Annotated in this window: 48 protein-coding genes, 1 tRNA gene, 1 rRNA gene and 1 pseudogene (1 of these 51 running past the window's edge); 34 read left to right on the top strand and 17 right to left on the bottom strand. The window is 47.2% G+C overall.

The genetic code is table 11. The features are described from left to right. Positions 1–117: ribosomal RNA gene (gene rrf / locus MZO40_RS06525) — 5S ribosomal RNA — on the top strand. A gap of 95 nt (positions 118–212) precedes the next feature. Further along, positions 213–285 (top strand) — tRNA-Thr (locus tag MZO40_RS06530). A gap of 333 nt (positions 286–618) precedes the next feature. Here the strand turns inward: MZO40_RS06530 and MZO40_RS06535 are convergent. Further along, positions 619–1517: pseudogene (locus MZO40_RS06535) on the bottom strand (LysR family transcriptional regulator). 118 nt (positions 1518–1635) lie between these two features. Here MZO40_RS06535 and MZO40_RS06540 point away from each other — a divergent pair. Both MZO40_RS06540 and MZO40_RS06545 read left to right on the top strand, forming a co-directional pair. Then, complete coding sequence (locus MZO40_RS06540; protein WP_252133202.1) at positions 1636–2502, top strand: aldo/keto reductase; 867 nt, start codon at positions 1636–1638, stop codon at positions 2500–2502. Between the two features lie 12 nt (positions 2503–2514). Further along, complete coding sequence (locus MZO40_RS06545) at positions 2515–3387, top strand: aldo/keto reductase (RefSeq protein ID WP_105961130.1); 873 nt, start codon at positions 2515–2517, stop codon at positions 3385–3387. Between the two features lie 179 nt (positions 3388–3566). Here MZO40_RS06545 and MZO40_RS06550 read toward each other — a convergent pair whose 3' ends face one another. Continuing rightward, positions 3567–4016, bottom strand: a complete 450-nt coding sequence (locus tag MZO40_RS06550) for a MarR family winged helix-turn-helix transcriptional regulator (protein ID WP_050337678.1) — start codon at positions 4014–4016, stop codon at positions 3567–3569. Positions 4017–4345: 329 nt separating this feature from the next. Beyond that, on the bottom strand, positions 4346–5779 hold the full coding sequence (locus MZO40_RS06555) for an APC family permease (RefSeq protein WP_122217633.1): 1434 nt from the start codon (positions 5777–5779) through the stop codon (positions 4346–4348). Between the two features lie 220 nt (positions 5780–5999). Here MZO40_RS06555 and MZO40_RS06560 point away from each other — a divergent pair, with 220 nt between their 5' ends. From MZO40_RS06560 to MZO40_RS06575, 4 genes are all read left to right on the top strand, one after another. Then, positions 6000–6749 carry a type I 3-dehydroquinate dehydratase gene (locus MZO40_RS06560; protein WP_105961132.1) on the top strand — a complete coding sequence of 250 codons (750 nt, stop codon included), beginning with the start codon at positions 6000–6002 and terminating at the stop codon, positions 6747–6749. A gap of 5 nt (positions 6750–6754) precedes the next feature. Further along, positions 6755–6982, top strand: coding sequence for a hypothetical protein (locus MZO40_RS06565; RefSeq protein WP_088770858.1), 228 nt, complete (start codon positions 6755–6757; stop codon positions 6980–6982). A 463-nt stretch (positions 6983–7445) separates the two neighbouring features. After that, positions 7446–10406: a BspA family leucine-rich repeat surface protein gene (locus MZO40_RS06570; protein ID WP_396415498.1), complete on the top strand. Its 2961-nt coding sequence runs from the start codon at positions 7446–7448 to the stop codon at positions 10404–10406. Between the two features lie 23 nt (positions 10407–10429). Beyond that, positions 10430–13696, top strand: a complete 3267-nt coding sequence (locus MZO40_RS06575) for a bacterial Ig-like domain-containing protein (protein WP_105961129.1) — start codon at positions 10430–10432, stop codon at positions 13694–13696. A 173-nt stretch (positions 13697–13869) separates the two neighbouring features. On the opposite strand, the gene MZO40_RS06580 is transcribed toward MZO40_RS06575, so the two are convergent. Then, positions 13870–14316, bottom strand: coding sequence for a flavodoxin (locus MZO40_RS06580; protein WP_003639501.1), 447 nt, complete (start codon positions 14314–14316; stop codon positions 13870–13872). 229 nt (positions 14317–14545) lie between these two features. Here MZO40_RS06580 and MZO40_RS06585 point away from each other — a divergent pair, with 229 nt between their 5' ends. The 3 genes from MZO40_RS06585 (at position 14546) to MZO40_RS06595 (ending at position 19240) form a co-directional block, all read left to right on the top strand. Continuing rightward, positions 14546–16990 (top strand): hypothetical protein, encoded by a 2445-nt coding sequence (locus MZO40_RS06585; RefSeq protein WP_252133178.1) that lies wholly within the window; start codon positions 14546–14548, stop codon positions 16988–16990. Between the two features lie 338 nt (positions 16991–17328). Beyond that, positions 17329–17901 carry an NADPH-dependent F420 reductase gene (locus MZO40_RS06590; protein WP_252133179.1) on the top strand — a complete coding sequence of 191 codons (573 nt, stop codon included), beginning with the start codon at positions 17329–17331 and terminating at the stop codon, positions 17899–17901. Between the two features lie 388 nt (positions 17902–18289). Next, positions 18290–19240, top strand: coding sequence for a phosphoglycerate dehydrogenase (locus MZO40_RS06595; protein WP_252133180.1), 951 nt, complete (start codon positions 18290–18292; stop codon positions 19238–19240). Positions 19241–19376: 136 nt separating this feature from the next. Here MZO40_RS06595 and MZO40_RS06600 read toward each other — a convergent pair whose 3' ends face one another. Further along, positions 19377–20309 carry a DMT family transporter gene (locus tag MZO40_RS06600; protein WP_105961127.1) on the bottom strand — a complete coding sequence of 311 codons (933 nt, stop codon included), beginning with the start codon at positions 20307–20309 and terminating at the stop codon, positions 19377–19379. A gap of 430 nt (positions 20310–20739) precedes the next feature. Then, positions 20740–21759 (bottom strand): ketopantoate reductase family protein, encoded by a 1020-nt coding sequence (locus MZO40_RS06605; protein WP_105920702.1) that lies wholly within the window; start codon positions 21757–21759, stop codon positions 20740–20742. A gap of 704 nt (positions 21760–22463) precedes the next feature. Between MZO40_RS06605 and MZO40_RS06610 the strand changes: the two genes are divergently transcribed. Both MZO40_RS06610 and MZO40_RS06615 read left to right on the top strand, forming a co-directional pair. Next, the gene (locus MZO40_RS06610; RefSeq protein WP_050337664.1) at positions 22464–23297 is read left to right on the top strand and encodes an HAD family hydrolase; all 834 of its coding nucleotides are present in this window, start codon (positions 22464–22466) and stop codon (positions 23295–23297) included. 205 nt (positions 23298–23502) lie between these two features. Continuing rightward, positions 23503–23985 carry a hypothetical protein gene (locus MZO40_RS06615; protein WP_050337662.1) on the top strand — a complete coding sequence of 161 codons (483 nt, stop codon included), beginning with the start codon at positions 23503–23505 and terminating at the stop codon, positions 23983–23985. Here the strand turns inward: MZO40_RS06615 and MZO40_RS06620 are convergent. The 3 genes from MZO40_RS06620 to MZO40_RS06630 form a co-directional block, all read right to left on the bottom strand. Continuing rightward, positions 23969–24643 (bottom strand): histidine phosphatase family protein, encoded by a 675-nt coding sequence (locus tag MZO40_RS06620; protein ID WP_050337660.1) that lies wholly within the window; start codon positions 24641–24643, stop codon positions 23969–23971. The genes MZO40_RS06615 and MZO40_RS06620 overlap by 17 nt on opposite strands. A 1167-nt stretch (positions 24644–25810) precedes the next feature. After that, the gene (locus MZO40_RS06625) at positions 25811–26545 is read right to left on the bottom strand and encodes a glycosyltransferase family A protein (protein WP_050337658.1); all 735 of its coding nucleotides are present in this window, start codon (positions 26543–26545) and stop codon (positions 25811–25813) included. Between the two features lie 92 nt (positions 26546–26637). Beyond that, positions 26638–27345, bottom strand: a complete 708-nt coding sequence (locus MZO40_RS06630; RefSeq protein WP_050337656.1) for a GntR family transcriptional regulator — start codon at positions 27343–27345, stop codon at positions 26638–26640. A 191-nt stretch (positions 27346–27536) separates the two neighbouring features. On the opposite strand from MZO40_RS06630, the gene MZO40_RS06635 reads away from it, so the two are divergent. From MZO40_RS06635 to MZO40_RS06700, 14 genes are all read left to right on the top strand, one after another. Continuing rightward, positions 27537–27854, top strand: a complete 318-nt coding sequence (locus MZO40_RS06635; RefSeq protein WP_003639490.1) for a PTS sugar transporter subunit IIB — start codon at positions 27537–27539, stop codon at positions 27852–27854. Between the two features lie 99 nt (positions 27855–27953). After that, the gene (locus MZO40_RS06640) at positions 27954–28301 is read left to right on the top strand and encodes a PTS lactose/cellobiose transporter subunit IIA (RefSeq protein WP_003639489.1); all 348 of its coding nucleotides are present in this window, start codon (positions 27954–27956) and stop codon (positions 28299–28301) included. Between the two features lie 189 nt (positions 28302–28490). Next, positions 28491–29930, top strand: coding sequence for a 6-phospho-beta-glucosidase (locus MZO40_RS06645; RefSeq protein ID WP_050337653.1), 1440 nt, complete (start codon positions 28491–28493; stop codon positions 29928–29930). A 17-nt stretch (positions 29931–29947) separates the two neighbouring features. Further along, entirely contained in the window at positions 29948–31390 is a 1443-nt protein-coding gene (locus tag MZO40_RS06650) for a 6-phospho-beta-glucosidase (RefSeq protein WP_101873019.1), read from the top strand. Between the two features lie 1248 nt (positions 31391–32638). After that, entirely contained in the window at positions 32639–33949 is a 1311-nt protein-coding gene (locus tag MZO40_RS06655) for a D-serine ammonia-lyase (RefSeq protein WP_105923830.1), read from the top strand. 261 nt (positions 33950–34210) lie between these two features. Beyond that, positions 34211–35011 (top strand): SDR family oxidoreductase, encoded by an 801-nt coding sequence (locus MZO40_RS06660; protein ID WP_050337647.1) that lies wholly within the window; start codon positions 34211–34213, stop codon positions 35009–35011. 38 nt (positions 35012–35049) lie between these two features. Then, positions 35050–36894, top strand: coding sequence for a PRD domain-containing protein (locus tag MZO40_RS06665; RefSeq protein WP_225424045.1), 1845 nt, complete (start codon positions 35050–35052; stop codon positions 36892–36894). Next, entirely contained in the window at positions 36894–37391 is a 498-nt protein-coding gene (locus MZO40_RS06670) for a transcriptional regulator GutM (RefSeq protein ID WP_050339746.1), read from the top strand. Before MZO40_RS06665 ends, MZO40_RS06670 begins: the two co-directional genes overlap by 1 nt. A gap of 10 nt (positions 37392–37401) precedes the next feature. Beyond that, positions 37402–37953 (top strand): PTS glucitol/sorbitol transporter subunit IIC, encoded by a 552-nt coding sequence (locus MZO40_RS06675; protein WP_050339744.1) that lies wholly within the window; start codon positions 37402–37404, stop codon positions 37951–37953. Between the two features lie 14 nt (positions 37954–37967). Further along, positions 37968–38996 carry a PTS glucitol/sorbitol transporter subunit IIB gene (locus MZO40_RS06680; RefSeq protein ID WP_050339742.1) on the top strand — a complete coding sequence of 343 codons (1029 nt, stop codon included), beginning with the start codon at positions 37968–37970 and terminating at the stop codon, positions 38994–38996. 23 nt (positions 38997–39019) lie between these two features. After that, positions 39020–39397 carry a PTS glucitol/sorbitol transporter subunit IIA gene (locus MZO40_RS06685; RefSeq protein WP_105961124.1) on the top strand — a complete coding sequence of 126 codons (378 nt, stop codon included), beginning with the start codon at positions 39020–39022 and terminating at the stop codon, positions 39395–39397. A gap of 371 nt (positions 39398–39768) precedes the next feature. After that, positions 39769–40512: an ABC transporter ATP-binding protein gene (locus tag MZO40_RS06690; RefSeq protein ID WP_105961123.1), complete on the top strand. Its 744-nt coding sequence runs from the start codon at positions 39769–39771 to the stop codon at positions 40510–40512. After that, positions 40490–41737 (top strand): ABC transporter permease, encoded by a 1248-nt coding sequence (locus MZO40_RS06695; protein ID WP_105961122.1) that lies wholly within the window; start codon positions 40490–40492, stop codon positions 41735–41737. Before MZO40_RS06690 ends, MZO40_RS06695 begins: the two co-directional genes overlap by 23 nt. Positions 41738–41741: 4 nt before the next feature. Continuing rightward, on the top strand, positions 41742–42413 hold the full coding sequence (locus MZO40_RS06700) for a TetR/AcrR family transcriptional regulator (protein ID WP_101873024.1): 672 nt from the start codon (positions 41742–41744) through the stop codon (positions 42411–42413). 250 nt (positions 42414–42663) lie between these two features. On the opposite strand, the gene MZO40_RS06705 is transcribed toward MZO40_RS06700, so the two are convergent. After that, a complete protein-coding gene (locus MZO40_RS06705) occupies positions 42664–44097 on the bottom strand; it encodes a nicotinate phosphoribosyltransferase (RefSeq protein WP_105961121.1) in 1434 nt (477 codons plus the stop codon). A gap of 145 nt (positions 44098–44242) precedes the next feature. Here MZO40_RS06705 and MZO40_RS06710 point away from each other — a divergent pair, with 145 nt between their 5' ends. Then, the gene (locus MZO40_RS06710) at positions 44243–44752 is read left to right on the top strand and encodes a transcription repressor NadR (protein WP_088770871.1); all 510 of its coding nucleotides are present in this window, start codon (positions 44243–44245) and stop codon (positions 44750–44752) included. 171 nt (positions 44753–44923) lie between these two features. Here the strand turns inward: MZO40_RS06710 and MZO40_RS06715 are convergent, their stop codons facing one another. The 4 genes from MZO40_RS06715 to MZO40_RS06730 all read right to left on the bottom strand — a co-directional run bounded on the left by MZO40_RS06715 (position 44924) and on the right by MZO40_RS06730 (position 49337). Then, positions 44924–45316, bottom strand: coding sequence for a tautomerase family protein (locus MZO40_RS06715; protein WP_050339733.1), 393 nt, complete (start codon positions 45314–45316; stop codon positions 44924–44926). Between the two features lie 125 nt (positions 45317–45441). Next, a complete protein-coding gene (locus MZO40_RS06720; RefSeq protein ID WP_252133181.1) occupies positions 45442–46743 on the bottom strand; it encodes an MFS transporter in 1302 nt (433 codons plus the stop codon). A 279-nt stretch (positions 46744–47022) separates the two neighbouring features. Then, positions 47023–48204, bottom strand: a complete 1182-nt coding sequence (eis, locus tag MZO40_RS06725) for an enhanced intracellular survival protein Eis (RefSeq protein ID WP_088770873.1) — start codon at positions 48202–48204, stop codon at positions 47023–47025. 41 nt (positions 48205–48245) lie between these two features. Continuing rightward, the gene (locus MZO40_RS06730) at positions 48246–49337 is read right to left on the bottom strand and encodes a DUF871 domain-containing protein (RefSeq protein ID WP_105961118.1); all 1092 of its coding nucleotides are present in this window, start codon (positions 49335–49337) and stop codon (positions 48246–48248) included. 164 nt (positions 49338–49501) lie between these two features. On the opposite strand from MZO40_RS06730, the gene MZO40_RS06735 reads away from it, so the two are divergent. From MZO40_RS06735 to MZO40_RS06755, 5 genes are all read left to right on the top strand, one after another. Next, a complete protein-coding gene (locus tag MZO40_RS06735; protein WP_003639475.1) occupies positions 49502–49723 on the top strand; it encodes a DUF2829 domain-containing protein in 222 nt (73 codons plus the stop codon). Continuing rightward, entirely contained in the window at positions 49723–50469 is a 747-nt protein-coding gene (locus tag MZO40_RS06740) for a 3-oxoacyl-ACP reductase (protein ID WP_101873032.1), read from the top strand. Before MZO40_RS06735 ends, MZO40_RS06740 begins: the two co-directional genes overlap by 1 nt. A 12-nt stretch (positions 50470–50481) precedes the next feature. Further along, positions 50482–50841, top strand: a complete 360-nt coding sequence (locus MZO40_RS06745) for an HIT family protein (RefSeq protein WP_105920711.1) — start codon at positions 50482–50484, stop codon at positions 50839–50841. Between the two features lie 115 nt (positions 50842–50956). Then, positions 50957–51520, top strand: a complete 564-nt coding sequence (locus MZO40_RS06750; protein WP_252133182.1) for an NUDIX hydrolase — start codon at positions 50957–50959, stop codon at positions 51518–51520. 14 nt (positions 51521–51534) lie between these two features. Beyond that, the gene (locus MZO40_RS06755; RefSeq protein WP_105961116.1) at positions 51535–52137 is read left to right on the top strand and encodes a sugar O-acetyltransferase; all 603 of its coding nucleotides are present in this window, start codon (positions 51535–51537) and stop codon (positions 52135–52137) included. A 78-nt stretch (positions 52138–52215) separates the two neighbouring features. On the opposite strand, the gene MZO40_RS06760 is transcribed toward MZO40_RS06755, so the two are convergent. The 3 genes from MZO40_RS06760 to thrC all read right to left on the bottom strand — a co-directional run bounded on the left by MZO40_RS06760 (position 52216) and on the right by thrC (position 55230). Next, on the bottom strand, positions 52216–52851 hold the full coding sequence (locus MZO40_RS06760; RefSeq protein WP_105961115.1) for a pentapeptide repeat-containing protein: 636 nt from the start codon (positions 52849–52851) through the stop codon (positions 52216–52218). 73 nt (positions 52852–52924) lie between these two features. Beyond that, positions 52925–53722, bottom strand: a complete 798-nt coding sequence (locus MZO40_RS06765) for a Cof-type HAD-IIB family hydrolase (RefSeq protein WP_105961114.1) — start codon at positions 53720–53722, stop codon at positions 52925–52927. 14 nt (positions 53723–53736) lie between these two features. Continuing rightward, complete coding sequence (gene thrC / locus MZO40_RS06770) at positions 53737–55230, bottom strand: threonine synthase (protein WP_105961113.1); 1494 nt, start codon at positions 55228–55230, stop codon at positions 53737–53739. Positions 55231–56361: 1131 nt separating this feature from the next. Between thrC and MZO40_RS06775 the strand changes: the two genes are divergently transcribed. Then, positions 56362–57671, top strand: the 5' portion of a protein-coding gene (locus tag MZO40_RS06775; protein WP_105961112.1) for a glycoside hydrolase family 13 protein. It continues 415 nt past the right edge of the window; the window shows 1310 of its 1725 coding nt (coding positions 1–1310); its start codon is at positions 56362–56364; its stop codon lies off the right edge, out of view.

The following is a 57671-nucleotide window of genomic DNA, read 5'->3' on the forward strand; positions in this document are numbered from 1 at the left end:
TGTGGTGACGATGGCGAGAAGGATACACCTGTTCCCATGTCGAACACAGAAGTTAAGCTTCTTAGCGCCGAGAGTAGTTGGGGGATCGCTCCCTGCGAGGGTAGGACGTTGCCATGCAACCTAAGGAATCGTTAATTCGGTTCCTTTTTTTGTACCCAGAACCAAGGTTTGAATTTTGAATGGCTTTTGGTATACTGGAAAAGGTTCGTTATGCCGTTCTAGCTCAGCAGGTAGAGCACTTCCATGGTAAGGAAGAGGTCGGCAGTTCAAATCTGCTGAACGGCTTCAAGACATTTGTCGCCTGGCTAATCAAAAAAGCGGAAGCACTGGTCGTTGCTGACTGAACAGCAACGCTCACAGTACTTCCGCTTTTTTGAATTCATCATTTTTGAGGACATTCTGAAGGCATCTGAAGACCCAGGTATACCAGACGTACACGGACTGGTGCAACGTTTATGGGGAACGGTGTATGGATCTTAGCCGTAACTAGCGACGTATAACTTGATCTTAGTAATCGTACAAGTTCATGTGTCGCCTTTTAACGAAGCACTGAAAACGGGTTAGTTATCATTTAACAGGGATGAGTGGTCTCCACCTGGACATACAATCCTCGTCGCTTCATCGTTGTGGATGGCTGATGACAGCTGGCCAGGCGCCGCACTCAATTGGTTTAAGAGCGGTAACACATTGGCACGTTGACTAGTCAAATAACTCACGTAGATTGGCATATGCGCGCTTGTGTCGCTGATGGGAATGCCGACACGGTTGTCATCCTGTAAATCACGAACGGCGACGGTTGGATCCCACGGCGATAAGTTCGTACTAAAATACGGAAAGTCTGAATATTTCGTAATTTCTGCAAATGCCATACGTTCCGGTTGATATAGAAATTTGGCATTGGGAATGGCGGATTGAATCACTTGTTTCCAGGCGCCAATTGCGCTTAAAACGATAAAGCTCATGCCTTCCAGTTCATGAAACGTGATGCGCGACTGATTGGCTTGATACATAAATTTTTGCAAGTTCACGATTAGATTTTCGGTGCCAATAAAACGGGATTCAATGTCAGCGGTCAGCACTTCTTGATTAGAGAAAATCAGACTCGCTTGATGGTTGCGGAGATGGTCGGACAGTTGCGCCACCGTGATTAAATCTCGATTAACGGTTAAGTTGGCTGGCAATTGGTCGTTTAAGTGCGTCAGAAAAACCAGCGGGCCGGGGAGCGTCGTTTCAATCAGTAGGCGGTTCTGTGACTGTTCGTAATTCTGAATCTTGGTGATGAATGTTTGTTGATCCTGTAAGAGCTTTTCAGCTTCTTGCGCTGCCAGTTGGCCAGTTGCGGTGAGCGAGATGCGATTTGGCTGCCGATCAAACAGTTGGACGTTTAAATCTTGTTCGAGCTTCTGCATGCCACGGGTAATCGTCGGCTGGGTGACGTTCAATGCCGCTGCCGTTTTGGCTAAGGTCTGCTGTTTGGCAAACGTGACGAGTTCTTCTAATAGATAAGTTTCAATCATGGATTCAGGCCACCTTTAGTATACGTTACTTGTATACTAGTATGAATAAGTGGTAATTTTCAAGGATAATGTCTGCGTGTATGATAATTGATGTAATCAAGAGTAGAAAGGATGCATGATGATGATACCAACGACAACTTTGAATAACGGCGTTACAATGCCCCAACTAGGATTCGGTGTGTTTCAAGTGCCTGACTTAGACGACTGTGAAGCAGCAGTGACCGCTGCTTTGAAGGCCGGCTATCGACTGATTGATACGGCAACGGCTTATCAAAATGAAGAAGCAGTGGGACGAGCAATCAAAAAAAGTGGGCTCAAGCGCGAAGACCTGTTCATTACGTCCAAATTATGGGTTTCGGACTTCACTTATGAACGGGCGCAACGTGGGATTGACGCTTCGCTAAAACGACTGGGGTTAGATTACATGGACCTCTATCTGCTACATCAACCCTATGGTGATACAATGGGGGCATGGCGGGCATTCGAAGAAGCTTATCATGCCGGTAAGATTCGGGCGATTGGTGTTTCTAATTTTTATGCCGACCAGCTCAAAAATCTTGAATTGACGATGACCGTCCAACCAGCAGTCAACCAAATTGAAGTGAACCCGTGGTACCAACAGACCGACGAAGTTAACTTTAATCAGCATGAACAAGTTCGCGTCGAAGCCTGGGCCCCGTTTGCGGAAGGTAAGCACGATATTTTCAACCAGCCAACCATTCAAGCTATTGCTGAAGCCCATCATAAGACGACCGGTCAAGTTATCTTGCGGTGGCTCTTACAACGGGGCATTACGGTGATTCCGAAGTCGGTGCATCCGGAGCGTATGGCTGAAAACATGGCCGTCTTTGATTTTGAACTATCAACTAGTGAAATGGCGACTTTGGCGAGTCTCGATAAGGGTGTCAGTCAATTCTTTGATCATCGGGATCCAGTGACAATTGAACAGATTTTTGGCGCTAGTCTCAAGCAATTACACGAATAGGAGTGTGGATTAATGACAACTGAACAAAACCCAACAATTAAGTTAAACGATGGACGGGCCATTCCTGCCATCGGCTTTGGTACTTTTCAAATTCCGGACGACGGTTCAACTTATAATGCCGTCAAAGAGGCCCTCGAATTGGGCTACCGGCACATCGATACGGCCGTGGCTTACTTCAATGAAGATGAAGTTGGCCGCGCTATCAAGGATAGTGGGATTCCTCGTGATGAAATTTGGGTCACGAGTAAGCTATGGATTCAAGACTATGGCGAGGAGCCGGCTGCAAAAGCCATCGACCGGTCGCTTGAGAAATTAGGCTTGGATTATATCGACCTGTACTTGGTTCATCAACCTTATGGCGACGTTCCTGGCGCATGGCGGGCAATGGAAGCTGCCCAAAAAGCGGGTAAGTTGAAGTCGATTGGGGTTTCCAACATGACCCCCAAACTGTGGCAACAATTTGTCCCACAATTTGAGACGATTCCGGCGGTCAACCAAGTTGAATTTAACCCCTACACGCAGCAACGGCCGCTACGGGAATTATTGGCCAAACAAGATGTTAAAGTGGAAGCTTGGGCACCACTTGGTCAGGGAAATCAGGCGTTATTCAATGAACCAGTCATTCAACAGCTTGCACAGAAATACCACAAGGATGCTGGTCAAATTATTTTACGCTTTGAAAATCAAGAAGGCGTCATCGTCTTTCCGAAGTCTGTTCATGCAGCTCGTATTAAGAGCAATCGCGAGATCTTTGACTTTGAATTGACGGCTGCGGAGATGGATCAGTTGCGGGCGTTGGATACCGGCAAGGCCCGACATGATCCCGAGGCACCAGGTGTAGCAGAACGGTTATTAGGGGCATTCGACGTGCACGCTGACGATTAATTCAGCACAATATCAGAGTCACTACGATGATTGGACGGACTGGAATCATTTTCACGATGTTCGGTACGTTTATCAATCTGTCTGAAAATCGTTTGAAAAGATAATTAATCAACAATCACTAAGCGGTGTCCACTGACTTTATTTCGAGTCAGTGGGCACCGCTTTAGTTGTGAGATTGCTTATTCGGTCGTGGCCTGATTGACGACCTGGTCGTTGAAGTCTTCAAGAATGCCGAGCAGCGTCGTCACGCGCTGTGGTCCCAGCAGATTAGCCCATTGATTGGCGCTCTGACGCATCGTCGCGACGAGTTGTTGGTCGATTTCGCGACCACTGTCGGTGAGGAGGAGACTTTTCTGACGGCGGTCACTTGCATTGGCTTGCTGCTGAACGTAACCATAACTAAGTAACGCACTAATTTGGCGTGAGATGGCACTGCGTGAGACGTGGTGCCGGTGTGCAATATCCATTAAGAGCAGCGGCGCTTGGCTTTTGCCAATCTCATGCATAATTAAAAATGCGTCTAAGGTGAGGTGGTAGGTTGTCAGTAAAGCACTCAGCTCGGTGCTAAGGTAACGAGAAACGTTGGCGTAATCGCTGAGGAAGATGTCGAAAGAATCAGCGCTGGTCATCAATAAGGACCTCCTTTTGATCTGGATAATTGGTAAACGAAAATCAACTTGATGTCGTAATAATCATAACGCCAAATAGCCGAAAAGTGTTAAATTGTGAGCCGCAAATTGATTGGCACAAATTCAATTTGAGTTGTAATTGAAATTGGTTGCGTGGGGTGTCAGCTGATTGATGGTGAACAGAAAATCCCAGTACTGGTCATTGTTGCGGACCATTACTGGGATTTTGATGGATTAATTTTATTATGAAACGACGAATTATTGAGTACGTCAGTCAGTAAAACGAGGCCTCGTTTGGACCTAATAATCAATCAGATATTGACTGTCGGTTAAGCTTTGGTCCGGTGCCGCCGAGCAATCATCGGCAGGATCATGCCGAGCGCCACGAAGATGATTGGCGTCAAAATATTGAGGGTCAACTGGAACAGCCAACTGCTGGGGTTGTTAGCATAGGAAGTCTTGGGAACCATCCCTAAGATACAAGCAAACGCGGTGAATAGGAAGCACCAGGCACCGACTAGTCTACCGGCAACCGGGTTCTTGAGAAACTTGTAGTCACTCTTGAACTTGCTCAATTGCTTGTTGAGCAACATGTAGGCCAGGAAGACCCACAGATAGCGCATAGGCATGACGACTGAGTTGAGGTTCAGTAGCCAGTTGAACAATTCGTTCATGTTACCGATACCCAGGGCTGGAATAATAATCAGAATGCTGACGAGGACCCCAGTTAGAATGTAACCATTGACTGGCACGTCTTTTTTATTCATTTTGCTCAATTTCTTAGGAATAAATTCTGGATCGGCATCACCAAGCAAAATCTTCAGTGGTGCGTCGATCGAGAAGGCTAACGCAGAAATCTGAGCCAGTACATTGGCAATCGCATAGAGAATCAAGAATAAGTTTCCAACGTGGTAGAAGGCACCCAACCGTTGAAAGGCGTAGTAGGCACCGTTGGCCATTAAGTCAGCTGGAATGTGCTTGGAGTTGAATAAAATCCCCATCGCAAACGACCCCAGTAGGGCACAAACGGCCACCATGCCAGCGAGCACTAACATACCGAGTGGAAATTCCCGTCCCGGATTTTTCGTCTTGTTGACGTAGGGTGAAATCTTTTCAGAACCACCGACGGCAAAGACTAACATTGAAACGGTCGTGAAATACGTAAAGTCAAATTTAGGCAAGTAGGACTTGATTGAAAACATGTTCGGCGTTTGCACGGTTGCTTTGGTCATAAAGGGCGCTGACACGGCCAAAATAATGAACAGAATCGACATGATGAACATCCCGGTCCCAGCAACGCTCCCAATCCGTTTAAGCGTCGTTAAGCCTAATGAAGCAATCCAGAGGAAGAATAAAAAGAGCACTAAACAGATGGCTTGAACGACTAACGCGGGTGTCGTATTGACAAAATTCCCGTTGCCACGGAATAGCCAGCTAAAGGCGATTAAGATGCCTTGGGGCTTTTGTGCCAAATATGGAATATGAACGATCCAATAAGTCCAGGCGGCATAGTACGCGAGCCGTTTGGTACTAGTCGCACGAATCCATGACGAAACGCCCCCCTCAGCGTCTTTGAAAGTTGAACCAAGTTGGCCCACAATCAGGGTATACGGAATAAAATAAATAATCATGATCAGAATCCAAGACGTGACGACTGAAAGCCCTTGTAAGGCGAAGTTGTTAACAACGTTTCCAAGACCCCAGACCGCCACAAATGCAATTAGTGCAATGTTGGACCAACGAAGCTGTTTTTCATTTTCCATGATGAAACTCCTTTGCGGCTAAAGTATGCTTAATTGTAAGGCCAAATTGAAAACGATACCAGTATTAACAAGTTAATATTAAAAGCGCTTTACATTTTGGGATAAAAAATGAATTTTAGGTGTCAAAACGGGGAAAATTTGCTATTGTTAAGAGTGGATAATAAACTATTAACGACGGATGGCTCGGGCGGTCCGGATGATGATGAAAGCAGGAATAATCTTGAAAGAAGTTACGATTGGTGAGTTAGCGTTAACGACAGGTATGCCGAAAATTGGCGTAGTACTGGCGGGAGCGACGCGGGAGGACTTGATTCGCAAGGCGGGGCAGATTTTGACATCGGCCGCGCAAATCGTGGTGTGGCGATTGAATCCATATCAAGAGTTAGATAATCGGGCGGAACTCGTCAATACCGCCTCCCAATTGCAACAAGTCTTAGGGACGATTCCGTTGGTGGCGACGTTTACGATGGCAAATGACGCGGATGAATTGGCTGAATATTATCAGACTTATCAAACGCTGGTCAATAATCGGAGCGTGGCAGCCGTAGATGTCGACATTGCGATGGTCAACCAACCTGATTTTATGACGCTGACTCAGCAGATGCGAGCCAATAAGATTCGCCTGATTACTAGCCAGACGGTAACGCGCGCATCGACTACGGAATTAGTGACGACTTATCAAACATTGGCGGCCACTGGTGCGGATGTCGTCCGAGTCACCGTCGAAAGTCAAGATGCTCAGGACGTTTTGGCTTTGATGGCAGCGACTGAACAAGCGCATCGCCAGTTGGCCGTACCCGTGATTGCCACGGCGAGCGGGAAAATGGGCCGTTATAACGGCATCTGTGGCCAGTTGACGGGTTCAGCGGTGACATTTGGACACGTCGGGCACGTCGGTGACCAGAATCAGTTGACGGTCAGTCAAATCAAGCAAGCATTACAAATACTAGTCCCAATTGAAGGAGCGTGAAAGGCATGCAGTGGCGGTCATTTTGGCGACATACGCGTACAATTGTTGAAACCTTACTGATTTATTTCTTATTGATTCAGGGACCATATGATTTGTGGATCGGCAAAATTGGCTACCGGATTGGGTCTTATTTAATCGACATTGTCGGCATAACCGTGCTATTCATGGTGGTGGAACTCGGTTATAACGCGATTCGACAACACGTTTTGAAACGACGGTCGCAGAAGAAATAGCTGAGATTTGTGTTCAGTAGATGAAATAAACGTCGTCATCAGCAGGGAGCAAACTTGTTGGTGACGGCGTTTTTGTGTGCATTTTGATAGGAAACTAGTTGAGGTTGCTTCGGGAGAAATCTAGGTCAATTGAGATTTGTTGTTGGATTTTTGTTAAGCGATAGATGAGCGGCACAAACGAATCGTTGCACGATGCAAAAATTGTTCAGGTGAACAAAATAGTGGGGATATTAGCAATGGTGGGTGGAAAGTTAGTGTTCGGCTGGTTTTTGAGCCTGTCATTCTGTTGGCGAGATATTAAAATATTTTTGCGATAAACAACAATATTAATCAAGTTAGTAACAGCTTAATTAGAAATCTAATAATTAGTTGAGCTTTCTGAGGACGCCATGCTATAGTTAAAAACCGTAAATCGTGTATTGATTAAACACGATAATTAAATACAGTAAAAATACTTTATTTAATGCGATTAATGGTTATGTCAGTCAGGTTTTTAACAGAGAAATGGGGAATTCCTATCAATCGTCGTGAAATGAAAGTTAGTCGTTATAAAATGTATAAAAGTGGTAAATTGTGGTTATTTGCTGGTGTGACCTTATTGGCTGTCAATATCCAGCTAGTCAGTGTCCATGCGGATGAGGCAGTTGTTCAGTCAACCACTGAACAGGTCACTACGGAAGTCGCGCACACTAATTCGAACGCTGAACAGCCAGCTTTAGCTGTGGTGAACCCTCAAGCGGCCAAAGATGATAACGCTGACATGCGCGTTAGCGAAGTCGCGGATGTCGAGGGCGGTACTGCAGATAATACCGCAGTTGTTGAGAACACAGCTGTGAATGACGAGGCGGCTGTCAGCGCTCCTACTGATGTGGTGGCCAGTACCGACAGTAGTGCCGAAAATGCCGCGAATAGCGAGTCAGACACCGACATTGTCGATAAGGCAGATGTGAATGGGACAGACAATATCAGTGATGCGGCTAGTCGCGATATTGATGAAAATTCGGTTGCTGAGAGTGAACAGGTCGAAAACGTCTTGACTCCGGAAATAGATTCGCCGGTCAATCACCATCCTGAAGTGGTTGCCGAGACTGAACAAGTTCGAACGGACGCAGATGTCAACGATATGGCGACTGAACAACAAGCGGCGTTGACGATTGCTGATGCCGGACGAGCGGATAATCCAACGACTACCGGTAACTTTGGCGTCGATTGGGAGTTTGATGTGGCGACAGGCACGCTGACTCTGCACGGCGGCACGTTGAAGAACAGTTACGGTGACAATCCTTGGAAGCGCCAGACTTGGGCCTCGTCGATTAAAAAAATCTTCATTGCCGATCGGATTATCGCCGGAACGAATATGAACGGCCTGTTTTCCGAACTGACAACGGTTGAAAGCTATGAAGGTTTAGAAAAAATCGACACTAGTGCCGTGACGAATATGCAGTCGGTATTTAAGGGTAACTATGCAGTCAAATGGCTAGATCTCACTGCTTGGGATGTGAGCAATGTCACCACGATGGCCAACATGTTTATGGGTAGTTTCATGGGTACTGAACTTAATTATCTCAATTTAAGTGGTTGGAAGACCCATAACGTGACTGATATGCAAAATATGTTTTGGCACAACAAACAACTGCGTCTAATCCACGGCTTAACTGATTGGGATACCAGTCAAGTTGTCACGATGACCAATATGTTCGCTCACAGCGGTGTTCAGCACTTGGATCTATCTAATTTTGATTCGAGCAGTCTGGTTGAAATGGATGGCGCCTTTGGACAAATGGCCAACTTAGAAAGTATCGAGTTCGGAAGTAAGTTCACCACTGAACACGTCACCGATATGAACGGGCTGTTTGCGGACGATGAAAAGCTCAAATCGTTGGACCTATCTTATTTTAATATGAAAAACGTCGAAGCTAATTGGCAAATGTTAGCTGGTTTGACAAGTTTACAAACACTGGTGCTCGGACCGGGACTTGATTTCAGTCGCCACGGCAATCAACCGCTCGTCGATTTACCGGATGTTCCCAAGAATAACACCTATACGGGAAAGTGGGTCAATATTGATGATCCATCGCAAACACTAACGAGTACTGAATTGCTGGCCTTGTACGCTGGTAAATCAGCGCCAAAAGCAACCTTTGTGTGGGAGACGAAATCCGCAGCGTCGATTACGGCCAAAGATAGCGAAATTTTTGTTAATCAATCCTGGGACTGGTCGCAAAATGTGACGCAGCTAATCGATGCGAATGGGCAAAATGTCGATGTTAGCACGTTATTGAGCACCAATCCACAGGCGGTGTCAGTCAGTGGCGATACCGTCGACACGAGCAAACCGGGGACTTATCAGGTGACGCTGACCTATGCTGGCCATCAAACGACTGTAACGGTCACCGTTAAAGAGAATCAAAGTCAACTGAATCTTCAAGCGAGTGACGTGACGGTTGAAATCGATTCGTCAACGGGAACCGCCGTGTGGCAACCACAAGATAATTTTACCAATGCCACCGATTCGGATGGCCAGTCAGTTGATTGGTCAGGCATCACGGTCAGTGGAACCCCAGACTTAACCACAGCCGGCAGCTATGAAGTGGTCTATCAATTCACGGATATGACTGGGCAATTGGTCAGTGCCACGGTGACCGTGACGGTGGTTGAAAATGAGGCTGATACGGGTGACGGGGACGGCGAGGAGCATGGTGAACCAGAAGTGCCAGGAGAACCCGAAGAGCCGGAAGTACCGGGGGAACCAGGGGAACCAGAAGAACCAGATCAACCAGGGCAACCGGGAGAACCGGAAGAACCAAAAGAACCGGAAGAGCCAGAAGTGCCGGGAGAACCAGAAGAACCAGAAACGCCGGAAGAACCGGAAAAACCAGAGCAACCAGGGAAACCGGAAGAACCGAAAGAACCGGAAGAGCCAGAAGTACCTGGAAAACCAGGGCAACCGGGAGAGCCAGGTGAACCAGAAGCTCCGGAACACCCAGAAGTACCAGAGCGTCCTGAAATGCCAGAACATCCTGAAGTTCCAGAACGGCCAGAAGCACCAACGCAGCCGTCCCAACCAAGTGGGCCAACTGCTGACACCGATGCGGGACATCAAGAATCAATACGGCAACGACCGAACGTTACCGGACCTAGTTTAGCGACTACAAGCGGTCTGAACAGGGATGCTAGTCAGAAGATTTCGTCCGAACAAGTTGATCAGCAACGGGAAAAATCTGCTTTGGTGCGTTCAGACCAGGAGACTGCAGTCGTAACCCCGCTACAGGAACGGGTTACAACGGATGCAATTCGAACAACTGCGAGTGAAAGCTTGCCGCAAACAGGTGAACAGTCTAACCACCTTGGATTGATGGGATTAATGATCTTGATGGCGACGGGTTTGGCGAGTGTACTGGGAATTAAACGTCGGCGAGGCTAATTAGATTAAGGAGTGGATGACAAATGAGAGAACAAGCAAAATGGTATAAAATGTACAAAAGTGGTAAAATTTGGGTATTTGCTGGAATAACGCTGATTACCTTAAACCTGACCATGATTAATGGGCGCGCGGATGACACTAATGTGGCCCCGGTGACGGATTCTGCAGCCCAAGTTTTACCAACCGAGCAGCAACCCGAGCTGACACTGAACAAGACTGAACAAACATCTGGCGATAATGCAGCCAGAGCAGAAATCAGTGATGCACCGGCAAGTGCTGAAGCCGTGACAACCGACTCACAAGCGGCGGACACTGTCCAGGAATCCATGGTGGCAGCGCCCGCTGAAAGTCATGCTGATGCTTCAGTGCAAGTTTCTACTGAACAACCAAATCAGTCAGTGGTTTCCGACCAAGGTGTTGAAGCTCCCGCTGCAGATGGACAACTGCCTGTTGAGCCAGTGCCGGATGTTGTGGTCGATCATGATAGTTCATCAGTACACTCTGATTCAGGACAAGTTGCGGATCATGAGGCTGATGAAGCGACTGAGATACCAGAGAGTTTGCTTGTTGGCCCCGATGTCACTGCAACGGCCAATGAACAACCTGTGTTAACGGAATCAAAAGACATGGTGCGTCGCCAGGAACCACGTGCTAACGAATTAGAACGTGGCATTCAAGACACGCGAAGAACAGAAGTAACAGGTAACATTGGTGTTAACTGGTGGTTTGATGGTGAAACCGGCGTGTTATCACTAGGTGGGGGAAAACTAAAGCCGTGGCATAGTATGAGCAGCCCTTGGGAATGGTATACGTGGTTTGAACAAGTAACTAAAGTGGTTATCACGGATACGATAGTTGCGGATAAAAATATGGCTGGACTGTTTTCCGACTTAAAAAATGTGAAAAGCTATGTTGGCTTGGATAAAATTGATACCAGTGAGGTTGTCAGCATGCGGGGACTCTTTATGGACAATCTAAATTTGACGACCTTAGACCTGAGCAGCTGGAATACAAGCAAACTTGAAGAGATGAGACTGATATTTGGAGTCGCAATTTATGATAGGCCTAAATTTTCTAAGTTGACGAGTATCAACTTAGCTGGTTGGGATACGAGCCATGTGACTGATCTATCCGGTGCGTTTTTATACTGCGGTAGCCTCAGAACAGTGATTGGATTGGAACAATTTAATACTGAAAAAGTCACAGATATGACCGCCGTGTTTTATGGTACAGCATTCAGCAGTTTGGATGTCTCTAATTTTTCTAGTGAAAGTTTGACAGAAATGTTGTGGATGTTCGGTGGAATGCGTAATGTGACAAGTATCAAACTTGGTTCCAAGTTTGACGCAGCATTAGTTCAGAATTTCCGTGCTTTATTTGTGTATAGTCCCAAATTAGAAGTGTTGGATATTTCCGGTCTAGACATGTCACGGGTTACAGAGAACAATGGTATGTTTCTGGGTGATTTTAGTCTTAAAAAGCTAACGCTAGGTCCCAACACTAATTTATCTAAACTTCTCGAGGCGCCTTCAGTTGGTTTACCCGGCCCCTATCTGTCCGAAAAATATAGCGGCCGTTGGGTCAACCTTGACGACCCAAATGACACTTTGACCACTCAAGAGCTGATTGCGCGCTACTCCGGCAACGGTGCCGCTATGGCGACGTACATCTGGGAGGCCAATCGGACGGTCATCGACTTACATGATGTGACCATCGATGCCGGTGATGACTGGAATTGGTCTCACAGTATCGACGGGCTAGTTGACCAGTTTGGCAATCCGGTCGATGTGCAAGCGCTGTATGCCGCCAATCCCAAGGCGGTCAAACTGCGCGGGGACCGCGTGAATACGAAACGTCCAGGAACTTATCAAGTGACGTTTAAGTACGCGGGGAAAACGGTGACGGCTTTGGTGATCGTCAAAGCCGACCAGACTAGTCTGAACGTTCATGATACCGATTTGCACGCCGGTGGGACTTGGCAACCACAGGATGCGTTTGACGGCGCAACGGACAAGGATGGTCAGCCGATTGATTTTAGCAACGTCACGGTGACTGGCGACGTCAACCCGGCAGTACCCGGGGAGTATCAAGTGACCTACACGGTTGGCAATCAGAGTCAGACCATCACGGTGACAGTCAAAGAAAATCAGGCAAGTTTGAATCTTCACCAACACCACGTGACGGTGCATACTGATGGGCAGGGTGGCAGTACTTGGCAGCCACAAACCAACTTTCATAATGCGACGGATGTTGACGGGCAGCCCGTTGACTGGTCCGCAATCGAAGTTATCGGAATGCCTGATTGGACGACTGCTGGCGACTATCAAGTCACATATCAGTTTAAAAATCAGCATGGCAAATTAGTTGCGGCAACGGTAACGATTACCGTCGTGATTGAAGAAGATGACGAACAGGGTGATTCACAGAGCGCACTCCAAGTTCAAGATTCAACGCTGCAAGTTGGCGATACCTGGCAGCCGGAAGCAAACGTCGTCGTTGTGACGGACGTCAATGGCGACACCGTACCGTTTGATGAACTGCTGGTGACCGGAACCGTGGATACCACGAAGGCCGGCGTCTACGAAATCACCTACCAATATACCGATGCGAGCGGTAAAGTATTTACCGAAGTCGTGACGGTGACGGTCGTCGAAGCTGACGATGGTGATGCGAACGGTGAGCAGCCGGATGACGGTGATGACACGGATGAATCTGAACAACCTGGCGACGGTGATGTCAACGAACCGGATGAATCGGAACAGCCGGATGCCGGAGAACAGCCAGCTCAGCCGGACGATGGCGATGATACTGACGGTTCTGATGAACAAGGCCAATCTGGTAATGGCAGTCAGACTGAACAACCTAGTGAACAACCACAAGCTGGTGACACGGGTAGCCATGGTAAGCCGGGCGTAGGTAACACCGGCAAACCGGGTACTTTAGGCGCTAATAATCAGGGGACTAATGGTAAGGTCCCAGGCAAAACTGGTGTCAATCATGGTTCAAACGATCATTCGAGCGATGTTAACGGTGCAACTCAAACGGTTCTTGCTGATTTATCAGCAGGAACGGATGGGCAATCACGCCCCGGCATGAATGTTCGCGACCAAACAACGAAGCAACTTGGCCAAGCTTCACCATCCAGCTCTGTTCAGCCAGCTTCTGCTAAAATCGGAGCGGATTACTTACCACAAACGAGTGAACAAGCAAGCCATTCCGGTGTCTGGGGTGCCTTACTGCTGGGCTTGACGGTATGTGGTGGCTGGTTGGGATTACGCCGCAAACAGTAGGTCGCATCACTAACTTGGCCAATAACACGTTAGAATTTTCAAATGGGCCAGCTAGTAAGTGGACTAACTGTGTACGAACAGTCTTCGTGAGTACCAGGTGACAATTCCCAAGCCACACAAAAACAGGTCGCAGTTTCCAATCGGAAGCTGCGGCCTGTTTCGTTTGTTAAAAATTATTGCACCTTGGCAACTAGTTGTTCAGTGAACGCATCCAGTGCCTTGACGTCATCCGCTTCAGGAGCAAGGTTAACGAACACATCCTTGGCCCCCTGAGTCGCGCCAGCTTTTTTGAACGCCTGACTGAAATCGGTGACGGCTTTACAGTAATCGTCATCGTAGAACGTATCTCCGGAACCGGCGCAACCGTAGATTTTGCCGGTCAAATCGAGATCTTGTAAGTCTTCGTAGAAATCGAGCCCTTCTTCAGGGAGCGCGCCTTCATCGTAGGTATAAGGGACCACGACGCAAATATCGACATCGTTGAATTCCGTGGCGTCGGCTTGCGAGATTTCTTCTTTGGCAACATCGACTCCAAGTTTTTCAAATTTTTCAGTAATAATATCGGCAACGTCCTCATTATTACCGGTAATTGTGGCAAAAATAACTTTAGCAGTGGCCATGTGAACTCCTCGCTTTCAAATATCTTGATAAGCTGATTATAGCAGAGTTTTCATGTGAAATTAAGGTATTGCGGCGTTATTCACAAAACCAGTTGGTCGAGTGTTTCTCAGCAGTGAATTCCATGCTATAATTTAACTATTAATGGTTATTTTACCGAAAATAAATTAATTTTTGGTCGGCGCTTAACCAGAGACTGAATAAATTATAAATTGGCGAGGAGCGTTGGTTTTGTCTAAAAAGAAGAAAAAAGAAGGGTTGGGTAGACGGCTGTGGAATTCCATTACGGAGCCGATTCCTGACGACGATAACGATGAACAAGATAGTGAACAAATTCCTTTAGCCTACGATCTAAAGGATTCAGCGGCGGCAAAATCAGACGATCCCGAAGCAAAATCAACGGTCAACATCCCTCGTTCTAAGGCGGATGCCGAGGATAGTAAACAACCCGTTGATGCAGTGATCGAACCTGAAAAAGTGGCTAAAAAAGCACAGCAGCATGGGGACACTAAAGCGGCCGCTACAAGCAAAGCAAGTTCGACAGCCGCTAAGTCAGACAAGGCCGACAAAGCGGACACGGCCAAGCATGCGGCAACTAGCGCGACCATGTCGAAGGATGCGCAACGGCGAGCACAAGCGGCCAAACAAGCTGCGAGTCAGACCAAGCAAGGCGCTAATTCAGCTGAATCAGCCAAAACAGCAGGTTCGGCTGCGAAGGCGACCACTAAGCATGCTAAGGACGAAACGTCGCAAGCAACTAAGGTGACGCAATCACAGCCGGCTGCAGCGAAGAATGCCCAATCAGCAAAAGCTGCCACTAGCCAGGCAACATCCGCGGACCAACAGTCGGCAGAACCGACGACCCGAACGGCTAAGCACGCGGCACAAGCCAAGTCTGCGGCTCAGGGGAGTCAATCAGCGGCTGCGGAGACACCAGCTAGCCAAGCAACGAATCAGCAAGCGACGGGCAGCCAATCAGGCTCACAAGCCGGCGATACGACGGCAGAACCGATGACCCGGACGGCTCGGCATGCACGGCAAGCTGCAGCTAAACGGAGCCAACAAAAGACAGAAAATTCGGCAACCAGCCAAGCTGCTACTAGTTGGGCAACCGCTAAGTCAACCAGTGACTCAGCAGCAACTTCTACGAACGCATCCAAGCAAGGCGCAAAGGCGGCTGCGGCTCAATCAGCCACTGCTCAGGGTGCGGCTGCCAAATCGGCTGCCACATCAACCGCGGCCAAGTCGACTGGTTCACAGGCCCAGACTTCGGCTGCATCGAAGGCGAACTCGGCAGCTTCAACCAAAGCCGAGGGGCAATCGTCCCAAGCGAACAAGGCTAAGTTGGCGGCAACACAAGCGACAACCGCTAACACGACACAAGCGAAGTCTGAAGCCCCACAACAACCAAAAGTTGCGCGGCGGATTCCTGCCGATCACATCCCACCGGTTGCGCGTAAGCAACAGCCGAAGATTGCGGTCAAGGGGACGGAACAGCCTGAAGATGAGGCACAACCAGAATTACCACTGTCACGTGAAGAATTATATGGGGACCAACAACCAAATGGCGGGAAGCAACCTAAAAAGACGAGTATGTCGCGGGTCGCTCGTCATGAAGAACACGTCACGGCTGATGACTTGGAAGCTGAGAATCAGGACGCATCCAGACTTGAAAACGATGACCAAAATCCACATCTGAAGCGGAAATCCCGGCATTACAACTGGAAACTGATGTTGACCGGGGTGGCTATCTTAGTGGTCGCTGCAGGTGGTGCTTTATTCATGTGGAACCATGCGCAAACGACGCAGGCCGAAGCACGGACTAGTGCCGAACGGATCGTCGACCAAGTTTACACGTCATCAGCGCAACGTGATTTACGCAATAGTGCAACGAGTGCGACATTGGCGAAGTTACAAACTAATATTGATAATATGAAGGATTCGAGCGAGAAGACGAGCTTGCAGAAGCAACATGACACTGCAGCCAAAATGCTCAAGGTCCGGACGAACTATCAAGATTTGCGTAATGCTCAAGGGCGTATCAAGGCGGATGTCACCATGGATACGATCACCAAGAATCAGCAACGGTTAACCAGTACTGGTTTGACGACAAACAAGGCTTATTTTGCTAAGAAGTACGATAAGTTGTTTGAAAAGACCGGTAAGACCGTCAAAAAGGTGGTCAGCTATGACACTGCCTTCCAGAAACTCTATAACAAGAAGAACAAGTTGAAGGCTTCGACCCCGTCAACAACGGTTGATAAAGTGGTCGCAAACTTAAAGGCCTACCGCAAAAAATCACAGTTAGCCGAAAACGACTACGTGAAGTTAGTGGCTGATCGTAAGAAGTTGGCGAAGGCTAACAAGGCATCCGCATCATCTTCAAGCTCCAGCACCTATAGCTACAGTTACAGCGAACCAGAATCATCCTCGAGTTCTTCGTCGTCAGTTTATAGCGACAGTAGCTCATCGGACGATACCTATAGTTATAGTAATGATACGGATACGAGTTCGGCAACTTCCAGCTCAAAGGCTTCTAGCTATAGCTATAGTTACAGCGCGGCCGATAATAGCAGTTCGACGACTGACTATGGCACCACGTCGTCATCAAGCACTACTGGAACGAGTTCAAGTACCGCTTCGACCACGTATGGTGATGGAACGGGCACTAATTAAGTTGACTAGTTCGATCCACAATTAAACACGCACGACTGAGACACTTGTCTTTAGTCATCAGTTACGTTGATTAAACGTCTCGTGACCACCCGTCAACAATTTTGTGACGGGCGGTCGCGAGGCGTTTTTGCTTAAATGATGACGGCTGTTCATTTTGACTGCTGATACTTATCTGGGTGCGCAATGACGCCTGAACTACTGCAGAAATGATTCAACCAACTAAGCAGCTATCCAGGTGATTGGAACGGCAGAAGCATGATTCCCCTATCGGAAGATAATTAATGCTATGATAATCGTACTGAAATATTTATTAAAAATAATATGGGAGTGGATAGACGATGCAAATTACAATTTTTGGTAAGGGTAATATGGGACAAGCTATTGGGCACAACTTTGAAGCAGCTGGTCAAACGGTGACTTATTACAGTTCTAAAGATCAAGCGACGACATTTGGTGACCTGATCGTAATGGCAGTGCCATACCCAGCCCTAGCAGCCCTTGCAAAGCAGTATGCGACTGAATTGAAGGGTAAAATCGTCATTGATATTACGAATCCATTGAACTTTGATACTTGGGACAGCCTGGTGGTGCCTGCCGATAGTTCTGCGGCGCAGGAGCTGCAGAAGCAATTGCCTGACAGCAAGGTGCTCAAAGCGTTCAACACGACCTTCGCTGCCACCTTGCAAAGTGGACAGGTCAATGGCAAAGAATCCACGACCGTGCTAGTTGCCGGTGATGATGACGATGCCAAACACCAATTAGCACAAGCGTTAGCCGGAAGCCCGCTACAAGTCAAGGACGCCGGTAAGCTCAAGCGCGCTCGTGAATTGGAAGCAGTTGGCTTCTTGCAGATGACGTTAGCAGCTAGTGAACAAATTGGCTGGGACGGCGGCTTTGCGGTCATCAAGTAGCATCAGTGCATCAGCGACGACCAGGTCGAATGGTGTTGGACGTGTTAAATCAGCCGTTCAGCTTTGGGCTTAAATTTGATTAGGTCAAGGGCTGACCTTTGAGATGCTTTAACAGGTAGTGGGGCGGTAATCCGGACCTAGCTACCTGTTTTTTGATACTCAAAATGGTGGCGGAATTAGTGCACTAGCCATGAATATGAGGCAAACACGACATTAGACACAACAAGTCGTGTTCAGTTTGAACTACCGGGTGACTGAACAAAGCCACGGCACAACTGAACAAAACTGAACAGCCGACAGCTTGCTGCTTTAAGCGAATTAGGACGGTTTTCAGATCAAGTAGTGGTATCATTGAGCATGAGAATAAAGAAGAAATGGGGTCATGAGTATGCCAATCGTTTTAATGGCGCAGGCAACGAAACCAGAGCAACGGCAACAGTTACAGGAACAGTATCCGGGGTGGCAATTTAAGGATGCCGACGCGATAACGCCAGCGGACTATGATGAAGTGGAAGTGTTGTACGGCAATCACCCGCTACTCAAGACATTATTAGCGCGGCCCACCAATCAGCTGAAATTCGTGCAAGTGATTTCCGCTGGCGTGGACTACCTGCCACTGAAAGATTTACAAGCGGCCAGAGTCTTGGTTGCGAACACCAGCGGCATTCATGCGGATGCCATCAGTGAATCCGTTTTGGCAGCGATGCTAACAGTCGTTCGTGGCTACCATGCGGCCTGGCTGAATCAACAAGGGCAGCGTGCTTGGCAATTACCAATGACGACCTCGACATTGACTGGTCAACAGTTATTGATATATGGGACTGGTCAAATTGGACAATCCTTGGCAGCTAAGGCCAGTGCACTGGGTATGCATGTGATTGGCGTGAATACGACCGGTCATCCAGCTGAACATTTTCATGAAACGGTTGCTTTTACGGCGACGGAACCAGTGTTGGCGACGGCTAATTTTATCGTTAACGCCTTGCCATTGACGCCGACGACGCATCACCTATTTAATGCCGCGCTCTTTGCACAGACGAAACAGGCGCCGATGTTGATCAATATTGGTCGTGGACCCGCAGTCGATACGACTGATTTAATGGCGGCCTTGGACCAGCACCAGTTAAGCATGGCGGCCCTTGATGTGACGGAACCCGAACCATTACCGGCGGATCATCCGCTCTGGCAACGCGATGACGTGTTGATTACACCACATATTTCCGGCCAGATTGCCCATTTTCGTGCGACGGTCTTTCCAATTTTTGCCGCAAACTTTGCGCAGTTCGTTAAGGATGGCACGCTTGCACGCAACCAAGTTGATCTTGACCGTGGTTATTAGCCCAGTTACTGCTGGCTAGCCAGACGCAGGGTCATTACTGAACGGCGTGTTCAGTTTGAATGAAAAATGCAAAAAATCCGATAATACGCAATTCATTATTGAAATGCGCGTTATCGGATTTTTGAGCTTAAATAAGTCAGTGTTCAGATTCCTTGAAATTTTCAGCGGTACGGTCATTGGGACCCTGCCCAATTGCGAGAATGAAGACGGTGCTAATGATGAGTACGCTGCCAAGAATGTCGAGCCAGCCAAAGCTGACGCCCAGGAGGACGACGGCAATGACGGTCGCTGACAGTGGTTCGAAAGCATCAAGCAAACTCACGACGGTTGGGCGGATATATTGCAGACTTTGCAGGAAGAATAGAAAAGCCAGCAACGTTCCGAACAAAATAACAAAGGCCAGTTTGCTGATATTCAGTGCCGTCAACGGTATATGGATCGACCAGACTGGTTGAACGAGGTTAAATAGAATCCCGCCCAGTAGCATCGACCAGGTATTGACGGTCATCGGATCGTATTTGGTGAGCAACTTGGTCGGCAATAAGGTATTAGTTGCCGAGGAGACCCCGGATAACAGCCCCCAAATCAAGGCCCAGACGGAGATGACCAGCGTGCCAGGATTGCCGTGGGTCACTAGTAAAAATGACCCTAATAAGGCGCAAATAATGGCGAGTCCCTCGGCGCTGGTCGGCAATTGACGATGCGCCACTAACATCCAGAGGGCGATGAATACCGGCCCCATGAACTGTAAAATGGTTCCCGTAGCGGCGTTACTCGCTTCGACAGCCAAGAAATACGTGAACTGTACTGGCATCAGCCCTAGCAACGTGTAAGCTGCGATTTGTAGCAAGTCACGGGGCTGTCGCCAAATTGACCACAAATCAACGTGCGTCACTAAACTGACGAGGAACAACGCAATTCCGGCTCCCAGCATGCGAATCCCAGTGAGCCAAATTGAGTTAATATCGGTCGTGTCGAAAAGGGTTTGCGCCACGGCACCAGAGACGCCCCAAAAAGTCGCGCTGATACTGGCCAGAAAAATCCCCTTAAATTCCCGACTGAACTGCATGATATACCGCCTCCCTGTATCAATCACTTAACTTCCATTGTACATGATTTTACCCTGAAAAGGGGCGGGGGAGTTTAGTTGTTCAGGAATTAGCATGCCGCTAGCAACTAAACGCGCGTGTTCAGCATGTCGCCAACTGCAGGGCGGTTCTAGATTTTGGGTGGCCTGTTCACCAATGCAGGTCATCAACGAATTAAGGACGACCAGTCTCACAACATCCAAACAAAACGGCTTCCCGATACTTACACGGCATTGATCATCGTGCGCAAGTATTAGGAAGCCAAAGTAATCGAACCCTATTAATCACCAACAACCATTAGTCGCCAGCAACTATCAGTCACCGACAATCATTAATAATTGACCATCGTTAGGATCTGGGTATCAGCGGTAATCGGGCCCTATTAGCGACGTTTGACGCCCTGACGACAGCTTAGGCGCTCGCTTGTTCTGTCGCTGAAGTTGTCGCCGTTGTGTTTGCCTGTTCAGTCGTTTGTTCAGTCTTTTCAGCGGCTTGACGCGTCGTTTCAGCCAAGTGGACGAGGTGAGTTAGGAATGCGTGGGTTTTAGCCTGATACTGGTGCTTTTGGCCTAATTTAACTAAGTAGCCGTTGATGTAATCCACTTCGGTTGGCCGGTTGTGCGACATATCTTGGTACATCGATGGGTAGTGGAGCGGATTGGCGACTTTACTGACGTAGTTGACCGAGGCTAATTCTTCAGCCCGCGTATTGAGCATCGTAATGCCGTCGCGTTCACAGACATCGTACGCTTCATCGATGAGCTGGCGGCTGAGTTCATCGGCACCAGGATAAGCGGCAAATTCGCCCATCGTGATTTCGAACAACGTGCAGAGGGTGTTGACTACGGAGTTGAAGACGACTTTAGCCAAGAGGGTGCCGCGGAAATTAGTGGTTAAGTTCGGATGGAACTGACATTTGTCCAATTCAGCAACGATTTTGTGGGTCATCTCGTCTGGTTGTTCCGTATAATTAGCCAGATTCATCGTGCCAGCACCACGCGCCCCAATAAAGTCGACGTCGCCAGGGCCGTTTAAGACCGTTGCGACTAATGCCGTTCCTGCTAATAATTTGTCAGGCTTGAAGTATTGTAATAATTTTTCAACGTGTCCCATGCCGTTCATACAAGTGAGGACGTACTGTTCGTCGTTGAATGCGTGGGCGGTGCGAGTCAAAAAGTCGGCAAGCTGCATCTGTTTCGTGAAAACGACCCAGACATCCGGATTATCATGATAGTCTTCGGGTGTCGAGACCTTAACGGGAACTAAGTGGCGATTTTGATGGTCGCGGGAGACGTACACGCCACCTTGCCGATGAATTTGATCCACATTTTTCTGCCAGGTATCCACAAAATCGACCTGATTGCCTGCTTCTTGTAATAACACACCGTAACGTAATCCCATGGCGCCTGCGCCGAGTACTGTAAAATGCATATGTATGACCATCCTTTAATATGATTTAATTAATAAATGAAAAATAAAACGTCCGACAGACTCGTAAGCCTGCCGGACGCAAACGCGTGTTACCACCGGTATTCATCAGCAATTCACATTCCTGACCTTCAGCACATCGTTGTCAATGTGCGACACGGTAATGAGTGTCAAACCAGCACGAGTTACTTCGATTCACTCGCACGCTCACAGTTGATGTTCATTGTCCGTTGACAGGTCTGCTTACACCATCTCAGACTCGCTTGGCTGCATAACGGCAATTACTGGACTGTTCAAAGTTTTTATCATCGTTTATTAATTGTTCTCTAATTTAGTGGTTTGGCGGTAGAAAGTCAAGTGATGGTGGAAAGACTTTGGGATATTAGGTCATAGGTCGGAAAATAGGAACCATCCTGGTATCTAAACTTAAGATTATTTAGTCAGTTGAATCAGTCGCAACCCAAAAATGTTGGTGCTTAAGGCCGCGTATTGGCATTTCTAGCCCGAGAAGTGTTCCGGAATGGTGCAGAAGGAAAAATTTGGCGTGAAGCATGGTGTCAGGTAAGACGTGTTGGTGCGTCGGCAATGATTGAATCTGCAGCCTTAATCATGAAAATGCGGTATGTTCAGTAATTTTGAAAGCGATTTCCATTCTGTGAAAGAATAGCGTACAATTGTAAGTGTAAATTACGTAGGAGGAGTCACTTATGCCAAAATATTTAGTTTTTATGGATATTGACGGGACGCTCTTGACTGAACATCAATACGTTTCAGAGCGGACCAGAGCGACGATTGAACGCTTGCAGAAGCAGGACGTGCTATTTTATATTGCCACGGGGCGGATGTATGAATTGGCCAAAATCGTCCGTAACAAACTCAATCCGGATGTGCGGTTAGTTACCTCGAATGGGGCGGTCTTTGACGGTGCTCAGGGTCGTGAGCTGACTAAACTGGGGGGCGCTGCCGTGGAGTTGGCCTATCTGATTGCGCGACGTGATAATTTGCCAATGATGTTATTTACACCTGATATGGCTTATTACACCGAACAGATTCCGCGGTTTGTTGCTCGGAACGCGGCCAATTTTGATGCGGATGAAGTTTCGATTGGCTATGAAGAAGTTAAGAGTTTTACACAATTGGCAACCATTGAGGACCAGATCACGAATGGCGTGATCCTCAGTCGCGAGGATATGTCGCGTTTGGACTCTGCACGTGAAAAGCTGACCAACAGTAAGTTATTGCGGTTGTCGTCATCTAATCCGAATAACATTGAAATGATTCCGCTCAACACGGATAAGGGGACGGCCGTTAAACAAATCCAACGGGAACAGAATGTTGATGCCGCCCATACCTTCGTCTTTGGCGATGGGTTAAATGACGTGGGCATGATGGCCGAAGCAGATTTATCAGTCGCGATGGGCAACGCGTTACCACAAGTGAAAACCATTGCAAACTACGTGACGGATACCAACTATAACGATGGGTTGGCGCTGTTCTTAGAACGCTATTTTGCCGAGCATCCGTTAGCAGACGTTAAGTAAAGATAGTTTACAATCGGCCGGTTAGTGACCTAGTCGCAATGATTGATAGCGTCAAACGACATTCAAGGCGATCTCCAGAAATATCCCCGGAGGTCGCCTTTTTGTGGTAAGATTAATATTTCACAAAGACTCAAGTAGTGTTGTTTGACATTTGCGTCAAATTTGGCACACTTAGTAATGAAGTGTTTTTAGGAAGTGATAACTGTTGAAAATTGAAATTTTACCGACGACCACCGCGGAGATTCCGCTAGCCATTTTGTCGATGACCAACCTTGATAACCGTGAGCTGAACCCGGCAATTGAAAAGCAATTAACGACTCAGCAGATTCCTGTCGCGCAACCACAGAGTGCCTTAGCCGACCTGATTCAAGTGATTCATGCGCATCATCCGGTGGCCATCAACGCGTGGGATATGAATGCGTTGGGCACTGATGAAGTGCAGCTACAAGTGACGGCACAGGGGGCTCGGCTTGCCACGACGAGCGCGTTAGTACCCAATCTTGATAGTAAGAGTAGTCGAATTCTGGTCGTGATTGGTGATACGACGGCCAGTGCAGAATCGGTGCACGCGACCGGTCAAGAACTCCAACGTAAAATCAAGGCCTTCTTCGGCATTCAAGCTCGGTTACAATTCCCAAGTTGTACTGCGGAACCGGTCAGCCTAGAAACGACTAGGCCCGCTTCTTAGGGGTGACGTTGATGTCGATTAAGTCAAACTGACGGTCTTGGTAGTCGACGCGACTTACGCTGGTGTTTTTGAGCAAGCGTGTCGGTAGTTCACCGGGACTGATTTGATATAAAAAGGCACTCAGGACGAGTCCGTGCGAGACGATTAAAATATTTTTATCGTGGTCGCCATGCTGTGATTCGTATAAACAAATGCGTCGCAGGGTCCGACTGATCCGGTCCGTAACACCGACGAGGGTCTCAGCTGCCCGTGTCTGGTCAAGAGAATTGAAGACCCAGAGCAGCGTCGCAAACCGTTCACGGCTCAGCATGAGCTTGATGAAGGTCCCAATGCCCAATTGTTTGCGGACTTGCTTAACGATCCACATGTTACGGGTGCCTTCTAGTCCACCAAAATTAAATTCGCGTAAGCCGACGTCGATCGTCGGCTTTTTAATTTCGGGATGGTGCGCCAGAATAATGCGACTGGTTTGTTGGGCTCGACCCAGATCACTCGTATAGGCGGCGTCAAAATGGGTATCGGCAAGCATCCGTGCCAACCGTTCCGCATCGCGCACGCCGTTATGTGTCAATTCTGAATCGTAAATGCCTTGTAGGCGGCCGGCCGCGTTGAGTTTTGTTTGGCCGTGTCGAACTAAGTATAAGTGAATCGTTGCCATTGCTGACCCTCCCTTGCAGTTTGATGAACATAATCCAATTGTAAGGCCTGGCCTAAGATTCAACAAGCCTTTAATTGTTAATGGAAACTTTATTTTGATACAAGCCGTGTACCAATCAAGCGATAAAGCTGTTGGCCCTGTCTTGACAACCTTTTGATTTCAAATCTAACGCGGCAGCTAATGACCATAAAAATTGTTGAATACACATTGTTTCAGTCGATCTTTCATTAATTATGATTAAAAAATGCCAGTTCTTAAGTTCTAAGACAGCCAGCTGAGACCGGCTGGAAAAAGTGCGAGTTACCGTAAATTTTCTGTGGTAGATGCTTCCTACGCCGGCTTCCAGGCATTCTGGGCAATGGCCGGAACGTGATGGACACAGATTTAAGCCGACAAATCACGTCTTAAATACTGGTCTTTCACTAACCAAGCCAAAAACGCTTGCTAAGTGAAATTTCACCACTGGGCCTTGCCCAGAATACCTTCCAGCCGGGATTGTATTCGAAAGGCAGACATGTGCGAACTCAACTTGAAATGAACTGGTCGTTGATATTTGGCACACGCCATGTTGACATTCGGCTGTAAGACTGGCAAGTTTCCAGACTATCCTGTTGTATGTCAATTCTGCGAATCTTCAGTATTACTGAAGGTTGTATAGATTTTGTCTACTCACCTGAGATGACAATATGCTAAGTGAAGCCAGGACTATCGACTAATTTCATGGCATTTTACCAACATTTAAATGCGACAAATCAGTGTAATGCTGATTCAAAGTTTACTTGAAGTTACTGCAACTAAATATTCATTGGTCAATTGTACCCAGATAGGTGGCCGTTCATCCGCCATTCGAACGGCTTCCCGACTGTAGGGGCTGGCTGACAATGCTCAAGGACGAAATTCTTCTTGTCCGGGCGGTTTTCCCGGGCTAGAAGAAGACTCGTATTTGAAATTGCGCAGTGGGGTTCTGCGTGAGTTCAAATCGATGTCCGCCCTGTTCCAGCGTTGTCAGCCAGCCCCGGAGGTCGGAATAGGGCGCGGCTCTGCTGACGAACAGCAAGCCAACTTGGCATTTTTTAATCATGATTCATGCCAGAAAATAACGGCGATTATCATACATATAGTGATCAGCTAAAACAAAAGACGTCCCAAATAAGGGACGTCTTAAGCTTATTGATTATTCCAATCTTCATTCAGAACTTGCTTTTTTTCCTGCTTGAGAATCTTCATCATTTTGCGACGGGCAACGAAGAACGGAATGCCGATATGTGCGAGGTTGCTCCGGAAGCGCCAACGGTAATGGTAAGTCCGATCCGGTACGTATTCGGAGGACTGTACGTAGTTGGCGTAGCGGAAGGCAAACAGTTGGTCTTCCAGAAAGTTGATATCTTCGTTGAAGGTCAGGTGGTGGGTGGTAATAATCTCGCGAATGAATGCTTTATTCCACGAAAAACCGCCGACGGTCCCAAAATTGATGTTGGCAATCAAATCTTTTTGACTGTAAGTTTTAGCGGGACTAGGAACAGCTAAGTAACCATAGTGCCCACAGACAACGAGTTGCGTATTCGGGGCTGCTTGATAGGCGGCTAGGAAGGTGGCCAGAAAATCTGGTTCGACCCAGTCGTCGCCGTCAACAAAACAAAGGTACTTGCCCTTGGCAGCAGCCATACCGGAATTACGAGCTGCGGAGACGCCCCGGTTAGTCGTGTGGGTAATCACGTGGAACCGGTCATCACCTTTGATTAACGCGGCAATTTGTTCGCCAGTGTCGTCAGTCGAGCAATCGTCAACCACATAGACTTCGAAGTCGGTCAGGGTTTGGCGTTGCAGACTAGTCAAGCAGCTGTCTATAAATTTATGCTGGTTGTAAGCTGGTACAACCACTGAAAAAAGGGGTGCTGACACGCTAATTCCTCCATCGTAAATTTGAATACTATTACTAGTATACCCATAAATTGTGATGAATTTGTAGTCAAATCCCCTTTTTTAGCCATAAATTAATTATTTGCCAAATTGGTGGTATGGAAATAGAGCGCTAAGTCGGGATAAACGAAGACGGTGTGTGAGAAATCAAGCAATCCATTATTTTTATAATAATTGGATGAATCGAGGGCCAAATAAGTATCACCGTGCCCGAGGTCCATCAGCTCGGCCTCTTCCTTACTCAAGTTGGTGAGAGACAGGTAGTCATCACTATTGGCGATGCCGATGCCGTATGCTTCGTTGATGAAATCCCAAATCGAGCTATTGACGGCCTCCGTGGAGAGGTAGGGGACGACCGAACGTAGATAGTACGCTTTTTCCAGGCAGTAGAGTTGATCGTGCCAGTAGCGCAGACGAATGATGCGGTACAGTTCTTCGTCTATTGGAATTCCGAGTTGGTGACTCAATGCACTGTCACCCTTGACGGTATCAAAGGTGAGCACTTTGGACTTCAGGTTGCGTGGATGCAGATTACTATTGAAGAGTGAGCGAGCCGACAAGTTGACGACCGTTTTATGTTGTAACTGGATATTGGTAATGTAATAGCCACTCCCTTGAACCCGGCGGAGTAAGCCCTGTTGGTAGATTAAATCGATGGCTTTACGAATCGTATTCCGACTCGCATGGTAGCGTTCCATTAATTGTGCTTCGGTGGGTAATTTGACAGTAAAAACACCGTCTTGAATGGCGGCGACGAGCTTGGTCGCAATCTCACGATACATAGAAACCACTTCTTTCAAAGTTAATGTCATAGCATAATTTGTAGGTACAAATTAAATAAATTGCAGATATCTGATTAATAACGCTTGTCAAATTTGTACCCATGACTTATAATTCTAATTGTAATGAAAGCGGTTTATTAAAGCAACCGCTGTAACATATAAATTTAAAACGATCTAGGAGCGTGTTTATTATGGCTGAAAGAACAATTATGTTGGTATGTGCCGCTGGGATGTCAACGTCATTATTAGTATCCAAGATGCAAAAGGCTGCTGAAGCAGAAGGTATCGATGCAGATATTTTTGCAACCGCTGCCAGTGACGCCGATGCTAAGTTGGCTGAAAAAAATCCTGACATTTTAATGCTTGGACCACAAGTTCGTTACATGTTAAGTGATTTCCAGAAGCGCGTGGATATTCCAGTTGAAGTAATCAACATGCAAGACTACGGGATGATGAACGGCGAAAAAGTTTTGAAGGAAGCAGAAGCATCAATTGCAAAAGCTAACTAATCAATGAATTATCGATGCGACCATGCCACGGTAGTTTTACCGGGCGTGGTGGCATTTTGATTGTCACGCACACGAAAAAACGCTAAAAGGATGAGGGCAATGGCAGAAGAACAAACTAAAGAAGTTGAAGCAAGTCTTGAAACTATCATGGGACTGATCGTTAATGGTGGTAATGCAAAGAGTTCCGCTTTCGAAGCAATTAAAGCTGCTAAGGAAGGCGATTTTGAAACTGCGGATGCGAAGTTGAAGGAAGCCGATAACTTCTTGACGGAAGCACACAATTCACAAACTTCGATGCTGACCGCAGAAGCACAGGGTGAACATACCCACGTCTCATTATTACTCGTACATTCACAAGATCATATCATGAATGCCATTACTTTCCGGGATTTAGCTGGTGAAGTCGTGGACGTTTATCGTCGCTTAGCTGCTGACGAAGCAAAGTAATTAATTAATTGGAGCCTAGGCAAATACCTGCTGGTGTTGGTCTGGGCTTGTTTTTTCATTCATGCCGTAGTCAAAAATGATGACGGGTGCTTAACGCGTGGACGTGGCGGTTACGCGGCCAATGTTTGTTAAGCTTACGAAGACTGTAACTCAGGCTAACTGAGCAGCATTAATGGAGGGAATTAGTTCATGACAAAAGGATACAAAATGCCGAAAGATTTTCTGTGGGGTGGCGCGGTCGCGGCCCATCAATTAGAGGGTGGCTGGCAAGCTGGCGGTAAAGGGGTCAGCATTGCTGATGTCATGACTGCTGGTCGCAATGGCGTTCCCCGCAAGGTCACGGATGGCGTCAAGGAAGGGGAAGTCTACCCGAACCATTGGGGCAATGACTTCTACCACCGTTATCCAGAAGATGACCAATTATTTGCCGAAATGGGTTTTAAATGTTTTCGGACATCGATTGCCTGGACCCGAATCTTCCCGAATGGTGATGAAGCTGAGCCAAATGAAGCAGGGTTGAAATTCTATGACGACTTATTTGATGACTTGCTCTCACACGGCATTCAGCCGGTCGTGACGCTATCCCACTTTGAAATGCCTTATCACCTCGTTAAGGCATATGGTGGCTTTAGCAATCGGAAGATGATCGACTTCTTCTTGCACTTTGCGAAGGTCGTATTTGAACGTTATCAAGATAAGGTCAAGTATTGGATGACCTTTAATGAAATCAATAATCAGACGGCGTGGAGCGACCCCCATCCGTTATTACAAAACTCCGGGTTACAACTCGGTAAGGATGACAACTGGGAACAAGCGATGTATCAAGCTGCCCACTATGAACTCGTGGCGAGCGCGCTGGCCGTTCAGGCGGGACATGCGATTAATCCGGACTTCCAGATTGGTTGTATGGTGGCGATGTGCCCAATCTATCCACTGACGGCCAAACCAGCGGATATCATGATGGCCGAACGGGCAATGCAGAAACGTTACTGGTTCGGCGATGTCCACTGCTTAGGCGAGTATCCAAAGTGGTTACCGAAGTATTTTGAACGTAAAGGCTTTGATATGGATATTACGGCGGCTGATTTGGCAACGTTGAAAGCCGGCACGGTCGATTATGTTGGCTTCAGCTACTACATGTCGTTTGTGACCAAGGGCCATGATGGTGACTCGGACTACGACTTCAAGGAACCAGATGATTTTGTTGACAATCCGTACGTTGAAAAGTCGGACTGGGGCTGGCAGATCGACCCAACTGGGCTGCGCTACGCGATGAACTGGATGCAGGATCGTTGGCACTTGCCACAATTCATCGTTGAAAATGGTTTTGGTGCTTATGATAAGAAGGAAGCCGATGGCAGTGTCCATGACGATTATCGTATCAGCTACTTCCGTGATCACATTTTAGCGATGGAAGAAGCGGTTGCCTTAGACGGCGTCGACCTGATTGGTTACACGCCATGGGGCTGCATTGATTTGGTCTCGGCAAGTACCGGTGAAATGGCCAAACGCTATGGTTTCATCTACGTTGACGCGGATGACGATGGCCATGGTAGTTTTGACCGCTCGAAGAAGGACTCCTTTGACTGGTTCCAGAAGGTCATTGCGAGTGATGGTGAAGATTTATAGCGAAAGGATGAAGTAGTATGGCAGAGACAAGTGGATTACGTTCGGACTTTTTATGGGGTGGCGCGGTTGCCGCCCATCAATTAGAAGGCGGTTGGCAAGCTGGCGGTAAAGGGGTCAGTGTCGCTGACGTCATGACCGCTGGTGCCAATGGGGTGCCACGTGAAATTACTGATGGCGTGATTGCCGGTAAAAATTATCCCAACCATGAAGGCATTGATTTTTATCATCACTATAAGGAAGATATTAAGTTATTTGCCGAAATGGGCTTTAAGTGTTTCCGGACATCGATTGCCTGGACGCGGATTTTCCCGAATGGCGACGAAACGGAACCCAATGAGGAAGGTTTGAAGTTTTACGACGACATGTTTGATACTTGTCACCAATACGGCATCGAACCGGTCATCACCTTAGCGCACTTTGAAATGCCATACCACTTAGTCAAAGAATACGGTGGTTGGCGTTCGCGCAAGGTCATCGACTTCTTTGTACACTACGCTGAAACAGTCTTCAAGCGTTACAAGAACAAAGTGAAGTACTGGATGACGTTTAACGAAATCAACAATCAAACGAACTATACCAATCAATTCTTGATGGCAACTGATTCCGGTTTGGTCCTCAAACCAGATGATCCTGATGCAGAAGCTTTGATGTATCAAGCCGCCCATTACGAAGTGGTTGCGAGTGCCTTGGCAGTTAAAATCGGGCATGCAATCAACCCAGATTTCCAGATTGGGAACATGATCAACATGACGCCAATTTACCCGGCAACGGCTAAGCCACAAGATATCATGCAAGCTGAAAAAGCCATGCAACGGCGCTACTGGTTTGCGGATGTGCAATCATGGGGTTACTATCCAAATAACATGGAAGCCTACTTCAAGCGGACTGGCTTCCGGCCTGACATCACGGCTGAAGACCGGCAAGTCTTGAAGGAAGGCACCGTGGATTATATTGGGTTCAGTTACTACAACTCCAACACGGTCGCTGCTCAAGATGACAACCCAGATTATCGCTACGTCGGTCCAGAAGCAGTCGATAATCCATATCTGAAGACGAGTGAATGGGATTGGCCAATTGACCCAGAAGGCCTACGCTATTCCTTGAACTGGTTGCAAGACCGTTACAACAAGCCAATGATGATCGTTGAAAACGGGCTGGGTGCTCGCGATAAGGTCGAAGCCGATGGCAGTATCCACGATCCATACCGGATTGACTATCTACGCGCGCACATCAGTGAAATGATCAAAGCGGTCAATGAAGACGGTGTCGACCTGATTGGCTACACGCCATGGGGTTGCATTGACTTGGTCTCCGCTGGGACTGGTCAGATGTCGAAACGTTACGGCTTCATTTACGTCGACAAAGACGATGAAGGCCAGGGGACACTAGACCGTTCCAAGAAGGACTCATTCTACTGGTATCAAAAAGTCATCCGGACTAACGGTGCAGACTTGAAATAGGGTTCTCGGATGCGATGCACGGGTTATACTCAACTGAACTGAGCAGTTAGTTTACCAAAGTTAACAATGAATCAGCAAACGGTGTTTAAAGCGAATGGGCTTTGAACGCCGTTTTTGAGTTCGGGATTAAAAGTGCTAGGTGGTTTGCTGTTTGTCAGCCGGGGGTGCGTCTTATTCCGACTTCCGGGGCTGTCTGACAATGCTGGAACAGGGCGGACATCGATTTGAACGATTTGAACTCACGCAGAAAACCGCTGCGCAATTTCAAATACGAGTCTTCTTCTAGCCCGGGAAACCCACCCGGACAAGAAGAACTTCGCCCTTGAGCATTGTCAGCCAGCCCCTCCGGCCGGGAACCCGCTCGAATGGCAGATGAACGGGCACCGACCTGGGTACAATTGGCTACTGAATATTTAGTGACAGGTCCTTCAGGCAAAGGCTTATTCGGTACGGAAGATAACTGATGGCATTCAATTACTGAGAAAATTACCTGAGGATTATTTATTCATCTCAATACCGCTAATTTCGACGAAAACTAGACTTGGATTTAGTCTATAAAGTAACGTTTCCCAAGAATTCAAGATTTTGCTATCTCAGACGAGTGGAGAAAATTCAGACAAACTCAGTGAAGTTGTTTGTCTGAAGCCTTAAATCATGGGTGAAAAAATTAGCGATTGCTAGAAACCAGTCTGACAGTTCAATATCAAAATGACCGTCTACTTAGGAGCCAACGACTAATCCAACAAAAAGTTGGGTCCGCAAATGTCTGCCTTTCGAATACTATCCCGGCTGGAAGGTATTCTGGGCAAGGCCCAGTGGTGAAATTTCACTTAGCAAGCGTCCTATGCTTGGTTAGTGAAAGACCAGTATTTAAGACGTGGGCTGTCGGCTTAAATCTGTGTCCAACACGTTCCGGCCATTGCCCAGAATGCCTGGAAGCCGGCGTAGGAAGCATCTACCACAGAAAGTTTACGCTAACTCGCACTTTTTCCAGCGGGTCTCAGCTGGCTGCCTTTGAACTTAAGAACTGGCACTTTTTAATTCTGATTCATGCCAAATGAACTGCACAATGCGTGTACCCAGGCATTCCTTTTGCTGGTTTACTCCGCATGTTGGGTCGCTCAACCAACAATTCAGGTGAATTCGGCGCCAAGGATTGTTAAAGCGGGCTAAGTGTGGTTAAATGATGAACGAAAGTGGTGTCATGTTATCTAACATGAATCAATTAAACGAAAAGGACCTGAAAGTATGGATACAACGGTAATGATTGAAAAGCACCCACAGATCAAGGATTTAATGGCAGAACAGCCGATTGTTTGGCGTAACCCGGATTATGGCGAATCGGCTGAGTTGCCATTGACGCGGGCAGATATTTTTGATGCGGTGGTGCGCTGGGAGCGTTTTGCGCCCTTCTTAGCCGTCGCTTTTCCAGAAACAGCAGCGATGAATGGCGTGATTGAATCGCCACTATTGAAGCTCCAGCATATGCAACCGGCGTGGGAGGCTATCAATCATCAATCTTTGGCAGGGCAATTGTATCTCAAGGCGGACAGTCAGTTACCGATTTCAGGGTCGATCAAGTCACGCGGTGGCATTTATGAAGTGCTGAAATTCGCCGAACAGGTCGCCATGACGCATACGGATTTAACGTACATGGACGATTACAGCGTACTGGCCACGCCCAAGTATCATGACTTGTTCGCACAATATGGTGTGATTGTAGCGTCGACTGGTAATTTGGCACTCAGCGTGGGTATCATGGCCGCAACCTTTGGCTTTAAAACGACGGTGTACATGTCACACGACGCCCGGCAGTGGAAGAAAGATAAGTTACGTGCTAATGGCGTCACAGTTGAAGAACTGAACACGGACTTTTCCAGTGTGATTCCAGTCGCACGAGCGGCGGCAGCTAAGGATCCGCATACCCATTTTGTCGATGATGAGGGCTCTCGGGACTTGTTCTTAGGCTATGCGGTGGCTGGTGTGCGTTTGCAGCACCAATTAAAGACGCAGGGCATTCCGTTAGACGACCAACATCCAGTCGTCGTTTATCTGCCAGCCGGCGTCGGTGGTAGTCCGAGTGGCGTGGCGTTCGGGCTGAAGATGATCATGGGCGACGCCATCTATCCGGTCTTTTGCGAACCGACCCACGTCCCATCCGTCACCCTGGGCATGATGACCAAGCTCAATGAAAAAATCGCTGTTCAGGATATCGGTTTAGATGGCTTGACGGCAGCGGATGGACTCGCGGTTAGTCGCCCATCCCGGTTAGCGGGCAAAATCATGCGGACCTTACTATTAGGAACCGCCACCTTTGAAGACAATGAGCTTTATAAGTATTTGACTAAGTTGTTGGACACGGAGCAAGTGATGGTCGAACCATCTGCAGCCGCTGGGTTTACCGCCATCGCACCCATCACTAATCAGTTTCCTGAACTCGCTGGCAAAAATGTGACCCACATCGTCTGGGCAACTGGTGGCGATATGATGCCGGAATCCGAACGACAATTGGATTATGATCTAGGGCGGAAATTGCTGTTGGCGGTTGAGGGCGAGTAGGTAGTTCGTTATTACATGAAAATAGTAGAAACTAAATCGGCGGACAACATGTATTAATAATGTGCCTGTTAATAGAGATGTATTGAGACGCAGTAATCAAACGATGCTACGTCTTTTTTGTTGTGTAAGAATAGATTGAAACAATTAAGCTAATAATTTGAACTCAGTGGTCGTAAAATGTTGGCTTAATGGTGAATGCGCTTTCATCTATGATGTATTTGTAAACAAAAGCAAGTCACATTATACGAGGAGTGTCATTTTATGAATAATTGGATTAATTTAACTGGTCGCGTCTACGTGGTAACGGGTGGATCATCTGGTATTGGTGCAGCCATTGTGACGGAATTGTTGAATAACGAAGCAATTGTCTATGATGCTGATTTGAATCAGCCAGAATTAAATCATCCTAATTTACATTTTGTTGAAACGGATGTTACGAATCAGGATGCGGTGACATCACTAGTAAAACAGGTCGTCACGGATCAAGGTAAGCTCGATGGCTTGGTCAATAATGCCGGGATTAATTTACCACGGCTGTTGGCAGACGCGCAAGAACCGTTTGGAAAATATGAGTTTACCCAACAAGATTTTCAAAAAATGTTTGCGGTAAATGTGCAAAGCGTCTTTCTGATGTCACAAGCGGCAACGCATCAATTTGAGAAGCAACAGTATGGTGTCATCGTAAATATGTCCTCCGAAGCGGGACTTGAAGGTTCTCAGGGTCAAAGTGTATACTCTGCAACTAAGGGGGCCATTAATGGTTTCACGCGTTCATGGGCAAAAGAATTAGGTGAGCATCATATCAGAGTTGTTGGTGTGGCACCAGGTATCATGGAAGCAACGGGATTGCGCACCTCAAGTTATGAAGAAGCGCTGGCCTATACTCGGCACAAGACAGTGGCTGATATTCGGGCCGGTTACAAGAGTACAACAACGACGCCATTAGGACGTAGCGGCAAATTATCTGAAGTTGCAGATGCAGTTAATTACTTATTATCAGATCGGGCCAGCTACATTACGGGCGTTACAATCAATGTTGCGGGTGGAAAGAGCCGCGGCTAGAATAGCGTGGTGATAAAATGAACAGACAGAATTTTGAAATGCTAAATTTTTTTATCAATAATGATGCATTAACGCTCAGAGAAATTCGCAATCAGTTCGCGCTTTCGCGGTCAACAATCATTAAGAATGTTCGTGATATTAACGAGTATTTGAATGGGATTGCCAAAATAAATATGAACGGGTCAAAGTTTTATCTGATCATTAACAATTATGCCGAAGTCGCAAAAATTCAAACCTTCTTTTTGAAGCGTGATTTGGATTTTAATGATCCAGATAAGCGGCAGGTGACCATTTTAAAAGAATTAATCAAACACTTATCAAACTATCTTGTGATTGACGATTTGGCGGATTCTTTGGCGGTTAGTCATGGAACATTGACCAATGACCTGAAAGAATTGAAAGCTAAACTAACGCCGTATGGTATTACGATTCAGGCCAAAACTAATCGGGGTATCCGGTTGGCGGCTGCTCGCGATTATGAATTAGCTGCTGTGACCAGAAATTTGGTTGGTAAGTACTATGAATTGGAGTTGACTTGGAAACAACAAACTGATGTGAAATTGGTTAACCTGATCAAGCAGCTTGATGCGAGTGACAATACGGTTAGTATGATTAAACGAAATATTGCGGTGGTCAAGTGGCTACAACAATACGATATCCGTATTGATGATCAGATCAAACATTATACGGTGGTCGTTAATGATTCACAAACCCAACCGCTTCGTGAATTAGTAACGACGATTGTCGGACAGTCACTGACGACTACTGAGTGGGCCTTTATCGCTTATCCGCTTAGTATTAAGAAGCTGGGGATTGATGATCCACAATTAATTACAAGCGGTCTCAGTCAAATAGGCACACTAATGCAAGCTATTTTTCCAAAAATAAAGGCTCATCTCGACGTTCAGCTAGATTTTCAACGATTATTGACCGAATTGCAATATCATTTACTGTTCTTAATCAATCGCGCGGTCTTCCATGTGGAAACTGAAAATTTCATTTCTAATGATATGCTGAATAAATATCCAGTTGCCGCTGAACTGGCTAGTGAGACTGTGGCTGCGTTATCGAGGCGATTACAGTTACAAATTAAGCAACAAGAAGTCGGTTATCTAGCCGTCTACTTTCAAATGGAACTGGAAGAATATATGATGACACCGATTATTCATCGCATTGCGTTAGTGAAGCCTTTCAGTGAGAGCATGAAAAAGTTCTTGAGTGAGCAGTTGACTACCATTGTTGATGAAGACTTACAAATTGATGTTTTTAACTCTGAAGAAGCCTTACGGAAGAGCCCTGAAAAATATTTGCTGATTTTCTCCAATCAATTGATTACCGAAAATGAGTTGATCCAGCGTGCGCCGGTCATTCACTTTAATTCAATCCTTAATCAGGGGATTCTCAGACAGCGATTGCAGATTTCGTTGGTCGCAGATGCCATCAGTCAAGGATTATGTCAGTTCACAGTGACGCATTTTAACAAGGCAATCAAGTATATGAATGCCGTTGAACAACTCATTGAGTCCGAAATTGATAAAGGCCAATTGCTGCATTCTTTTATTGCCGATTGGAAAGCTCGAGAGCGTAAGTCGAGTAACATTTTCGGTGATGGGGTTGCTTTACCACATGTTATTGATAACTCGGGCTTGAAACGAATTCTAGTGACAGTGGGACTATTCAAAATGCCGACGAGTTTTGATGGTCAGAAGGTTAGGGTTGTCTTTTTAGTCGCAATTCCGAAGCAACTGGATGCAAATTTGAGTCGCGTGTTGTCTCAAGTTTATGATTTAATAAGAAGTATTGCAGCGAATGGCAATATTTATAATAATTTGAAGAATTATGATAGTACGCGCTCAATTATTCAGTTAATGGAGGCAATATAATGTTAATTTATTTCGGGATATTATTAGTTGGGGCATTTTTATTGCAGGGATTGTTAGGATTACATCAGATTAATAGTTTTTCACGAACTTTTCACCATCTGCGAACCTTAGCACCGGTCGCAATTGGTAAAAAGCCCAAAAAGTTTCGTTCTGGCACATTGATCTTAATTGCTGTGAACTCACAAGGGACCATTTTGGAAGCGCAGATGATGAAGGGTGTGACTATTTTTGCCACGTTCAAAGAGATTAAATCTCTGAAAAATCAGAATTTAGCAGAAGTTGCGGCATCCTATTCAACATTACGTGAATTTGATAAATTGACCCGCGCTTGTATCTTAGATGCCTATAAGAATTTCATCAACTACCGGACGAAGCAATTGGCGCCAAGTGAATTCGATTCGTCAATCAAGATTTGGAGCCTACCAATGGTTGAAAAAGCGAAGTCGATTTTTTATAAACTGACGATGGCTCGTCGGCATAAACAAATGAATGATTGAGGTGAACATAATGAAAATAATTACTGATCTCGCATCCGGTTTTATGGGACTTTTTCAGAGTGGTGGTAAGACGTTCGTTGGCTGGATGTCCTCCATCATTCCAGTTGTCCTGTTACTGTTAGTCTTAATGAATGCCATCATTGCCTTCATCGGGGATAAACGAATGGCTAAGTTGGCGAAAGCGTCATCCAAGAATCCAGTGACACGATATTTGATTTTACCATTTGTTTCAGCGTTCATGTTAGGAAATCCAATGGCCCACTCAATGGGACGCTTCTTACCGGAATATTATAAGCCAAGTTGGTATGCAGCAATTGCGCAATTCTGTCATACCAGTAATGGTGTTTTTCCACACATTAATCCCTCAGAATATTTTATTTGGTTAGGAATTGCACAGGGGGTTCAAAAACTAGGCTTAAATACGATGGACTTAGCTGTTCGGTATTTGTTGGTCGGGCTTGTGATGAACTTTATTGGTGGATGGATCACCGACTTTACAACGGCCTATGTTTGTAAACAACAAGGGATTACACTGTCTAAGACTGTCGATTTAGATGGATAAGTGAGGGATAGATGATGAGTAAAGAATATCATAGCATTCGAGTTGTTAAAGGTGCAGGTGGCTGGGGCGGCCCACTTACGATCACACCAACTGCTGACAAAAACAAATTTATTTATGTTACCGGTGGTAATCGACCTGCAATCGTCGATAAAATTGCCAAATTGACTGGGATGGAAGCGGTCGATGGCTTTAAAACGGCGATTCCAGATGAAGAGACTGCGCTGGCAATTGTTGATTGTGGTGGGACCCTGCGTTGTGGCATCTATCCTAAAAAAGGAATTCCGACGATCAACGTCTTACCAACTGGGAAAAGTGGCCCATTAGCACAGTTTATGCGTGAAGATAATTATGTTTCGAACGTGGACGTGGATCAAATCACGTTGTTAGGGACCGAAGATGATGTTCCGGTTCAAACCGTGAAATCAGCTGAACCTGTAGCTGCGGATACTGAGTCACAAACAGCAACAGAAGGTATTGATCAATCAAAAACGTTAACGCAACAGGCTCAGAATCCGGGAGTCTTAACTAAAATCGGGATTGGTGCTGGACGAGTGGTTTCGACGTTCAACCAAGCGGCTAAGGATGCGGTGCAGACCGTTATCAACACGATTATCCCGTTCATGGCGTTTGTGGCGCTTCTAGTTGGGATTATCAACGGTTCAGGTATTGGGAAAGTATTTGCCAAAGTGATGGAGCCGTTAGCAGGTAACGTGTGGGGCCTTATGATTTTAGGACTGATTTGTTCACTGCCATTCTTATCCCCACTATTAGGCCCTGGCGGCGTTATCGGACAAGTGGTCGGCACTTTGATCGGTGTTGAGATTGGAAAAGGTAATATTCCACCACAATATGCCTTGCCTGCATTGTTTGCGATTAATACGCAAAACGGTTGTGACTTTATTCCCGTTGGTTTGGGGTTGGCTGAAGCGGATGCTAAGACGGTTGAAGTTGGGGTTCCATCAGTTTTGTATAGTCGGTTTATTAATGGGGTCCCACGGGTGTTTGTTGCTTGGATCGCTAGTTTTGGATTATATACAAAATAGTATTATTTTTTGAGGTGATTATCATGATGACGAAGAATCAAACGATTTTTGAGACACAAGTATTAGAAGTTGGTGCTGAGACGCCAGATTTCAAATCGATTGGCATGGCAATTTTATTTGGTAATGAAGCACCGGACGCGTTGCGACCATCTTGCTTTATTATCAATGTCAAGCCCTTGCAAGACACGATTAAACCGGGCATGAGCTTGATAATCGGTAATCAGACATATCAGATTACGGCGGTTGGTAATGAGGTCCAAACCAATCTTGGGCGTCTGGGACATACGGCGGTTTGTTTTACAGGTGAAACGACTGCTAAACTGCCAGGCTCATTGTATGTTGAACAAGCAGACTATCCTGATATCAAGGTTGGCAGCCAAATCAAAATTGTGAAGGCTTAAATGATAGCGCTTGCTATGAGCGACCTATCAACTGTGAAAAGTGTATTAGTTAGAAAAGACTTTGTCGGCAAGACAGCTGCAAAGTCTTTTATGCTTTTCGTAATCATTGGATAGATCTGCTACTTCGGCATGCTTGACTTGTCATTCGCGCCTCTCAGTGGAAAGACGCGACCTCTAAAAATGGATAATAGTGGCTACAATTAATTTAGGAAACAAAAGCGTTTTTTCTAGTGAGATGAACTTAGAATGTTGTTGCAATACATAAAAATGAGTGTTCACTCATATTTTCATTGACAGCAAGCTTTAGCGGTTTTATACTAAAGTCAATAAATGAGTGAGTGAACACTCACTTTTGAAAGAAGGGGTTTGAGATGACAACGAATTATGTGGTTGCACAACAAGTTAGCAAGAGTTTTGGGCGACAACAAGTTTTGAATCAAATTGACTTAACACTGCCATCCGGGATGATTTACGGCTTGATTGGGCCATCTGGTGCTGGGAAGACAACCTTGATTAAAAGTATTTTAGGCATGGAAGCGGTGGATTCGGGCACCGTGGATGTGATGGGCACGCGGATGCCTAATCGGGCGGTGATGGCGCAAGTTGGTTATATGGCGCAAAGTGATGCGTTGTATGAAACGCTAACTGCCCGTGAGAATCTGAAGTTCTTCGGCCAGTTGATGTCAGTGCCTAAGCAGAAGTTAGTCCAAATGATTGATTATGCAGCGGGATTGGTCGATTTAACAAGTCAATTGGATCAGCGGGTCAGTGGTTATTCTGGTGGGATGAAACGCCGGTTATCATTAGCAATCGCACTGATTCAGGATCCGCGATTGCTGATTTTGGATGAACCGACCGTCGGAATCGATCCGGAATTACGGCAACAAATCTGGGCCGAGCTGAATAAGTTAAAAGCTACGGGCAAGTCCATGTTGGTGACGACCCACGTAATGGATGAAGCGGAACGGTGCGACTATTTAATGTTGATTCGTGGCGGGATCGCGTTAGCTCAAGGGACGCCCCGTGATTTGAAACAACAGTATGATGTGGCCACAATCGAACAAGTCTTTTTGAAAGCGGGGCGGATGCAAGATGCGAACAATGGCAATCGTTAGACGAGTTTTTAAACAACTGTTACGAGATAAGCGGACGTTAGCCTTAATGTTTTTGGCACCATTACTGATTATGACGCTGATGTATTTCTTATTTCAAAACAACACGACGCAAGTAGCGAGCTTAGGCGTTCATCATGTGGACCAATCCGTGTTTAACGTGATCGATACCAAAAACGTGACGATTCATCATTATGATAGTTCACAGGCACGGAAAATGATTAAGCAGCATGATTTAGATGGCTATTTGACTCAGAAAAATGGTCAATTGACGATTACTTATTCAAATAGCAATCCAACCAACACGTCTTTAATTAAAGCGAGTTTACAATCAGGATTAGTTAAGTTGAAAATGAAGACGCTGGTGACCGTTACTAAGAAACAGCGCGCGGCCCTCGAATCGCAACAAGCCGCTTTGAAGAAGCTGACAGCAGCTCAGACACAAGCAACGGTGACGAAGCTTAAAACTGCCATTGCACAAGCCCAGGCACGCGGTGACCAGGCAACTGCTGAGAAATTACAAAAGCAACTCAAGCAGGCCACAGCCACGACGTCTAGTTCGACTCAGTCAGCTAAAGCAACAAATTATACGACTAAGTCTCATTATATTTATGGCAGTAGTGATTCGACCTTTTTTGAAAATTTCCTCCCAATCTTTCTGGGGTTCTTCGTCTTCTTCTTTGTTTTCCTAATCTCGGGAATTTCGCTACTGAACGAACGGACTACTGGCACGCTCAGTCGGTTGTTAGCGACGCCAATTCGGCGCAGTGAGATTATTTGTGGCTATTTGATTGGTTACGGCTGTTTTGCCATCATCCAAACGCTAGTGACGGTCCTATTTGCCATCACGGTCTTTAAGATTCATCTAGTGGGGAGCCTGGGATTGGTCTTCCTGACGAATCTGTTGTTGGCGTTAGTCGCATTGACTTTGGGTATTTTTATTTCGACGTTTGCCAATTCAGAATTTCAGATGATTCAATTCATTCCGTTGGTGGTGGTCCCTCAGATTTTCTTTGCGGGATTAATTCCTGTTGACGGCATGGCCAACTGGTTACAAGTGATTGCCCACATTATGCCACTGTACTATGGCGCTGATGCGTTAACGGCAGTCGCAACTAAGGGGGCTGGATTTGCAGACATCGGCCTTGATTTGTTAGTATTAGTAGGATTCATGGTTGTTCTGACGATGTTAAATATCGTTGGAATGAAACGTTATCGAAAGGTGTGAGCGCATGGCACGACCACGGATACGAGATTATTTTCAACAAGACTTAGATCAAAATCAGAATATCACACCTAAGCAACGGGCCATCTTACAAGCTAGCCTGGACTTGTTTGCGGAAAAGGGCTTCGACCAGACGAGCACGAGTGACATCGCACAGCGGGCCGGCGTCGCAGAGGGAACGGTCTACCGTCGCTATAAAACGAAGGCGGCGTTGCGTGATGCGGTGTTAGCACCGATTGCAGCTAAGATTGTACCGATTTTGGCGAGCGACTTTTCTGAAGATGAATTGCATCGGCGCTATCCGAGCTTGCAGGCCTTTTTAACGGCAGTCGTCAACGACCGGATGCAGTTTGTCCAAAATAATCTTAAAGAACTAAAAGTGATTTTTGAGATGGCGGCGTTTGATGCGACGCGTCGTGAGCGTATTTTAAGTCAGATTGCGCCGCAAATGGTCCAGCAAGTCGGCAGTGTGCTCGACCAACTCAAAGCTGACAAATTGATGGTTGATTGGCCTAACGACTTAATCATTCAAACACTATTGTCCCAGGTGTTTGGCTATATTGCACGGCTGATGATGGGGTTTCCTGGAACGTCTTTTGACCGCGAACGAACTTACTTGATTGCGGTGCTAACGAAAGTATTGACGCCTGGTGAAAACGACCAGTTAGAAATTGACTAGTGTTTTTGCAACCATCAGCAGATAAAAATTTGAACAAGCGTTGGCGTGCGGACTGTGTTCGAGCGACAACGCTTGTTTTGTGCGGGTTGGGGTGACGGATGTTGGCAAGGTGGGATTGCTAATCTATGGTTTTAAACGTAAATAGTGGATGAATGATGGCATGAGCTTGCAAAATCAACAGCCGAGATACCTCAGTTTTCCATACTGAAGTATCTCGGCTATTTTGAGCAAAAATATAAGCCGCAGTCCGCTAGTCCGAACCCACCGTCAATTGCGTCAACAACTCAGATTGTAAATGGCTGAGGGTCGTCGTCATGTAGACCGGATAAGTGTCCGGATTGACCAATCGCTGGGTCGCACGTGGTAGTTCGGCAAGTTGGGCCTGCATGTTTGCTTGAATGGTTTGGACTGAGACGGCCGATGTTGTCGTCAGGTCAACGGGTTCAAGCAACGACCGAGCCTCGAAGTTAGTCAACTGTTGTTCACGATCGACACTGACTGGGTCACTATTGACGACCGTTAGTTCAGTTTGTCCGACGATGGTTTCTGAAGTTAATGCAATTAAATCTGCAAAGGCGCGCTGCGTGCCACGATGATAGAGTCGGTAGACTTGTTTTTGACCCGGAATCGTCAGCTTTTCACGACTGGCACTGACCTTGATTTTGGGTGCGATGTTGCCGTCCTGCTCGGTTGCAGCGAGTTTGTAAACACCGCTGAGCACGGGTGAGGAGGCGCTAGTAATCAGTTTTTCACCGATACCAAAATTATCGATTGGCGCACCTTCGTGTCGTAATGACGTCAGAATCGCTTCATCAAGGGCGTTAGAAATGGTGATTTTAGCGTCCGGAAAGCCCGCTTCGTCTAGTTGGGCGCGAGCAGCCTGAGAGAGTCTGGTGACATCACCAGAGTCGATTCGAATACCGACGGGTTCATGGCCCGCGGCACGGAGCTCTTTAAAGACGGTGATGGCGTTTGGGAGTCCGGAATTTAAGACATCGTAAGTATCGACGAGTAGCGCGCTATTATCCGGATAACGGTTGGCCCATTGCCGAAAAGCGGTCAATTCATCAGGAAAGGCTTCAATCCAACTATGCGCCATCGTACCGGCTACTGGAATGCCGAATTGTTTGGCAGCCAGAACGTTGGATGTACTACTGGCGCCACCAATCACAGCCGCGCGTGTGCCATAAATGGCACTATCGGGACCTTGTGCACGGCGGGCGCCGAATTCCATAATCGGTCGTCCGGCTGCTGCTTCGCTCAGACGACGGGCCTTGGTCGCAATCAAGGATTGGTGATTGACAATGTTGAGCAGTAAAGTCTCTAACAACTGGGCTTGATACAGTGGGCCGGTCACGGTGAGTAGTGGCTCGCGTGGAAAGACGGGTGTGCCTTCAGGTAACGCCTGTAGTTCGCAAGTAAGTTTGAAATTTGCTAATTCCGTTAAGAATTGCTCATCCCAAAGGCCTAATTGGCGGAAGTAGGCCAAGTCAGCATCAGAAAATTGACTATTTTGAAGGGCCTCAATCACTTGCTGTAAGCCAGCAGCAATCACAAAACTACCGTTATCAGGCACCCGACGATAAAAGAGGTCGAAGGTGGCGTTGGTGGTTGGCAAATCGTGATAAAATCCATTGGCCATCGAAAACTCGTATAAGTCAGTTAATAAAGATAAATTGCGCATTATGCATCGATCCCGTTGTTTGAATTTAGGTGTCTTGACACCTATGTGAAGTGAACCTAGTTTAGCATAGTTTGTTAATTGATGAAAGCTATTCTGCAAGTTTTCTGTTAGAATAAGCCTATCGAAATAGTGAGAAGGGTGAGTCATGACAGGAGCAGAACGGCGAGAACAAATTCGCGCAAAATTATCACAAGCACAGTCCCCAATCAGTGCCACGACGTTAGCAAAACAATTCGCAGTTAGCCGGCAGACGATCGTCGGGGATATTTCATTGTTACGGGCTCATGGTGCGGCAATTGCTGCGACCTTGCAGGGTTACCAGTTGGAAGCAACCAATCAGCCAACTGCCGTCCTCGTTTGTCGTCATTTTCCGAACGAGGCGACTAAAGAAATGGCACTGATTATTGAAGCCGGTGGCGTTATTAAAGACGTCGAAGTGGAACATCCGTTGTATGGCCGCTTACGGGGTGAATTAGAGATTCGTGAAATTGGCGACATTAATTTATTTATGGGGCGGCTCAAACAACTACAGGGGCATTTACTGTCTGAATTGACGGATGGTGTGCACAGCCATACGGTTGCTTATCAGACCCCGGAACAGTTAGCGGCCATCAAAAAGGCGTTGCGTGACGCGGGCTATTTATATGAAAATTAATGTCAAGACAAGGTCAATATTACATTGATAATTAAGCTGCGGTGCTCAATTTATTTTTGCAAATAAGTCTGCCATTATTCAACTGGTTCTGACTCATGACAAAAGCCACCCTGGAAATTCAATTTTGAATTTCCAGGGTGGCTTTTGCGTACTCGCTAAGTGGCGTCGTAACTAAGCTAAATCGCCGTTGAGAAACTGAGCTTGACCATCGCCAAAGGACCAATCTTCATAGCTATTCGTTGTAATATTAATCATCACATCTGCTGGCGCAATCCCAAGTTGCTGGTGTAAGTCGTGAACCAGAAGTTGGTAAAACTGCTGCTTATCTTCCACCTTGCGCGGGCTAGAAGTGAGACTGAACATTAAGAAAGCCGAGGTTCGTTCAAAACCCAGGCCGACGTCTTCAATAATCATTTCATCTGGGTCATGTTGCGTGACGATTTGATAACGGTCACGGGGCCGTAAGTGAAGCGCGGTACTAGCTGCGTGGTAAGCAATATCTAAGATTTGTTTGATTTCAGACTGTGAGCGTCCGCGAATCATATCAATGCGCATTAAGGGCAGGGTGAGACCTCCTAAAAGTTGATACATCAAGTATACTGCTGATTGGATCGCTGACGTAGTATCAAAGTGCGATTAGGACCATCTTGAATCACGATATCTGAACTGGGAACAGCCCAAGGCACGACTCAAATTGAGGATGATTGGTCAGTGCGAATCGCCTGATGCAATGGCTTTAGGAGTAGTAACGTGTACCCAATCAACAACAAGCTATTGACGATGAGTACCAGTCCGCCGTGGTGGGTGTTTTGGAAAATAATGGTGAATAATAGCGTCCCAATTGGCATAATCGAGCTATTGACGGTTGTCATGGTTGCCACGACTCGACCCAAGAGCTGGGTAGGGACCGTTTGCTGTAAATAAACTTGAAAGGTGATGTTTAAAATCACGAGTGCTAAAGCTAAGATGCCCATGATGAGACTACCAATAATGGCATAGTTGGCCGCTGATTGTGACGTGCTGAATAGTAATCCTAGTAGACCGATTTGGATATCGATGACTAACACTGGCATCATTAACTTCCAAAAGAGTCGTTTTTGATTACCCGTTGGAAATATGCTCAGCATCAATCTGCCGAGTAGCATTCCAATGGCACTACCAGTCTCGAGAACACCCACGGGGCCGTTACTGGTATGCAGTTGGGCTTTGAGAATATAGGGTGTGCCAATCGTGACAGCGGTATAAAAGAAGTTCAGGATAACGCTGAGCAGAATCGTGAGTTTAATCATGGTTCGCGATTGCATGTAGGTAATGCCTAAACGAAAGCTTTTCAGTTGATCATGGTGTGATTGCGGTGCGATTTGTTGATTGCGTGGCTGATAGTGGAAATGCATCGTCAACATCACCCCGAAAGCTGCAATCGTTGCGATAATTTCCAAGCCAATAAATCCCGTAAAGCCAACGAAACTATACAGGCCGACGCCCAGTGCCGGTGATAGGATCGAAGATAAAGAAATAGCGCTTTGTGTCAGTGAGCTCAGCCGCTGAACGCTGTGGCGGTTCACAAGTTCGTGGATGGCAGCTGAGTAACACGTATCGTTGAGATTGGTCGAGATGGCGTCGACAATTAAGAATACGACAATTGGAATTAATTTGTTGTTTCCGATAAAAAAATTAATGCTGATGGCAAATAAAAACAGTGCTGTGATGCGCGCCAGCAAGCTCCCCGTCAGCACCGCTTTATGTGGGTAGGTATCTACCAAGTTACCGATGGGCACTAGACAGAGTAGACCAACGATGGGGGTGATCAGCATGTTGAGACCGAAGCTGATGGCAGAGTGGGTCTCGTCAAGTAACATCAGTCCGAGGCCAAAGGAAAACATCTTACCACTCAAGGAGCTGATGAAATTACTGATAAAGGCTTTGATAATTTGGGCGTTAGATTGGCGATTACTAATCATTGGCACTGATTCGGGACTAGGATTAGACATAGGGACTTCCTTTCAGCCTATTGCGACAATTGCAGACCAGCAAGTTATAGTTTTAATCTAATTCTAATGTTTTTAATCTGATTGTCAATTCTAGTCCTAAAGCGTCGTCCAATCAAAACAATCCGCAACAGTCAGAATACGAACTTCCGACTGTTGCGGATTGTGAATAAAGCTTATTGGATACCGTTTAGTTCAGTCTCACCTTGATGTAGTCATACGCTCCAGCAACAAACTAAGCAACGATGGCCGAGTTTCGCGCCAACAGCTCAGAACAGCTACCTAAAAGTAATCGATCAAAGCTGGTCGCGTCTTAACTAAGCTCGCGTCCAACCGGTCGATGGCGTTTAGGTCGCCCGTCAGTTGGCCATGCAGATAAGCCCGCCGCAGTGATTGCGACCCGAACAAGGCAGTGGTGAGTTGTTGAATCGAGAGTTTAATGTCAGCAGTTCCGGTCAGGTCAGTGCTGATGCGATTGAGCGTCACTTGGCCGTTTGCCCGTTGTAGTTCCCAGATGCCTTGATTAGCGGGCAACGTGGTGTCAGTTACGGCAAGGCGAATCAAGGATACGTCGGCGGTAAACGGGTAGCGTTTGATGAAGTCATATAAATCAACGATCCGCGCCATCATGTAAGGCTTGATCGTGACCTGCAAGGTATAGGGGTCAGCCAACAAGTCGAGGCCGTTCGTCGCACTGGGATCGTCATAACTAAACGTTTCAAAAGTCGTACCGTGTTTCGTGATAAAGTCGGCGAGTCGCTCGAAAGCGGTGGGGGTACTCGTCGACCACTCCTGAATGGCGAAATTAGTGGCTTGGCGTTCGTAAATCAAATAACCCTCAATCTTGGCGTCGGCATTCCGGTAAATCGCGACTGACCAATCATGCTTCAAGGTCAGATAGTGTTGCCACCAAGTTGGACGAATCAAGCCCCCGCGCTGATTTTGCGCTTGGGCCGCGTAAAAATCATTAATTAAGGCGAGGCCGTCATTGCCGTAGCGCGTCACCGTACCGGTCCAGTCGGTCGGTTTGATACGCGGCAGGTCATGTGCGGCCATGACTTGGTGGGCGTGGTCGAAGACGTGCTCGTAGCCAAACCGGCGATAGTAGCCGTATGCGAACGGTGCCAAGTAGGACAGGGTCACGTGCTCAGCCGCCATTTCGTTTAACGCAGCGGTCAATAACTGGCCTGCGCCACCTTGCCCGGCGTATTCGGGGGCACTCATGACGTCGCCAATGCCATTCATCTTGTAGGTCACGCCATGAAAATTAACGGCGAGGGGCAAGCTGTATAAACCACTGACCAGTTGTTCGTGGTCGTGACGGCCATAAATCCAGCCATGTTGATAACGATCCATGAAGAAGCGCCGCCGTTGTGGTGAATCTTGATTGTTAAACGCATATTGATAAAGCTGGTAGAACGCTTCCCGGTCGGCATCACTTGTTAAACGGTAGTCAGTTGTCATTTGAGCACCTCCATCAAAGTTTACGATAGGTTCAATGTTGACTATTCAGCTGCAACAAATTTGAAGTCCGCCCATGGTTGGAGCAACTTCAAACAAGGTAAATCACTCACAACGACGTGACCAACCACGTTGATACGGCCGGTATTTTCGAGGTCGCGACGGGCAATCTGTAATTCACCCTTGTATTGACCGAATTCATCGTTGTCGATCAAGACGTCGCCGGCATGGATGGCGTCCAAATGGTGAGCGGGGAAGTCTTCATCTTTGTAAATCACACGCGTTTGTGAAGACCGAATCACGTAATCCGAGAAATCACCACGATACGTTTGTGGTTGCGCAAAGAGCACTTTTTCTTCGACCGAAGACAAGTCGCTGACCGTATCGACGTGTAATAGTGGGTAAGGGCTGAAGAAGACTTCAGCTGCCGCTTTTAATTCAGCTTCGCTAGCGTAGGCGTTCCCAATCAAAACGTCGTCAATTAAGCCGGTCATCTTCAAATGTTGAACTTGAGCGGCAATTGGTAAGCCACGGTGGTCTTCAAGTGTGCACAGCCCATCTTGCATCGGCCATGGCCCATATGTGGCGGCATTCGATGAAACGAAGGCGGCGGTGTTCAGACCGTATTGCCGGTATTGTTCAGAAGTCTGAACAAAGTAATCGTAACCGAGGCCAGTGTATTGTTGTGGATAGAAGTTGTGTGATCCCAATAAGTTATCTTTGGCCGGGGAGTAGTCCATAATCGTATCGACATAGTGCGTCCCTTTAGACATGTTCACTTCAATCTTAATGCCATATTCATTATGCGTCATCCGGGCTTCTTCTTGACCCGTAAAGCCGAGGTCGAGTCGGACGCCCCAAGCACCTAAGTCATGGAAGAATGAGAGGTCATCATAGGAGACACCGAGTTGTTTGAACAAGTCGGGATTGACGTCGACCATCACTTGCAAGCCCAGTTGGTTCGCATAGGAAATCACTTTTTTGAAGTTAGCAACGACCGCGGCTTGATCCCCTTTGATTTCAAGTAGCGACGTGAAGACCCGCTGATAACCGTATTTAGCTGCCAAGTCCAGGTATGCGGCATCCTTTTCAAAAGTTGAACGTTCGGGATAAACCGAAACACCGAGTTTACTCATTTAAAATTCCTCCAAGTATTAATTAATTTCTGTATTCGCTTACATTATCGCACAAATAATTGGTCTGTACCAGCAAAACAGACAATTTGTTGGTACCAATTTTTGCCTGTCACTTGCTGCGGGATTATGATACGATTTGGGTATTAATAATTGGAGGCAACATGATGACATTTGAAGCAATTTTACCAGAGTTAAAAGCGGGTAAACGGGCAGTACGGACAGGCTGGGAAGGCACGGAATTATTTGTTGAATTGCAAGCGACGACGACCTTTAAAGGCGATCCGTTGAATCCCTACTTTTTGATTAAAACGGCGGATGAAGCCTATAGTATGTGGTCACCAACGGATTGTGATATTTTAGCCACTGACTGGCAATTGGTCGACTAATGCAATTTGAAGAATACGTGGGGCAAACGGTCCTGGTGACGGGCGCGGCATCTGGCATCGGTCTCGCACAGGCCCAAAGTTTTCTAGCGCAGGGCGCACGGGTGATTGCGATTGATCGCCAACCCCAACCCGCAGCTTTAGCAACGACGACAGCCTTGCATTACCAAGTCGCAGACGTGACGGACGCTGACGGTTTGACGGCGGCGATTGCGGCGGGAATTCAAGCCTTGGGCACACCATCAATCGTTTGCAATACTGCTGGCAAGTTGGATGGTTATCAACCAACACTCGCGACGGATTTAGCGACCTGGCAAGAAATCATTGCCACCGACTTGACCAGTCAGTTCATTGTGACTAATGCGGTGTTACCGGAGATGTTGGCAAAGCACCACGGTGTCTTTGTGAACATGGCCTCGATTGCTGGTTTGGTCGGTGGTGGCGGTGGGGCGGCTTACACCGCTGCGAAACACGCCGTGATTGGCTACACCAAACAGCTTGATTTGGACTATGCCAGTCAGGGAATCCGGGCCAATTGTTTGGCACCAGGCGCCATTGATACCCCGATGAACGCCGCTGATTTTGCTGGTGATGGCAAGATGGCGAAGTGGGTGGCGGATGAGACCCCTGCCAAACGGTGGGCCCAGCCGCAAGAAGTTGCGGACTTAACGTTATTTTTAGCGAGTGCCCACGCCGATTATATTCACGGCACCGTCGTTCCGATTGACGGCGGGTGGCTCGCAAAGTAGGGAGTGAACGCGATGGCTTGTATTTTTTGTCAGCCGCAACCGTATGTCTTAGAAAATGACTTAGCGGCGGCCTTTTATGACCTGCATCCGGTGAGCCCGGGACACCTATTGATCATCCCTAAGGCGCACTACGCGACGTATTTTGACGTTCCTGAAACGACACGGACGGCGATGTTAACGTTACTCGACCAAGCGAAAGTCATGCTCGATGAAGCACGGCATCCGGATGGCTATAATATTGGCATTAATGTCGATGCGGCCGCTGGACAAACGGTGATGCACTGCCATATTCATTTGATTCCACGCTACCACGGTGACGTGCCGAATCCAGCTGGGGGCATTCGCAAGATGCTGCCTCACGAGGCGCAGTAACATTAAAACGCTGATTGGATTTTAGTCATTGGTGCGGTCTAGATTTATCACGAATTAGGAAGTTACCAAATTAAGAAGTTTCCACTTAAGAAGTCAAACAAAGGAGCCACAACAAATGGCAGATATATTTGAAAAGGTCGGTCGGCCCGGCAAAGTCTTGTCGACGACACCGGTCTATCATGGGCCAATTTTTGATTTGGTCAAACAGACGATTGAAACGCCGGATGGCTTGGAAGTCAAACGTGACTTGATTCAACACGGAAATGCCGTGACGATTTTGGCGATTGCGGCGGATGACCAGGTCGTGTTAGGCTCAGAATACCGGGTTGGCCGCAACGCGGAGACCATTAGCTTGCCGGCTGGATTAATCAATCCGGGCGAAGATCCTTTAACGGCGGCAAAACGTGAGCTGCAGGAAGAGACGGGCTACGTGGCCCATGACCCGCAAGTGATGACCGAAATCAGTTCTTCAGAAGGCTTCACCAATGAGACGGTCAGTCTGATTTTGACCCACATCGACCCGAATGAACGGGCAGAACGGCATTTTGACGCGGATGAGTACGTCAACACGCAACTCGTGCCACTGGACAAGGTCATTGACTTACTTCGGCAAGGTCAGATTCACTCGGCCCAAGGCATCTGTGCCTTGACTTGGTATTTGAACTTTATCCGTAAATAGGAGTGTGAACGCGCATGGACTTAGATGAAAAATTTGCTTATATGGCGACTGGCCAACCGTACCGGGATACCGATGATGAGTTGACGGCCCTCCGTGACCAAGCGACCTTGACCACGAATGCGGTCAATGCGACGGCTGATTTAGCAACCAAAGAAACGCTGCTGCGCCAACTGGTCGGTTCAGCTGGCAAACGACCCTTCGTCAATCCTAATTTTCGGGTGGAGTTTGGGCGCAACATTCATTTAGGCGATGATTTCTACGCCAACTATGACTGTGTCATGCTGGATGGCGCACCGATTACGATTGGCGACCACGTCTTGTTGGGACCTAAAGTCGGGTTGTACACTAGTAACCATCTATTTGATGCGACCGAGCGGGTCAATGGCGGCTGCATCGCAAAGCCAATCACGATTGGCAATGATTGTTGGTTAGCCGCCAACGTGACTGTTTTACCAGGGGTCACGATTGGCGACCATACGATTATCGGTGGCGGTAGTGTGGTCACCCACGATATTCCAGCGAATGTGATTGCGGCCGGTAATCCGTGTCAGGTGATTCGTCCGATTACGGCCGCTGACAAGACCGGTTATACTGGGAAACAATTTAAATTATCATGATGAAGTCAAAAACAGCCACATTCTTAGGCATGTTCATGCAAAGAATGGGGCTATTTTTATACAGCTATGACCATAAAATCAAGGCTTGACCTTGATCCCAATCAGAGCAGCGGCCAAATAAGCAGCTTGTGAAGAATTGACGATCATACCGCGGGCTGCGGCAGCGTCGAGTTCGAGACGCTCAAACTTGCAAGTGCTCAGATCGATATTTTTAAGGGCAGTATCGTTGAAGGCAACTTGGTCCAGGTCGCATTCGTTAAATTTGACGCTCGCCAACCGATTGTTCATAAAGCTGGTACCGTTCAGGCGACAGTTCGTAAAGGTCACGGTTTTGAACCGCATATCGCATAACATGGCTAAGTCGAGTTGGCAGTGGTCGAAGGTGACATTATTGAGTGCGGCCTCGTTTAAATCGATGCCGACCAGCTTACAATCCTTGAACTCAACGCGCAGCCAGCTCGCTTTTTCAAACTGGCCATTAGAAAAGTCACAGTTGGTAAAGATGGAATCGGTCAGGTCAAGTCGTTCAAAACGACTCGCCGTAAATCGAACTTTTTCAAAACTAACGTGGTCCAGCATCGGGTGCTCGATGCGCTGTTGGCTAACATCTTCTTCACTGACTTGAATATTGCTCAAGCTACGGTCTTCATCTTGTAACAGATCAAAAAAGGAGCCACGCGTTAAGTCTGCTGGAATAATGCGGGGAGCTTGCATAAAGGACACCTCATTCGTTTGATTTTAGGTATTTTCGCTAAAAAAGAAGCCTGCAAGAGGCTCCTTTTGCGTGTTATTTAAAGTAGTTCTCGAGAAAGATAGCGACCCCGTCTTCGTCATTCGACAACGTGTCAAAATCAGTCGCAGCTTTGACCGCCGGAATTGCATTTGCCATTGCCACGCCGACTTTGGCAGCGGTTAGCATCCCTAAGTCGTTTTCTTCATCACCAAAAGCCATGAGATTATCATAGTTTTCATCAAAGTGACCAAGGAGCTGCTTCAACCCACTGGCTTTATCAGTATGTGGTGGCAGAAATTCCAACAACGTTCGCCGCGAAGGGACCACGTGGAAGAAGTCAGTGATTTGACTTGGCAATTGGGCTTGGACGGTTTTGGCATCCTTACCAGCGCTAACGACTTTGCCGAATAAATCATCATCGGGCAGGTCCGCAAAAGTAACGTTTTGAAACGGCATCAGGCCCTTCAAGAAGTCTTCGTACGGTGATTTACCGAGGTCGGTGATGGAATAGACTTGCTTTAAATCGATCACGTCCAAGTAGAAATGGTCGCGTTGGGCTTGTTCAAACAGCGGTTGTAGGTCCTTCTTGGTAACGCTCGTCCGTGCCAACACATCGCCGGTCGTATTCTGTTGCACGAGCCCACCATTAAAAGTGATGGCGTAGTCGCTCGGTTGTGTCAGTTCGAGTTGGGCCAAGTAGGGCTGAATCGCCTTAATTGGCCGGCCAGTACACAGTACGATGCGTTTGCCAGCCGTGTGGAGTTGTTTCAGGACGGCCTCGGTGCGTGGCGAAATCGCCTTGTCAGAAGTGAGCAACGTGTTATCTAAGTCTAAAGCAATTGTCGTAATCATTCTAGTCACACTTTCTAATTGAGATTTAAAATTGATTCGATTGTCGCACCCATTTTATCGACGGCAGCGACCCGATTATGACGAACGGGCGCCGTACGTAACGCAGTGACCGTTGGTGGAATCGGCGTTTGAATCAGGTCATGCAGTTGGTCGACCGCAGTCAGGCCATCGACCGTCGTAGATTCCCCCGTAATCGCGGTCAAAACGGCTTGCGGGAACTTGTACGGACTGGCCGTTGAAACGACCACCATTGGCCGCTGATCCTTAGTCGCATTGCGATACTGCTTGGCAACTGCGGAAGCGACGGCCGTATGTGGGTCAATCGTATAGTGATGGGCGTGATTTAAGTGGTGAATTTCGTCCTGATCCTGATTTTCAGTCACGAAGCCCGCCCAGAAGTCAGCTAAATTGGCGCGCATTTCCGGCGTAATCGTATAGCTGCCCTTAGTTTGTAAGTCTTGCATGAGTTGGGCCGTTGCCAGTGAATCCTCACCTGTCAGATAGAAAATCAAGCGTTCCAAATTACTGGAAACCAGGATGTCCATTGAAGGCGAACTCGTCAAATAAAACTCACGATTTTTATCATAAGTCCCGGTGTTGAAAAAGTCTGTCAGGACATTATTACGGTTTGAGGCACACACTAATTTATGAATTGGCGTGCCCAATTGTTTGGCATAGTAGCCAGCTAAGATGTCCCCAAAATTCCCAGTCGGTACACTGAAATTGACGGCATCGCCATTTTTGATGTGACCCTGATGAATCAATTGGGCGTAAGTGTAGACGTAGTACGCCACTTGCGGGAAGAGCCGGCCGATGTTGATCGAATTCGCACTAGAGAATTGATACTGGTGGTCGGCTAAACGTTGGCGCAATTGCGGGTCGTTCAGTAACTGTTTGACCGTCGTTTGCGCTTCATCAAAATTACCGTTGATGGCAACAACGTTCGTATTGTCACCAGTTTGGGTAATCATTTGTTGCTTCTGAATCGCGCTGACCCCGTCCTTAGGGTAGAAGACGATGATCTTCGTCTGGTCGACATCCGCAAAACCAGCCATGGCCGCTTTACCGGTATCTCCAGAAGTCGCTGCTAAAATAACAATTTCGGATTCCAAGTGGTTCTTTTTGACGGCAGTTGTCATTAAATGCGGTAAAATTTGCAGTGCCAGGTCCTTGAAGGCAATCGTTGGTCCATGAAACAATTCAAGGTAATACTGGTTGCCGTGCTTCGTGACCGGCGCGATGGCGGGGTCATCAAATTGATCGCCGTACGCAGCATCGATGCAGGCGTGCAGTTCTTCAGCGGTATAGTCGGTGAAGAAGAGCTTTAGGACCTCATAAGCCACTTCTTGATAACTCATATTGGCAAGTTGCTCGAAGTCAAAGTCGGCGATCGGAAGGGTGACCGGAACGAACAAACCACCATCTGGCGTGAGGCCTTGCAAGACGGCCTGTGATGACGTCATAGTGTGGCTTGCAGTTTCCCGGGTACTGCGATAAAGTGTGTTCATAGATAACGTCCTTTCAACTGATTTTGACTAAATCATACACTAAAAATACGACGAACGGGGACGTTTTCACCAAAATCATCAGGATAATTTTAGTGAATTGGTTACAAAATCAGACGTGTTGTGCTGGTTAACTTGTCATGAATTATGATTAAAACGTGTTATTTTACAAGTTCAAGTGCTGCCAGCTGGGACCCGCTGGAAACAGTGCGAGCTAGCGTAAATTTTCTGTTGTGGCTGCGTCCTATTCCGGCTTCCAGGCATTTCTGACAACGCTGGAACGCGATGGACACAGATTTAAACCGACAACCCACGTCTTAAATGCTGGTCTTCCACTAACCAAGCCAAAGACGCTTGCTAAGTGGAATTTCATCGCTGAGCATTGTCAGAAACGCCTTCCAGCCGGGGATAGTATTCGAAAGGCAGACATGTGCGAAATCAACTTTTTGTCGAATTAGTCGTTGGTTCCTTGATACATGGAAATTTTGATATTCAACTGTTAGACTGGCTCTAACAATAACTAAACTTTTTACCAGCGCTTAAAGACTTCCGACAAGCGGTTTTACTGAATTTACCAGTATCTTCTCTAGTCGTCTGAGATAACCAAGTCTTGAATTCTAAACGAAGGTATTTTGTCGACTAAGTTCAACACCAGTTGCCATTGAAACTAATATCGTTAAGCTAAGTGACTTATATTTAAGTAATCTTCACAGAATTCAACTGCCTTAAAGCATCAATGATACCGATTAAAAGTTTGTCTGAAGGACCAGGCGCCTAATATTCAGTGGTCAATTGCACCCAGATAGGTGGCCGTTCATCTGCCATTCGAGCGGGTTCCCGACTGTAGGGGCTGGCGGACAATGCTCAAGGGCGAAATTCTTCTTGTCCGGGTGGTCTTCCCGGGCTAGAAGAAGACTCGTATTTGAAATTGCGCAGTGCTTTTCTGCGTGAGTTCAAATCGATGTCCGCCCTGTTCCAGCGTTGTCAGCCAGCCCCGGAGGTCGGAATAGGGCGCGCCTCCGCCGACGAACAGCAATCCAACTTAGCACGTTTCAATCATCATTAATGCTAAAGAATAACCAACACAACGCGTAAAATAATGTAAACGATTACAGAAAAGGAGATTTATTCAATATGCAACTAGCTGGAATTAGTCATCGTCCTGAAAGCGAAGATACCGCGGTACTGGCGGACCATCAGTTACAGGTCCGGATTCAAACGGCGCGTGATGACATCGCTCAGGTCGAACTTTTATTTGCGGATTCCTATTTATGGCAGGAAGGGACCACCGACTTGCAGCGGATGGCCTTAGCGCCTGGATTGGCAACGCAGAGCAATCAATATTGGCAAGCCACATTGACCGTTCCGACGAACCGGGTCGTGTATGCCTTCCTATTAACGGATACGGCCGGTCGGACAATCGGTTACGGGGAGGGCGGCTTTTTTGCGGATGATCCCACCAATTGGCAGACGGTCGCCAATTATTTCCACATGCCTTATTTACATGTGAGCGACGCGGAATTACCGCCTGCCTGGGTCAAGGATACTGTCTGGTACCAAATCTTTCCAGAACGCTTCGCGAATGGTGACGCCCACAATGATCCCGCTGACGTTCAACCCTGGGGTGCGGGGACGGTCAAACGGGACTCGTTTTACGGTGGCGACTTAGCCGGCATTACTGAACACTTGGATGATTTAGCGGCACTGGGTGTCAATGGCCTCTATTTATGCCCGATTTTTGCCTCACCGTCCAATCATAAGTACGATACGATCGACCACTTTGAAATCGACCCGCATTTTGGGACGAAGGCCGACTTTCAAGCACTGGTCGAAGGGGCCCACGACCGCGGTATGCGTGTGATGCTAGACGCCGTGTTCAATCATTTTGGCGAACAATCACCACAGTGGCAAGATGTCATCAAACACGGGCAACAGTCGCGCTTTGCTGACTGGTTCCATATTCATGGCTGGCCAGTGGGACGTGATCCGCAGACCCACCAATTGAATTATGAAACGTTTGCAACGGGTGCTGCTATGCCAAAGGTGAACACCCAAAATCCGGCCGTTCAGGCTTATCTAATTGATGTGACCAAGTACTGGGTCGAACAGTTTGGCATCGATGCTTGGCGCTTTGATGTCGCGGATGAGGTCGACCATGGCTTTTGGCGTCAGCTGTGTGGGGCCTTACGGGCAGTCAAACCCGATATTTATCTCTTGGGCGAATCGTGGCACAGCAGTCAAGCGTTGGTCGGTAACGGTCAATTCAATGCGGTGATGAACTATCCGTTGACCCAGCCAATTTTGGCGCTATTTAATGGTAAGTTGAGCTTGTCAGACTATGTTGGCAAGACTAATCTGGAGCTGATGATGTATCGCCAACCCAACCAGCAGGCAATGTTCAACGCACTGGATACGCATGATACGCCGCGGTTGCTGACGACGTT

The sequence above is a fragment of the Lactiplantibacillus sp. B652 genome (assembly GCF_023806745.1).
GTDB lineage: Bacteria > Bacillota > Bacilli > Lactobacillales > Lactobacillaceae > Lactiplantibacillus > Lactiplantibacillus pentosus.

What these genes read in the sequence shown, in the direction of transcription:
- MZO40_RS06540 (WP_252133202.1), top strand. Translation starts at nt 1,636, where the DNA reads ATGATGATACCAACGACAACTTTGAATAACGGCGTTACAATGCCCCAA.
- MZO40_RS06545 (WP_105961130.1), top strand. Translation starts at nt 2,515, where the DNA reads ATGACAACTGAACAAAACCCAACAATTAAGTTAAACGATGGACGGGCC.
- MZO40_RS06550 (WP_050337678.1), bottom strand. Translation starts at nt 4,016, where the DNA reads ATGACCAGCGCTGATTCTTTCGACATCTTCCTCAGCGATTACGCCAAC.
- MZO40_RS06555 (WP_122217633.1), bottom strand. Translation starts at nt 5,779, where the DNA reads ATGGAAAATGAAAAACAGCTTCGTTGGTCCAACATTGCACTAATTGCA.
- MZO40_RS06565 (WP_088770858.1), top strand. Translation starts at nt 6,755, where the DNA reads ATGCAGTGGCGGTCATTTTGGCGACATACGCGTACAATTGTTGAAACC.
- MZO40_RS06570 (WP_396415498.1), top strand. Translation starts at nt 7,446, where the DNA reads ATGCGATTAATGGTTATGTCAGTCAGGTTTTTAACAGAGAAATGGGGA.
- MZO40_RS06575 (WP_105961129.1), top strand. Translation starts at nt 10,430, where the DNA reads ATGAGAGAACAAGCAAAATGGTATAAAATGTACAAAAGTGGTAAAATT.
- MZO40_RS06580 (WP_003639501.1), bottom strand. Translation starts at nt 14,316, where the DNA reads ATGGCCACTGCTAAAGTTATTTTTGCCACAATTACCGGTAATAATGAG.
- MZO40_RS06590 (WP_252133179.1), top strand. Translation starts at nt 17,329, where the DNA reads ATGCAAATTACAATTTTTGGTAAGGGTAATATGGGACAAGCTATTGGG.
- MZO40_RS06595 (WP_252133180.1), top strand. Translation starts at nt 18,290, where the DNA reads ATGCCAATCGTTTTAATGGCGCAGGCAACGAAACCAGAGCAACGGCAA.
- MZO40_RS06600 (WP_105961127.1), bottom strand. Translation starts at nt 20,309, where the DNA reads ATGCAGTTCAGTCGGGAATTTAAGGGGATTTTTCTGGCCAGTATCAGC.
- MZO40_RS06605 (WP_105920702.1), bottom strand. Translation starts at nt 21,759, where the DNA reads ATGCATTTTACAGTACTCGGCGCAGGCGCCATGGGATTACGTTACGGT.
- MZO40_RS06610 (WP_050337664.1), top strand. Translation starts at nt 22,464, where the DNA reads ATGCCAAAATATTTAGTTTTTATGGATATTGACGGGACGCTCTTGACT.
- MZO40_RS06620 (WP_050337660.1), bottom strand. Translation starts at nt 24,643, where the DNA reads ATGGCAACGATTCACTTATACTTAGTTCGACACGGCCAAACAAAACTC.
- MZO40_RS06630 (WP_050337656.1), bottom strand. Translation starts at nt 27,345, where the DNA reads ATGTATCGTGAGATTGCGACCAAGCTCGTCGCCGCCATTCAAGACGGT.
- MZO40_RS06635 (WP_003639490.1), top strand. Translation starts at nt 27,537, where the DNA reads ATGGCTGAAAGAACAATTATGTTGGTATGTGCCGCTGGGATGTCAACG.
- MZO40_RS06640 (WP_003639489.1), top strand. Translation starts at nt 27,954, where the DNA reads ATGGCAGAAGAACAAACTAAAGAAGTTGAAGCAAGTCTTGAAACTATC.
- MZO40_RS06645 (WP_050337653.1), top strand. Translation starts at nt 28,491, where the DNA reads ATGACAAAAGGATACAAAATGCCGAAAGATTTTCTGTGGGGTGGCGCG.
- MZO40_RS06650 (WP_101873019.1), top strand. Translation starts at nt 29,948, where the DNA reads ATGGCAGAGACAAGTGGATTACGTTCGGACTTTTTATGGGGTGGCGCG.
- MZO40_RS06655 (WP_105923830.1), top strand. Translation starts at nt 32,639, where the DNA reads ATGGATACAACGGTAATGATTGAAAAGCACCCACAGATCAAGGATTTA.
- MZO40_RS06660 (WP_050337647.1), top strand. Translation starts at nt 34,211, where the DNA reads ATGAATAATTGGATTAATTTAACTGGTCGCGTCTACGTGGTAACGGGT.
- MZO40_RS06665 (WP_225424045.1), top strand. Translation starts at nt 35,050, where the DNA reads ATGCTAAATTTTTTTATCAATAATGATGCATTAACGCTCAGAGAAATT.
- MZO40_RS06670 (WP_050339746.1), top strand. Translation starts at nt 36,894, where the DNA reads ATGTTAATTTATTTCGGGATATTATTAGTTGGGGCATTTTTATTGCAG.
- MZO40_RS06675 (WP_050339744.1), top strand. Translation starts at nt 37,402, where the DNA reads ATGAAAATAATTACTGATCTCGCATCCGGTTTTATGGGACTTTTTCAG.
- MZO40_RS06680 (WP_050339742.1), top strand. Translation starts at nt 37,968, where the DNA reads ATGAGTAAAGAATATCATAGCATTCGAGTTGTTAAAGGTGCAGGTGGC.
- MZO40_RS06685 (WP_105961124.1), top strand. Translation starts at nt 39,020, where the DNA reads ATGATGACGAAGAATCAAACGATTTTTGAGACACAAGTATTAGAAGTT.
- MZO40_RS06690 (WP_105961123.1), top strand. Translation starts at nt 39,769, where the DNA reads ATGACAACGAATTATGTGGTTGCACAACAAGTTAGCAAGAGTTTTGGG.
- MZO40_RS06695 (WP_105961122.1), top strand. Translation starts at nt 40,490, where the DNA reads ATGCGAACAATGGCAATCGTTAGACGAGTTTTTAAACAACTGTTACGA.
- MZO40_RS06700 (WP_101873024.1), top strand. Translation starts at nt 41,742, where the DNA reads ATGGCACGACCACGGATACGAGATTATTTTCAACAAGACTTAGATCAA.
- MZO40_RS06705 (WP_105961121.1), bottom strand. Translation starts at nt 44,097, where the DNA reads ATGCGCAATTTATCTTTATTAACTGACTTATACGAGTTTTCGATGGCC.
- MZO40_RS06710 (WP_088770871.1), top strand. Translation starts at nt 44,243, where the DNA reads ATGACAGGAGCAGAACGGCGAGAACAAATTCGCGCAAAATTATCACAA.
- MZO40_RS06720 (WP_252133181.1), bottom strand. Translation starts at nt 46,743, where the DNA reads ATGTCTAATCCTAGTCCCGAATCAGTGCCAATGATTAGTAATCGCCAA.
- eis (WP_088770873.1), bottom strand. Translation starts at nt 48,204, where the DNA reads ATGACAACTGACTACCGTTTAACAAGTGATGCCGACCGGGAAGCGTTC.
- MZO40_RS06730 (WP_105961118.1), bottom strand. Translation starts at nt 49,337, where the DNA reads ATGAGTAAACTCGGTGTTTCGGTTTATCCCGAACGTTCAACTTTTGAA.
- MZO40_RS06735 (WP_003639475.1), top strand. Translation starts at nt 49,502, where the DNA reads ATGACATTTGAAGCAATTTTACCAGAGTTAAAAGCGGGTAAACGGGCA.
- MZO40_RS06740 (WP_101873032.1), top strand. Translation starts at nt 49,723, where the DNA reads ATGCAATTTGAAGAATACGTGGGGCAAACGGTCCTGGTGACGGGCGCG.
- MZO40_RS06745 (WP_105920711.1), top strand. Translation starts at nt 50,482, where the DNA reads ATGGCTTGTATTTTTTGTCAGCCGCAACCGTATGTCTTAGAAAATGAC.
- MZO40_RS06750 (WP_252133182.1), top strand. Translation starts at nt 50,957, where the DNA reads ATGGCAGATATATTTGAAAAGGTCGGTCGGCCCGGCAAAGTCTTGTCG.
- MZO40_RS06755 (WP_105961116.1), top strand. Translation starts at nt 51,535, where the DNA reads ATGGACTTAGATGAAAAATTTGCTTATATGGCGACTGGCCAACCGTAC.
- MZO40_RS06760 (WP_105961115.1), bottom strand. Translation starts at nt 52,851, where the DNA reads ATGCAAGCTCCCCGCATTATTCCAGCAGACTTAACGCGTGGCTCCTTT.
- MZO40_RS06765 (WP_105961114.1), bottom strand. Translation starts at nt 53,722, where the DNA reads ATGATTACGACAATTGCTTTAGACTTAGATAACACGTTGCTCACTTCT.
- thrC (WP_105961113.1), bottom strand. Translation starts at nt 55,230, where the DNA reads ATGAACACACTTTATCGCAGTACCCGGGAAACTGCAAGCCACACTATG.